At 43.0% G+C, this 57,671-nt stretch carries 51 protein-coding genes, 2 pseudogenes and 1 riboswitch (2 of these 54 cut by a window edge); of the genes and pseudogenes, 35 read left to right on the top strand and 18 right to left on the bottom strand.

Features of this window, described 5'->3' with window-relative positions:
• The 4 genes from B1L02_RS09560 to B1L02_RS09545 form a co-directional block, all read left to right on the top strand.
• On the top strand, window positions 1-1,252 hold the end of the coding sequence (locus tag B1L02_RS09560) for a TonB-dependent receptor (protein WP_088530850.1). The gene continues 1,415 nt to the left of window position 1, outside the view; only the last 1,252 of its 2,667 coding nucleotides appear in the window; its start codon lies off the left edge, out of view; its stop codon occupies window positions 1,250-1,252.
• Window positions 1,253-1,362: 110 nt separating this feature from the next.
• Window positions 1,363-3,003 carry a phosphodiester glycosidase family protein gene (locus tag B1L02_RS09555; protein WP_157757231.1) on the top strand — a complete coding sequence of 547 codons (1,641 nt, stop codon included), beginning with the start codon at window positions 1,363-1,365 and terminating at the stop codon, window positions 3,001-3,003.
• Between the two features lie 369 nt (window positions 3,004-3,372).
• Window positions 3,373-4,560, top strand: coding sequence for a phosphodiester glycosidase family protein (locus B1L02_RS09550; protein WP_157757230.1), 1,188 nt, complete (start codon window positions 3,373-3,375; stop codon window positions 4,558-4,560).
• Between the two features lie 74 nt (window positions 4,561-4,634).
• Window positions 4,635-5,348, top strand: coding sequence for a hypothetical protein (locus B1L02_RS09545; RefSeq protein ID WP_151208244.1), 714 nt, complete (start codon window positions 4,635-4,637; stop codon window positions 5,346-5,348).
• 105 nt (window positions 5,349-5,453) lie between these two features.
• On the opposite strand, the pseudogene B1L02_RS09540 reads toward B1L02_RS09545, so the two are convergent.
• The 4 genes and pseudogenes from B1L02_RS09540 to tnpA all read right to left on the bottom strand — a co-directional run.
• Window positions 5,454-5,635, bottom strand: a pseudogene (locus B1L02_RS09540) (IS3 family transposase); the annotation flags it as partial.
• Between the two features lie 56 nt (window positions 5,636-5,691).
• Window positions 5,692-7,179, bottom strand: coding sequence for an IS66 family transposase (gene tnpC / locus B1L02_RS09535; protein ID WP_088530846.1), 1,488 nt, complete (start codon window positions 7,177-7,179; stop codon window positions 5,692-5,694).
• 80 nt (window positions 7,180-7,259) lie between these two features.
• On the bottom strand, window positions 7,260-7,604 hold the full coding sequence (gene tnpB, locus B1L02_RS09530; RefSeq protein ID WP_088530845.1) for an IS66 family insertion sequence element accessory protein TnpB: 345 nt from the start codon (window positions 7,602-7,604) through the stop codon (window positions 7,260-7,262).
• On the bottom strand, window positions 7,601-7,912 hold the full coding sequence (gene tnpA / locus B1L02_RS09525) for an IS66 family insertion sequence element accessory protein TnpA (protein ID WP_088530844.1): 312 nt from the start codon (window positions 7,910-7,912) through the stop codon (window positions 7,601-7,603). Before tnpA ends, tnpB begins: the two co-directional genes overlap by 4 nt.
• Before the next feature lie 85 nt (window positions 7,913-7,997).
• Here tnpA and B1L02_RS09520 point away from each other — a divergent pair.
• A pseudogene (locus tag B1L02_RS09520) lies at window positions 7,998-8,180 on the top strand (integrase core domain-containing protein); the annotation flags it as partial.
• A gap of 180 nt (window positions 8,181-8,360) precedes the next feature.
• Here B1L02_RS09520 and B1L02_RS09515 read toward each other — a convergent pair.
• The 4 genes from B1L02_RS09515 to B1L02_RS09500 form a co-directional block, all read right to left on the bottom strand.
• On the bottom strand, window positions 8,361-8,912 hold the full coding sequence (locus tag B1L02_RS09515) for a DUF4136 domain-containing protein (RefSeq protein ID WP_010371911.1): 552 nt from the start codon (window positions 8,910-8,912) through the stop codon (window positions 8,361-8,363).
• A gap of 107 nt (window positions 8,913-9,019) precedes the next feature.
• A complete protein-coding gene (locus B1L02_RS09510; RefSeq protein WP_088530842.1) occupies window positions 9,020-11,797 on the bottom strand; it encodes an ATPase in 2,778 nt (925 codons plus the stop codon).
• Entirely contained in the window at window positions 11,794-12,342 is a 549-nt protein-coding gene (locus B1L02_RS09505; RefSeq protein WP_088530841.1) for a condensin complex protein MksE, read from the bottom strand. The genes B1L02_RS09510 and B1L02_RS09505 overlap by 4 nt, the downstream gene beginning before the upstream one ends.
• 4 nt (window positions 12,343-12,346) lie before the next feature.
• Window positions 12,347-13,591, bottom strand: coding sequence for a hypothetical protein (locus B1L02_RS09500; RefSeq protein ID WP_088530840.1), 1,245 nt, complete (start codon window positions 13,589-13,591; stop codon window positions 12,347-12,349).
• A gap of 156 nt (window positions 13,592-13,747) precedes the next feature.
• Between B1L02_RS09500 and nhaD the strand changes: the two genes are divergently transcribed.
• The 4 genes from nhaD (at window position 13,748) to B1L02_RS09480 (ending at window position 18,802) form a co-directional block, all read left to right on the top strand.
• Window positions 13,748-14,995, top strand: coding sequence for a sodium:proton antiporter NhaD (gene nhaD / locus B1L02_RS09495; RefSeq protein ID WP_088530839.1), 1,248 nt, complete (start codon window positions 13,748-13,750; stop codon window positions 14,993-14,995).
• 144 nt (window positions 14,996-15,139) lie between these two features.
• Window positions 15,140-15,310, top strand: a riboswitch (Lysine riboswitch).
• An 88-nt stretch (window positions 15,311-15,398) separates the two neighbouring features.
• Window positions 15,399-16,745, top strand: coding sequence for a lysine-sensitive aspartokinase 3 (lysC, locus tag B1L02_RS09490; RefSeq protein WP_088530838.1), 1,347 nt, complete (start codon window positions 15,399-15,401; stop codon window positions 16,743-16,745).
• A 121-nt stretch (window positions 16,746-16,866) separates the two neighbouring features.
• A complete protein-coding gene (locus B1L02_RS09485) occupies window positions 16,867-17,397 on the top strand; it encodes a DUF924 family protein (RefSeq protein WP_088530837.1) in 531 nt (176 codons plus the stop codon).
• 79 nt (window positions 17,398-17,476) lie between these two features.
• Window positions 17,477-18,802 (top strand): sodium-dependent transporter, encoded by a 1,326-nt coding sequence (locus B1L02_RS09480; RefSeq protein WP_088530836.1) that lies wholly within the window; start codon window positions 17,477-17,479, stop codon window positions 18,800-18,802.
• A 222-nt stretch (window positions 18,803-19,024) separates the two neighbouring features.
• On the opposite strand, the gene B1L02_RS09475 is transcribed toward B1L02_RS09480, so the two are convergent.
• On the bottom strand, window positions 19,025-19,825 hold the full coding sequence (locus B1L02_RS09475) for a DUF2989 domain-containing protein (RefSeq protein ID WP_088530835.1): 801 nt from the start codon (window positions 19,823-19,825) through the stop codon (window positions 19,025-19,027).
• A gap of 188 nt (window positions 19,826-20,013) precedes the next feature.
• On the opposite strand from B1L02_RS09475, the gene B1L02_RS09470 reads away from it, so the two are divergent.
• The 7 genes from B1L02_RS09470 (at window position 20,014) to B1L02_RS09440 (ending at window position 28,839) form a co-directional block, all read left to right on the top strand.
• Window positions 20,014-21,459 carry a glyceraldehyde-3-phosphate dehydrogenase gene (locus tag B1L02_RS09470; RefSeq protein ID WP_088530834.1) on the top strand — a complete coding sequence of 482 codons (1,446 nt, stop codon included), beginning with the start codon at window positions 20,014-20,016 and terminating at the stop codon, window positions 21,457-21,459.
• Between the two features lie 243 nt (window positions 21,460-21,702).
• Entirely contained in the window at window positions 21,703-22,830 is a 1,128-nt protein-coding gene (locus B1L02_RS09465) for a M14 family metallopeptidase (RefSeq protein WP_088530833.1), read from the top strand.
• Window positions 22,831-22,977: 147 nt separating this feature from the next.
• A complete protein-coding gene (locus B1L02_RS09460) occupies window positions 22,978-24,648 on the top strand; it encodes an alanine/glycine:cation symporter family protein (RefSeq protein WP_088530832.1) in 1,671 nt (556 codons plus the stop codon).
• 108 nt (window positions 24,649-24,756) lie between these two features.
• Complete coding sequence (locus B1L02_RS09455; RefSeq protein ID WP_088530831.1) at window positions 24,757-25,083, top strand: hypothetical protein; 327 nt, start codon at window positions 24,757-24,759, stop codon at window positions 25,081-25,083.
• Between the two features lie 2 nt (window positions 25,084-25,085).
• A complete protein-coding gene (locus B1L02_RS09450) occupies window positions 25,086-25,367 on the top strand; it encodes a YeaC family protein (protein WP_088530830.1) in 282 nt (93 codons plus the stop codon).
• Complete coding sequence (locus tag B1L02_RS09445; protein ID WP_088530829.1) at window positions 25,357-28,041, top strand: DUF349 domain-containing protein; 2,685 nt, start codon at window positions 25,357-25,359, stop codon at window positions 28,039-28,041. Before B1L02_RS09450 ends, B1L02_RS09445 begins: the two co-directional genes overlap by 11 nt.
• A 198-nt stretch (window positions 28,042-28,239) precedes the next feature.
• Window positions 28,240-28,839 carry a polymer-forming cytoskeletal protein gene (locus B1L02_RS09440; RefSeq protein WP_088530828.1) on the top strand — a complete coding sequence of 200 codons (600 nt, stop codon included), beginning with the start codon at window positions 28,240-28,242 and terminating at the stop codon, window positions 28,837-28,839.
• A 43-nt stretch (window positions 28,840-28,882) separates the two neighbouring features.
• On the opposite strand, the gene B1L02_RS09435 is transcribed toward B1L02_RS09440, so the two are convergent.
• The gene (locus B1L02_RS09435; protein ID WP_088530827.1) at window positions 28,883-29,545 is read right to left on the bottom strand and encodes an FMN-dependent NADH-azoreductase; all 663 of its coding nucleotides are present in this window, start codon (window positions 29,543-29,545) and stop codon (window positions 28,883-28,885) included.
• A 106-nt stretch (window positions 29,546-29,651) separates the two neighbouring features.
• Here B1L02_RS09435 and B1L02_RS09430 point away from each other — a divergent pair, with 106 nt between their 5' ends.
• From B1L02_RS09430 to B1L02_RS09420, 3 genes are all read left to right on the top strand, one after another.
• The gene (locus B1L02_RS09430) at window positions 29,652-30,545 is read left to right on the top strand and encodes a LysR family transcriptional regulator (protein WP_088530826.1); all 894 of its coding nucleotides are present in this window, start codon (window positions 29,652-29,654) and stop codon (window positions 30,543-30,545) included.
• A gap of 149 nt (window positions 30,546-30,694) precedes the next feature.
• Window positions 30,695-31,498, top strand: a complete 804-nt coding sequence (locus tag B1L02_RS09425; RefSeq protein WP_088530825.1) for a PhnD/SsuA/transferrin family substrate-binding protein — start codon at window positions 30,695-30,697, stop codon at window positions 31,496-31,498.
• A gap of 31 nt (window positions 31,499-31,529) precedes the next feature.
• A complete protein-coding gene (locus tag B1L02_RS09420; protein WP_223192046.1) occupies window positions 31,530-33,143 on the top strand; it encodes a sensor histidine kinase in 1,614 nt (537 codons plus the stop codon).
• Between the two features lie 111 nt (window positions 33,144-33,254).
• Here B1L02_RS09420 and B1L02_RS09415 read toward each other — a convergent pair whose 3' ends face one another.
• Window positions 33,255-33,623, bottom strand: coding sequence for a VOC family protein (locus B1L02_RS09415; RefSeq protein ID WP_223192047.1), 369 nt, complete (start codon window positions 33,621-33,623; stop codon window positions 33,255-33,257).
• Between the two features lie 229 nt (window positions 33,624-33,852).
• On the opposite strand from B1L02_RS09415, the gene B1L02_RS09410 reads away from it, so the two are divergent.
• Together B1L02_RS09410 and B1L02_RS09405 are read left to right on the top strand one after the other, a co-directional pair.
• Window positions 33,853-34,158 carry an NIPSNAP family protein gene (locus tag B1L02_RS09410; RefSeq protein WP_088530822.1) on the top strand — a complete coding sequence of 102 codons (306 nt, stop codon included), beginning with the start codon at window positions 33,853-33,855 and terminating at the stop codon, window positions 34,156-34,158.
• 27 nt (window positions 34,159-34,185) lie between these two features.
• Window positions 34,186-34,701 carry a GNAT family N-acetyltransferase gene (locus tag B1L02_RS09405; protein WP_088530821.1) on the top strand — a complete coding sequence of 172 codons (516 nt, stop codon included), beginning with the start codon at window positions 34,186-34,188 and terminating at the stop codon, window positions 34,699-34,701.
• A 49-nt stretch (window positions 34,702-34,750) separates the two neighbouring features.
• Here the strand turns inward: B1L02_RS09405 and B1L02_RS09400 are convergent, their stop codons facing one another.
• Complete coding sequence (locus B1L02_RS09400) at window positions 34,751-35,650, bottom strand: DMT family transporter (protein WP_174694552.1); 900 nt, start codon at window positions 35,648-35,650, stop codon at window positions 34,751-34,753.
• Between the two features lie 116 nt (window positions 35,651-35,766).
• On the opposite strand from B1L02_RS09400, the gene B1L02_RS09395 reads away from it, so the two are divergent.
• On the top strand, window positions 35,767-36,249 hold the full coding sequence (locus tag B1L02_RS09395) for a MarR family winged helix-turn-helix transcriptional regulator (RefSeq protein WP_088530820.1): 483 nt from the start codon (window positions 35,767-35,769) through the stop codon (window positions 36,247-36,249).
• A gap of 820 nt (window positions 36,250-37,069) precedes the next feature.
• Here the strand turns inward: B1L02_RS09395 and speB are convergent.
• Window positions 37,070-37,990, bottom strand: a complete 921-nt coding sequence (speB, locus tag B1L02_RS09390) for an agmatinase (RefSeq protein WP_088530819.1) — start codon at window positions 37,988-37,990, stop codon at window positions 37,070-37,072.
• A 3-nt stretch (window positions 37,991-37,993) separates the two neighbouring features.
• Entirely contained in the window at window positions 37,994-39,907 is a 1,914-nt protein-coding gene (gene speA / locus B1L02_RS09385) for a biosynthetic arginine decarboxylase (protein WP_088530818.1), read from the bottom strand.
• 471 nt (window positions 39,908-40,378) lie between these two features.
• On the opposite strand from speA, the gene B1L02_RS09380 reads away from it, so the two are divergent.
• The 9 genes from B1L02_RS09380 (at window position 40,379) to B1L02_RS09345 (ending at window position 47,536) form a co-directional block, all read left to right on the top strand.
• Entirely contained in the window at window positions 40,379-41,329 is a 951-nt protein-coding gene (locus B1L02_RS09380; protein WP_088530817.1) for a calcium/sodium antiporter, read from the top strand.
• A gap of 91 nt (window positions 41,330-41,420) precedes the next feature.
• Window positions 41,421-41,972 (top strand): alpha/beta fold hydrolase, encoded by a 552-nt coding sequence (locus B1L02_RS09375; RefSeq protein WP_232003172.1) that lies wholly within the window; start codon window positions 41,421-41,423, stop codon window positions 41,970-41,972.
• The gene (locus B1L02_RS24390; RefSeq protein ID WP_232003171.1) at window positions 41,930-42,262 is read left to right on the top strand and encodes a hypothetical protein; all 333 of its coding nucleotides are present in this window, start codon (window positions 41,930-41,932) and stop codon (window positions 42,260-42,262) included. Before B1L02_RS09375 ends, B1L02_RS24390 begins: the two co-directional genes overlap by 43 nt.
• A gap of 63 nt (window positions 42,263-42,325) precedes the next feature.
• Window positions 42,326-42,589 carry a hypothetical protein gene (locus B1L02_RS09370; protein ID WP_223192048.1) on the top strand — a complete coding sequence of 88 codons (264 nt, stop codon included), beginning with the start codon at window positions 42,326-42,328 and terminating at the stop codon, window positions 42,587-42,589.
• A gap of 129 nt (window positions 42,590-42,718) precedes the next feature.
• Window positions 42,719-43,363: a DUF6058 family natural product biosynthesis protein gene (locus B1L02_RS09365; RefSeq protein WP_088530816.1), complete on the top strand. Its 645-nt coding sequence runs from the start codon at window positions 42,719-42,721 to the stop codon at window positions 43,361-43,363.
• A 150-nt stretch (window positions 43,364-43,513) separates the two neighbouring features.
• Complete coding sequence (locus tag B1L02_RS09360) at window positions 43,514-44,647, top strand: type 1 glutamine amidotransferase domain-containing protein (protein WP_223192049.1); 1,134 nt, start codon at window positions 43,514-43,516, stop codon at window positions 44,645-44,647.
• A gap of 19 nt (window positions 44,648-44,666) precedes the next feature.
• Window positions 44,667-45,551: an alpha/beta hydrolase gene (locus tag B1L02_RS09355; protein WP_223192050.1), complete on the top strand. Its 885-nt coding sequence runs from the start codon at window positions 44,667-44,669 to the stop codon at window positions 45,549-45,551.
• The gene (locus tag B1L02_RS09350; RefSeq protein WP_088530813.1) at window positions 45,551-46,252 is read left to right on the top strand and encodes a response regulator transcription factor; all 702 of its coding nucleotides are present in this window, start codon (window positions 45,551-45,553) and stop codon (window positions 46,250-46,252) included. Before B1L02_RS09355 ends, B1L02_RS09350 begins: the two co-directional genes overlap by 1 nt.
• A gap of 21 nt (window positions 46,253-46,273) precedes the next feature.
• Window positions 46,274-47,536, top strand: a complete 1,263-nt coding sequence (locus B1L02_RS09345) for a sensor histidine kinase (RefSeq protein ID WP_088530812.1) — start codon at window positions 46,274-46,276, stop codon at window positions 47,534-47,536.
• A gap of 257 nt (window positions 47,537-47,793) precedes the next feature.
• Here B1L02_RS09345 and B1L02_RS09340 read toward each other — a convergent pair whose 3' ends face one another.
• Window positions 47,794-48,765, bottom strand: coding sequence for a transposase (locus tag B1L02_RS09340; protein WP_088530811.1), 972 nt, complete (start codon window positions 48,763-48,765; stop codon window positions 47,794-47,796).
• Window positions 48,766-49,060: 295 nt separating this feature from the next.
• Here B1L02_RS09340 and B1L02_RS09335 point away from each other — a divergent pair, with 295 nt between their 5' ends.
• From B1L02_RS09335 to B1L02_RS09325, 3 genes are all read left to right on the top strand, one after another.
• Entirely contained in the window at window positions 49,061-50,368 is a 1,308-nt protein-coding gene (locus B1L02_RS09335; protein WP_410477301.1) for an IS5 family transposase, read from the top strand.
• 394 nt (window positions 50,369-50,762) lie between these two features.
• Window positions 50,763-51,155: a BlaI/MecI/CopY family transcriptional regulator gene (locus tag B1L02_RS09330; protein WP_088530810.1), complete on the top strand. Its 393-nt coding sequence runs from the start codon at window positions 50,763-50,765 to the stop codon at window positions 51,153-51,155.
• On the top strand, window positions 51,155-52,768 hold the full coding sequence (locus B1L02_RS09325) for a M56 family metallopeptidase (RefSeq protein ID WP_088530809.1): 1,614 nt from the start codon (window positions 51,155-51,157) through the stop codon (window positions 52,766-52,768). The genes B1L02_RS09330 and B1L02_RS09325 overlap by 1 nt, the downstream gene beginning before the upstream one ends.
• A gap of 64 nt (window positions 52,769-52,832) precedes the next feature.
• On the opposite strand, the gene B1L02_RS09320 is transcribed toward B1L02_RS09325, so the two are convergent.
• The 3 genes from B1L02_RS09320 to B1L02_RS09310 form a co-directional block, all read right to left on the bottom strand.
• A complete protein-coding gene (locus B1L02_RS09320) occupies window positions 52,833-53,726 on the bottom strand; it encodes an ABC transporter ATP-binding protein (protein ID WP_088530808.1) in 894 nt (297 codons plus the stop codon).
• Window positions 53,723-54,529 (bottom strand): ABC transporter permease subunit, encoded by an 807-nt coding sequence (locus tag B1L02_RS09315; protein WP_088530807.1) that lies wholly within the window; start codon window positions 54,527-54,529, stop codon window positions 53,723-53,725. The genes B1L02_RS09320 and B1L02_RS09315 overlap by 4 nt, the downstream gene beginning before the upstream one ends.
• Window positions 54,530-54,705: 176 nt before the next feature.
• Window positions 54,706-56,526 (bottom strand): M2 family metallopeptidase, encoded by a 1,821-nt coding sequence (locus B1L02_RS09310; RefSeq protein ID WP_088530806.1) that lies wholly within the window; start codon window positions 56,524-56,526, stop codon window positions 54,706-54,708.
• Window positions 56,527-56,889: 363 nt separating this feature from the next.
• Between B1L02_RS09310 and B1L02_RS09305 the strand changes: the two genes are divergently transcribed.
• On the top strand, window positions 56,890-57,671 hold the 5' portion of the coding sequence (locus tag B1L02_RS09305; RefSeq protein WP_088530805.1) for an acyl-CoA dehydrogenase. It continues 1,489 nt past the right edge of the window; the window shows 782 of its 2,271 coding nt (coding positions 1-782); it begins with the start codon at window positions 56,890-56,892; the stop codon falls past the right edge of the window.

The following is a 57,671-nucleotide window of genomic DNA, read 5'->3' as shown; positions in this document are numbered from 1 at the left end:
CCGAAAAAAAGTGAGGTTACAAACCCAAGAGCGCCTACAACGAAATGTAGATGACCTAAGAGTAGTACCAAGTCTTGCCGCTGTAGCTGGTTATTTGCCTTTTGATGTTTCAGGTGCAAATGCGCCGTTACAACAACTTTTTGCAGATCCATCACTAATTCGAAGTGTTTATTATCCAGGTGGTAATGCGGTTGATGGTACTTTTATTAGACCGCTGCCAGGTTTTAATGCTTCTGAATCATGGTCTGTGGAAGAGGAAACTATCAATGCCTATGCTCAAGCTAACTTCGAGTTTGATGAAGTATTCTTCAACGTTGGTTTACGACTTGTAAATACAACGCAAACTTCTAACGGTAATACAGTTGCTAACCGGTTTCAGCCAACTGAAAAAATAACACCTGTCTCAGTCTCAAATACTTACACTAGATATCTACCCAGCTTTAATTTTAAATACAACATTGCAGAGGAAATGGTCTTAAGAACAGCGTACACCAAATCGCTAACTCGTCCAAACTTATCAAGTTTAGCGCCATCGGAAACGGTTAATGGTATTGATGAAGGCGGTGGTACTGGTAGCACTGGTAACCCAAATCTTGAGCCATTTACCTCTGACAATTTCGACCTGGTATATGAATGGTATTTTGCTGAAGAGGCGTATTTCTCAGCTAACCTTTTCTTTAAGGATATCGGTGGCCTCATCGATACAACAAGTTTCACCGAAATTCGCTCATTCCCGCGTCAAGCAGACGGTGTGATTGTCGAAGGACCTATTGTATTTACGAGTTTTGAAAATGGCGTTTCAGCTGAAATTAGTGGATTAGAGTTAGCTTATCAGCAGCCGCTTAGTGAGAGCTTTGGTGCAGTTTTCAATTTCACTTATGCCGATAGCTCTGCTGATTTTGGCACCGATGGTGATGTGCGTAGTACAGGTTTGCCTGGGTTATCTCGTTCAAGTTATAACGCAACGCTTTATTTTGATAATGGAGTCTTGGACGCAAGGCTGTCATATGCTTGGAGAGAGCGTTATCTCGCTGACTTTACGGATGACTTTGGTGTGCCGCGTTTTACTGATGATTTTGGTCAGTTAGACTTTTCAGCCAATTATGCGGTTTCTGATAATCTCCAATTGCAGCTTCAAGTTCTCAATATTACTGAAGAGCAAATCGTCAATCAGTCAACCGACAGATTTCTTCCTTATGGTGTCAATAACCTAGATAGACGCGTGATGTTTGGTGCACGTTATGTCTTTTAGTTAACTTTCCCCGTGCAGGTTAGAAAATCGGCTTAGGGTATAAGTTTCCGTTAAAGTCGGCTCGGAGTGGGAAGGAAGCCCCCAGAGTCCTAAAGTGAATGCTGGTTTTTATGAAACACATTTTTTTTATTCTTGCGACAACTGTCTTTTTCGCCGCACATGCAAGCTACACAATGCCTGAAGAGCTAAGCGTTGATACTATTTTATCTAAAGAGAATATGACCCAAGTTTCGCTAGGCCCCGGTGTAAGTTATATAGAAGCAAAGGTAACCCATGGGTCAAACTCCTACATTCTAGTCAGCAAATTATTAACATTAAATGATGCCAACGATTTGAAAAATCGAGCTGAAGAAATCTTTATTGAAAGACATGCCGATTGGGATAGAAAGGCTTTTAATTTCAGTGTTACAAATGCAGGTTTGATAGGCTCGGAGCAGTTTGACGTTGGCTATCGGGTGATCATATCCAGTTTTCCTGATGTTGCCACCGCAAAACTAGCCAAGCTTGAGTCAGGTGAGCTTAACTCATTGTTTACAGTTAATAATGCTTCGTATTTTCCGGGTATTCGTGGGCCCCAGCTCATTTCAATATTGAAAATAAAACCGAAAGAGTATAGAGGACGAGTAATTGCGACGCTGGCTAATGGTACTGTTAAAGGTACTTCTACTGTTTCATCTATATCAAAGAAACTAGGGGCTTTTGCTGGCGTGAATGGCGGTTATTTTTCGTATTCTGAATCCCTTGGTATTGTGGGAGATCCAGCGGGAATATCTGTGATTGATGGCATGCTTGTAAGCGAAGCGGTTCATGGCCGGCCAGCCCTACTTATAAACAATAATCCTAGCCTGACGATGAAAATTTTGCCGGATGTTACTACTTCAATGATGCTTAGCGTCGGAGATAAAAAGTTTCCAGTAAATGGGTTAAACCGAAAACCTGGGAAAAAACTTAATTGCGGCTATATCGTTGATGAAAAACTAATCACTAGTTCACATGACTCGTTATGTCTGACAAATGATGAACTTATCGTATTTAATGATTCTTTTGGCGATATCAGTATGAACGAAATCGAGGGGACATTTAGTATACTCATCGATGACAAAAGCAAAGTCGTTGCAATAAACCCCTCCAACTTAAGCAAAGTTCCACCTTCAAATATATTAGTGATTGCAACCGGGTCAAGGAAGCTAGATTTATTTTCAGATATTGATATCGGTACTGAGGTCATATTTTCAACTTCTTTGAAAAGTGGAGAGGACCCCATTTCTCTCAATGAAGGCACGTACCTAGTCAACGGAGGACCATCATTACTATTTGATGGAAAGATACAAACCATGCGCTGGGAGTACGAAGGATGGAGTCCAAAAAGCCGTGAAAACGGCAAACTTGCAGAGCATGAGAAAGATAAAATTGCCAGCAACGATGAAAAAAATCAAAGTGCGGCATTTTTTGATAGCTGGGTTAATCGACGACATCCAAGAACCCTGGTTGGAATAGCTTCTGACGGTGAGATCTACATCGTTGTTGTCTACGGACGTGATTCAAAAGTTAACTCTGGCGTAACGGTTTATGAAGCCGCAAAAGTGCTTCTTTCTCTTGGTGCGACTTCAGCAATCAACCTTGACGGTGGTGGGTCCAGTGTCATGGTGATAGACCATAAATTAACAGGTTTACCATCAGACACAAACGGTGAAAGAGCTGTCGCTGATGCAATACTACTCCTTTATGGAGAAGATAGGGAAAGCAAGTGATGAATGCTTTATAAATTAAACAAAACTGCCTTTTTATCATCATGGTATAGACGCAGTGTTGATGTGGGAGGAATGGTTGGAATTAGAATTTTTTAGTATTGAAATTGTAAAGTTATTTATTGTTCTACCATGAATAAGAGCGCGCATTCTACTTAATTGAGAAAAATAATACTAAAACGGTTTTTATATTTTTATTTGAATATATTATTGGTATTTGGTTTTATTTATCATGGTTTTTTGTGCGTTTTAATTTTGGTAGGTTGGGTGCCGTGATCTTTGGTTTGTGTTGCTTTCTATAATTAAGAGTGTGTAGATGGTTAATGTTTTTGCGGTGCTGTTTGATTATTCTTAATGTTTAGGAGCGATATCATGATTAATAGTAAATTAGCTAAAATTCCATTGTCACTAGGTGTCAGCTTGTGTATTGGGCTGATATCGACAACTGCGTTTAGCGCGAATATAGATTTATTCAAATTAGATCAAAATCATAATACTACAGACGGAACTTCTTTTAAGAATTTAGAGGGGTTTCTACTAGTGATAAAGGATACACGTAAGGTGAAATTTACAATTCCAAAACTGGGGGAGTTTGATGTCGCGTGTGACTCTCTGGACAATTCATTCAGTACCGCTAGACAATTTTGTGTTAGCGGAATCGGTCTGACGTGTAAACAAGTCTATAATTTTCAAAACGGTATATACAAGCCCACTAGTCGTAGCGACGACCTAGTACCAATGAAACCTGTAATCAATTATGTAAACCATTATCATAATAAAAATACAAACAAAAAAGTAGTTGGGATTAACCTAGGCTTTTTCGATTTGACGCCCTTCCCTAATCGAAGTACTAACCAAAGTGTGTGGAAACCACTTTATCAAGAGGCTTGTGGCCTAAATCTAGGCACCTTATATTCAAATGAAAATAAAAAATATTACTCACACTTTGGGGACAAGGAGAAGCTTCCTTCAGGTGTTGATGATGCGCCATTTTCCACGCTTATAATACATAGCAATGGAGATTTAGATGATTCTAAGAGATTTGATATTGAACCAAGAATTAAATCTAAAAGTCTCGCTTTTTCCGGAGTATTACTTCGCAGAAATGGAGTTGATAGAGGTGAAATTTATTTGCCTAAATTTGTTCAAGACAAAGCATCTTCTGCTGTTGCAAGAACTGCGGTAGGCTACAAAATTGGTGAATATAAAATGAAATTTTTAGTGGTACAGGGAGGCCGGGCATCTGGTGCAAAAGGCTTGACGATAGATGATGTGAAGAAATTTTTTGCTGTTTCCGATGGATATGACAGCGTCATGTTGTTGGATGGAAGTGGTTCTTCTCAACTTGCGGCTAATTTCAGTGCTTCAACTATACAATCACCGACTACTACTGGTAGAACAAACTGCATCCATAAAAATGTAAAAACTTGCACATTAAAAGGGGATGTAGTGGGAAATGCATATGTCAGTCATTGGAATTCAAAATACAAGACCCCTTATGGGAATTATAATTCATCAGTCGATAGACGAACTCCAAACGTTTTACTCGTCATTGATTGATGATGATTAGAGTTGTTACAAAGGTTCATGGAGGAACCTGCACGTTTGCTGCTGTGATTATGGGGGAGGTGATAATGAAAATATCTTTAAAACTGCTTATTTTGTCTAATCTAATGGTAGCATTGATGGTGTTTTTTTTCACGGCTGCATTTGACAGAAGGCAAGACAAGGAGGGTGCTGTTTTGGATAAGGAAAAGCAGGAACTACCTCAGCCGCTGGGTTTAAATAAAAACTTAATAGGACATGATTTTGATATTGAGGCGATCGGCGATGAGGTCGCCAAGGTGAACACTGATGAAGGAAGATGTGAGCCATTGGTTGATGCTGAGGTAAATAAACAGGCCGACAACGAACAAATAGACCGTTTTTACAACTGGTTTTCATCTGTAAAAAAAAGACTTGATAATATAAACCAGATAAAGTACCCCAGTGATGTTTTAATCATCGCAAGAGGAATAATGGCTGAAAATGATTCTGATCATGACGCGGCTTTGTCTAAGGAAGAGCTTTCATCCATAGGATATCTTTATGTCATGAATAGAGAAGCATTTGAAGGCGAGCAGGAAGCGTTAGCAACGACCGATAGCCAGGTTACTTTATATTTATCGGATGTGGAATTAATGCTTACGGATTTATTTTATATTTCAGATGCTAACCAAGATGGAGTGCTCAATAGTGATGAGCTTGATTTTTTTAAGAGAAGCCTTTATCCAGAAGAGATTGAATATATTATGATGTTCAATAAACTGCTTACAGCGATGTCGGCCTATCAATCGGGTCTGCCTTAATATCATCAACAGGGTGAAAACGAGATCTTTTGCTCGCGTTGGTATATGTGTACTAGCTCAGACTTGACCTGACAGTTACCCGTTTTTCAATCGGTGACTGTCAGCCTAGATTTGGGCTAAATTTTTTTCAACCCAGATCGATTTCCCATCTAATAATGTTTCAAGTGGCGTTCTGCCACAGCATTTTTCCCTTGGTGGGTTCGGTCATTATTGTAGTAATTTATCCACTCGTCCAGATCCTTTTGGAGCTCTTCCAGTGAACTGTATAACTTTTTGCGAAATGTCACTTACGCTACGGTTACCTCGGATGGTAAATACATAGTGAGCGTGCAGCGAACCACACCTAGAGATTAACATTCCAGGGTAGTAAGCTGTCGATATCACACTGTGGTTGAGCCAATTCGTTTAAGCAGTGCATCACATAGTCGAATGGGGTCAGGCCGTTTGCTCTGGCGGTTTCGATTACACTATAGAGGATTGCGCTGCTTTCAGCGCCACTTGTGGTGAAGCTAAACAGCCAGTTCTTTCGCCCTATCACGAACGGTTTGATTGCGCGCTCTGCTCGGTTGTTGTCTATCTTTAGGTGTCCGTCATCCAGGTAGCGGATAAGTTTCGGCCATTGTCTTAGCGTGTAGTGGACAGCCTCGCCCAGCTTTGATTTTGGAACCACCGTTTGTGCTGATTTATCTAACCAGGTTTTAAACTGTGCCAGCAGCGGAGCCGCTTGCTGTGCCCGTGCAGCTTGGCGCACCTCAGCGCTTGCTGTTTTGTGCGCTGTTTCAACTCGATATAGTTTTTGAATATGGTTGAGCGCCCAGTTCGCCTTGCCGGTTTTACCTTTGGCCTGCGCATCCGCAGCTTCTTTGAACTTGCGTCTTGCGTGTGCCCAGCAACCAACCAGTGTCGCTTGTGTTTGTTCGTAACCTGCATAACCATCAACTTGCAGATAGCCGTTGTAGCCCTGTAAAAATGCCACAGGACAGCGACCCGCGCGACTATTCTGATAGTCGAACAGGGCGATATTGGGGATGCTTGCCTCTGGCGCAGGCGAGTCCGTGCCGCTGCAATACAGCCACATGTAATTAGTTTGTTTGTCTTCTTTCACCACCTTAACCGTGGTTTCATCGGCCTGTATCACCGGTTGCTGTAGCAACACGTCGTGCAGCCTGTCGTAGAGTGGTTTGAATAAACTGGCACAGCGGATCATCCAGTCTGCCATGGTGCGTCTGCAAAGCGCGATACCATATTGTTTGAACAGGCTTTCCTGCCGATACAGCGGTAAACCGTACTGATATTTGCTGGTGATGATCTGGCTGAGCAAACTCGCCGTGGCAATGCCTTTCGGGATTGGACTAGGTGGTACAGGTGCTTGCACTATCCTGATCTGGGTTTGCGTTTTTTCACACTGTCGGCAACTATATTTTGGCCTGACATGTTCAATGACTTTGACTTGGGCCGGGATAAACTCCAGTTTTTCGCTCACATCCTCACCCATTTTGTGCAGCTCACCGCCACAACAGCCACACTGTTTGTTGTCGATGTCATGGACAACACGCTCGCGGGGGAGGTCTTTTGGCAGAGGCTGGCGCGTTGGCTTTTTACGCTGATATTCGATGGTTTCAACGTCTTGCTCTGGCACCTCTTCAACCAGCGTTTCGGCTTCATTGAATAAGTCAGCTTGCGCCGGATGCGACTCACTGCTGGCCCCGAAGCGTTTTTGCTGGGCCAGTCTGAATTGTTCTTCGAGGTAGTTATTACGTGCCTGAAGCTGAGCAATGATCTCTTCTTGCTTCGCTAACTGCTGGCGTAATACATCAAGTTCGTTTTGCATGAGTGTTACTTTACCAGCAGATTAACTGTTTTTAAATTAATAACTTAGATTATTTTACGTTCAAAAAGTCGCTGTTATGATCATACGTTATAACCATAACTGAGTGGCTTATGAGCAATGACGGACAAGCCTGACAGTAGCCATTGCCACTGCTCGGCAGTCAGCGTAATGACGTCATCGTCTTCTTTGTCTGGCCATTTAAACTTGTCTTTTTCGAGGCGTTTGTACCACAGTGCAAAACCGGTTTTATCCCAATAAAGCACCTTCAGCTTGTCCTTACTTTTATTGCAAAAGGCAAAGACGTTACCCGTCATTGCGGACGTTGCCATTGCTTGCTCAACAATCGCCGCAAGTCCATTGATGGATTTACGAAAGTCGACCGGCTGGCGATGTAAGTAAACCACTTTATTTTGCCAGCAGATCATGACAATGCCTTCAGCAGTGCTGCGAGCCAAAGGGTATCTGTTGTTGATGGCAGCAATACCGTGCTCTGGCCATGTTTGAGTTGCAACAGTGGAGGCTGGGAGACGGGCGCTGGCACAGCAGGCTGAGCAGCCACAAAGGAAGACTGAGGTTTCTGAGGCGCTTTTTTCTTATGATGCTTAGCGCGATGATAATAGAAGGATTTTGTACTGAGGTTGTGCTGCTGGCAAAAATCAGTGATAGACAAGCCACTAAGCTCCTGCTGTTCGAAAAGTTGCAGCCATTGCTGCGCGGTCTTGTGTTTAGGCATGTTCCACTCCGAATTGAGATCAGAGCTTTACTTTATAAGTTGATAACATCCTGCTGCTAGGTGTGGTTTAGGCGACGGTTACTACCAAAATGGTTTTGTTGAAAGGTTTAATCGGAGTTACCGTGAAGAAGTGCTAGATTTATACTTGTTTGAGTCACTTCAAGAGGTACGTGAAATCACAGATGAGTGGTTAGATATTTATAATTATGAGCGACTTCATGATTCACTAGGTGATATGACACCGATTGGCTATCTAGAGGCTGCATAAAATTCTATGAAATAGCTGTACTAAATTGGGTGGAGTTACAGCTGAGTTTGGCACTTATGCGAAAGTCGGATTTAATTAAGCCCTGACAGATAAAATTAAGACTTATTCACCTTAAGACTGTTTATCTTCAAAATAAAGATGAGGAATTCGGATCAAGCCAAGGCTTGATCCGGTTTTCGCTTAGTGTTGTGGCTGTGGTGGGAAGTTAGCCAGCAATTCTGAAATGGTTTTGTTAATTGACGCTGTTCTTTGATCTGGTGATTGGTTGCTACGTAAGCGACCTTCTTTTGCACCGCGCCAAACTAGCTGGTTAGACGCTTTGTCTATCATATCGAGTACAAGCGTGCCCACTTCGTATTCACGTGTTGTGGTCTGTGTTTGCCAACCAATACCCCAGTAGTTCCAACGCGCACCATACGTGGTGTGAAGTGAGTCAGATTCAATTTTTGTATCAACTGATGCGTGATAGTTAACCAGTAAGTCGGCCGATTGCGGATCGGTGAGGGTGAAACCTTGTTTGCTCATTTCGTTTTGAATTGCACTGCGGATCCGCTTTTCCATTAAGTCATTGACTTGGTATTCACGACCATTATTTTTTAGGTCCGCTTCGGGTGACCAAGCATAGGTTTTATAGTTAGCGAATTGTACAGACTTATCATAATCCCAATCAGGGGTTTTGGCGCAGGCCGCTAACATCAGCACCAAAGTGGCGATAACAATATTCTTAAACATGTGTCTTTACTCCTTAGTCGGATGTTTGCTCTACCTTAACGTGTTAAGGCGTTAAATGGTAGAGACAAGCATCCTTTAATCATTGTGTCTATGACATTAACTTGGGATTAATGTTCCACCTCTATCCAGTCTTTTTCATCCACCCAATTCTGACTACCTTGCGCGACACTGCGGATCGGCACCAAGTAGTCACAGCTGATCTGTGGTTTCACCGATGCAAAAATTGGCACAAACCCAAAGCTTAGTGCGGTTTCGATAATGGCCTTTTGGTTTTGTGGGTCGATATCCGCGGCTTCATCGATGTAAATTGGGATACGATACATCGCTTGCTCTTGATCAGATAATAGGTAGCGAATAAATAGCATGCCACATAAAAGCTTGATGGTGATCCGCGTACCGTTTGAGCCGGCCGAGTCAATTTTATCAAAGTGCTCAGTATCACCTGCGCGGTTGACCACTTCAAAGCGAATGTCAAAGAGATCGGTTAACGTCAATCCCGCTTTATCACTTGCAAGTTTGATAATGTGGTCTTTCGCCTCATTAACAGATTTCTCTGAACTAGGCTGCTCGCTCAGTAAGTCTAAGCTTTCGCCTTTTTCGTATAAATCCGAAGTGCTGATAATGGTATCTATGCTATCAACTAGCATCTTACGAGGGATGACATTGATTTTGAATGCCTGCAAGTTAGAGATACGATGCTGGCTTATGCCTTTGTTAAAGCTGTTCATCTCTCGGCGTAAGCGGTCTAAATCTTGACGCAGTCCTTTAATGGTTGCGGCCACTTCAGTGAGCGCCACTCGTGCTTGTTTATCGACGGCATCTCGTTCGTTATCTAAGTTATGATACGCGCTGATCAGCTTTTGGTACTTAATAGTAACGTCTGACTCGTTTTCAAACTTAGTGATCCCAGCATTGTAGATATGCAAGTAGGTATTACGCACATTAACGTCTAAGTTTCTTAGCTCATTACAATCTTTATTAAACTGGTGGATCACTTCAGAGAGGTTATCAAAATCTAGGTTAATTTCGATTTCGTACGGTGCCAGCTTACCCGAGTATAGGTCTAGTGTGTGGTCGATACGTTCTGACTTCACTTGCTTGAGGCGGTCGGCTTGGCGCACCAACAAGTCTTGTTTGCTTTTAATGATAGAGCGGCGGTCTGAAATCGAACCAGCATTACGTTGAATATCATGCAAATATTCATCAACTTGCTCTCGTTCCATTTCGAGTTGCTCTTTTAGTGCTTGTTGAGCATCAACAGATTGCAACATAGTTTGATATTGCTCAAAGCGCTTCATGGCCGCTTCGGTAGCCATGAGTTCATCATAAAGCGCATCACGCTCTTTTTGCTTTTCAGCGACGTTTGCTGCAACTTCACGCTGTTGCTTCAAGTCGCTAAGTGATTGTTGTAATGACTCCAGCTGTGCTTGCAGTTGGGCTTTGTTTTCACCGCTTTGCATTTGCACTGGACTTAGTTTTTTCAACTTAACGGTAGCGCCTGGAACTTTAAGCTCACCACCTTGAACAGACTTAGATAGCGACTCTAAAAATGCGCCAAAGGCATCTTCGTCAGTGATATCAATTTCACCTTGAGAGGTGGTTGAAAACGATAACAAATCTGGATTCAAGATCCGCGAGATCTCTTCCACTTCTTTTAAAGAAAGATCTTCACGCATACGAGTAAACAGGTTGAACTCAAGGTTCTTGAGTTGCAGTTTTAAACTCTTAATCTGCTTTTGTGTTTCGTTGATGCGAAAATCAAGGGTATGGAGACTTTGCCCCTGTGCACTATTAATAGAGAAGGAAAGTTGCTCATATTCCTTTTTCAACAGCGTTAAATTGGTTTTAAGCGTTGCATGATTAGTTAGTTCAAATTCACGTTTTAACGCGTGGAAGTCGGTAAACCATTGCTCGATTTGGGTTTGCTTACGCTCGATATCACGAGACTGTTGGACGTACAGCTGCTGCTTAGACTCAAATTCGCGCTTTTCGGCTTCTATGTCTTCTAGCTGTGTTGCCAGCTCTGCAATTTGCTCGTTGTGATAGTTATCATATTCAACCAAAGCTAAATCGAGTTTCGGGGCGTAAGCCGCTAATTTACCTTTTAATACCGCCTCATTTTCAAGCATTTTCTCAAGGGCTGAAATTGGCTCTTGCATCGACTCCAGCGCATTCAGCTCACGGCGCGCACGGTTGACCTTATCAAAAGCGCGACGCCAGACTTCATAAAAGTCGACTTTCGAGTTCGACATATGGCGTTCGAACACCTTGAGCATAAAGCGTTTTACGTCTTGCGCGCCGAGTTTATGCAGATTCAGAATACGACGGAATATTTCTTTGTATACAGGCGCATCTTGGACATTATTCAGTGGGATCATCTTCAGGTTGATATCACCATCAAATGGTGTGGCGCCACCTGTGAGTAGGGCATTAAGTTCTTGTGCTTTTAGCTCTACAGGCTTAAGTTGTTTTTCCTGTAAGTGATTAAAGAGCTTAGTGTACTTGATGATACTTTTACCTTGGGTGTAATCATCGAGGTTCAATTTGCCTTGATAGCAAAAAAACTGGTGCGCGTAACCGGCGATTTTACCCAATCCCGCAACGCCAATGACCACATCGCCGTGGGGGAGGTTGGCTTCCAGCAAAATATAGGATTGATCAGAAGAGAAGTAGAACTTACGCGTTTCTTCTAAATCGTGACCATCCCATTCAGTCAGTCTTAAATCGTTGATAAGTGGAAACTGCAGCGCATTGATCACCGAGCTTTTACCAGTGTTATTTGGAGCGCAGATTGACGCGCTTTTATCCAGAGGAATGACACACTTAGCGTATCCGGCGGTATTTAATAATGCTAGTTTACTTAAGCCGTACAACTGCTCGCTCATAGCTCGTCCTCAATATCATATTGTTCTTCGTTTACTTCCATTAGCGCGTCAATGTAGCGATAAATCGGTGCAAGTAGCATAAAGCCTTGCTCAACCTCCCGGGCAAGACCCAGTCTTACCATACGTAAAAACACGTCTTTTCTGAGATCTGAGCCCGAAAAAATCTCCAACTGATCAAAAAGGTGCTTATTGAGTTGCACTATGGTTTGCATTAGCTCTAGATCGCAGCTTTCATCAAATAGTACGCGAAGCGGATCTTTGCCTTGGTTGGCATAGTGCTCAATCAAAATATAAATGGTTAGGGCAATCGCGCGGGAAATTTTCCCCATATTTGGCGTGCTTTCATCGCTTGCCAAATAATAAAAGCCACGGGCATCGTGCTGTAAATCATGGCCTAAGGCCGAAAATAGCGCTTGATAGCTTTCTATCTGCTGATCTAATTCTTGCCAAAGAGTGGTGTCTTGCTCACTGATGTGATACCCGCTCACCAATTTTTTATTGATGGCTTGGAGCTCGTTGAGCATATCTAAATTAATTGTCGTCATAATGCTAATCTTGTTTTGCTTTGGCACTAAATGGATATAAAGAGAAGGTATGCGATGCGATAGTGATCTTACTCTTTTGTTGCTCTTGGCTAAGTGCCAAGTCAGATTCGTTGATCAGCTTTTGATAAAGAAACAGCATTTCGTCTGCTTCAAGATCTGGGTAGCTATCGCTTAAAAAGCCCAATAGTGCCTGGCGCTTTTTACCGGTTTGTTGAAATCTCGTTTTTACCGAGTTGTAATCTGGAATGTTAGGGCTTTGATAAGCTGGCACATCGTCGTGATCGGGTAGCTGATATTCTTCATGCTCAAACTCAACGAGACTTGCCATATAAGCGACCATGTGACGCTTTTGACCGAGGTTAAAGCGTTGAATGTCTGAAACAAACTCTGGCTGAACCGGTGAGAGTAACCGATCAACGCCGCGCTTTCTAATTTGCCCAAGGACTTTGGAAGCTTGGCGTGTAATGAGTGTATTGCGGCGTAGCTCTTCTCTTAACGGCATTAGGAGGTCGGCGCTGCGGCTCAAGCTTTCTCTACCAATGAGGTGCATATCTAAAATGCGTGTTCTGAGTTGCTCCAGCATACGTTTGTCTGCAGCACCACGGCCTAATTGTTCAATCTCGTCAATTTGCTCACTGACCTGAAGCTCTATCTGATCAAAACAGCGTTGGAATGGGCCATGAATATCAACCATTTCCAGCATAGGTTCGATATATTCGTCAAAAGCTTCCAGTACGGCTTTATATCTCATACCAAGAGACAGAGTAGAGGTGTCAGACTTTGCTTGTTCAACCAAGTTCATGATAGCGCTTTCGTTATGTTCGAACAGCTTAACAATCTTACGAACGCGTTCGTCCATAATGCGGCTAAAGCGGCGCAGCTCAGAGTAGTCAGCCTCTTCACCGGCTTGTGCGATGCGATTACCTAATCTTTCTAAGTCTTTTACCAGCACCGTGATCTCTTCCGCTAAACCGAGACTTTCTTCTTGTAAAAGGAAGCTGGCGAAGTCGGCGATTGCGCGGTTGATTTCTAACTGTGACGACTTAGCTAAAGGGATAATAATTTCTTGTTGGAGTAATCGATTGGTTTCTTTATAAATTCGCTCACTCGTCCAGCTGGGATTTTTCTGTTTTAGGATGTTTTGTACATCTTTTAGACTGAAATCAGCGAGCTTAAATCGTTTAAAAAGTAGCTCGAGTACGCTCCAGTGTTCATTTATCGTGTTTAATAATTTTTTTGCTGGGATCATAACTTTCCAGTGTGTAGTAGTTAAGTTACATCACTACTTCATCAATTTGTCACAAAATGTTTATCGTACGTAGCATGGGGACTGTGATGGTGCTAGAATCCGCCGCGAAAACGAACCCACCCCTTGTTACATTTAATTACAGGTTGTTTACGCATTATGGTCACGCCCATTATTCTAACCCTGATCGCCATCGCTTTTATACTCATCGTTATAGAAGATATTATTCACGTAAACAAGGCCAAAACAACGCTTTTTTTTGGTACTTTATGTTGGATTATCGCCTTTATCTCTCCAATTCATGGTCAAAGCCCAGAAATTGTACAAATTGAACTAGACCATAACATTTTGGAAATCGCGACCTTATGGCTGTTCTTAATGGCAGCGATGACGTTTGTGGCCTACTTGAACTCAAAAGGATTTATCCAAAATATTGTTCACCGGATCATGCCAACCCATATTAGCGAACGCAAGCTAATGTTTTTGGTTGGTGCTTTTGCATTCGTATTTTCGTCAATATCGGATAATATTACCGCGACGCTTATTTCATTAGCTGTAGTCATGTCTTTGAAGTTAGACCCGAAAAAGCTAATTAGATATGCGACGTTAATCATCTTCAGTGTCAACTCTGGAGGGGTGTCATTGATCACTGGTGATGTAACCACCTTGATGATATTTCTGGCCGATAAAGTAACGATCCCTGATCTGCTTTTATTAATTGCGCCCTCTATTTTTAGCGTATTTATCTTAGCTGCGATGCTGTCGATCGGCATGAATGATAAGATCACCTTTGAAAAGGTAGAATTACGCAGAATTGAAAAAACCGATATCACTATTGCGCTTATCTTTTTATCAACCATTTTTGCAACGTTATTTTTAAGCGTTCAATACCATGTACCGCCGATGTTGACTTTCTTATTTGGTTTGTCTCTGATGTTTTTAACGGCACAGTTTTTGATGCGTAAGAAGGATGTCAACAAGAAAATCATCGACTATATTCGTGAAATCGAATACGACACCTTATTGTTCTTTGTTGGCGTGCTGCTATTGGTTGGTGCGTTGAAAGAGGTGGGTGTATTATCTAAGTTTACCGACTTATATCTGCACCTTGCACCAGAATACGCAAACTACTTGGTTGGCTTGATGAGTGCTGCGGTAGACAATGTGCCATTGACGGCAGCGTTATTAAAAGCAGACATTACAATGACCCCAGCACAATGGCTAACCTTTACTTATGCGACTGGCGTTGGTGGTTCTATGTTAATCATTGGTTCTGCGGCGGGTATCATTGCAATGAGTAAGGTAAAAGCCTTGACCTTCTCGAGTTATCTTAAAATGAGTGTCTATCTACTCATTGCATACACCATTGGATATGGTGGCGCATATTTCGCGGGTCAGCTTATTTAACGTAAATTGACGTTATTTTTAGCCTTTGGGATAAGTTTTTTTATAAATTACTTGACACCTAGACGGCTAAAAGATAATTTTCTCCTATCGCCCGCATTTATTGCGGGCTTTTATTTTGCTTTTATTCAGATTAACAAAGGCAAAATAAACAGAAGAGGCGCGATGCTTAGGTAGTTAGTGTGAGGTGACGAGACCGATGACCACTAGTGAGGGAAGTATTCGCCGAGGAGAAACGTTGCTCGTCGCGACGATTCTTCGGTTTACGAGGCTGAATCCTCGGAACTGTCACCGTATTGGTGGAGAGCTTCTGGCAAAGGTCATTTCAAGCGTTCGTCTTTCTAGAAATCCCATGCCGAGTTCTCCTTATAAAATTTGACTGTGTCAACAGTCGAGAGGAGAGAAAATGAATTCGCAGTATGTTGTAGCCAAATTTGGCGGTACCAGTGTCGCTGACTTTGAAGCTATGTCTCGTTGTGCTCACATTGTTCGTGACAACCCAAATGTTCGAGTGGTCGTTGTTAGTGCATGTGCTGGCGTAACCAATCACCTTGTAACGCTAACCCAACAAAAGGAAGACGAAGTCGGACGCAAAGCAGTTGTTGCAGCGGTTGAAAACATACAGCAAGCGATTATCGATCAAGTATCTTTGGATGCTGATCTTGCTGAAGGCTATAAACAAACATTCACTGAATTTCAAAGCCTTGCGAGTTTACCTGCGCTTAGCAGACAGCAATGCGATGAGATGCTGAGTTTTGGTGAGCGTTTTTCTTCTTATTTATTTACCCAAATATTACGTAATAACCAAGTTCAGGCATCGCGCTTTGATGTGCGTAAAGTGCTTAAAACAGATAATCAATTTGGCAAAGCGAATCCGAATGTTGCAGCTACGCGTGAAGCCGCACAAACGAATCTGGTAGCGCAGCTTGACGGATCTGTGCAAGTGACACAAGGTTTTATCGGTAGTGATCAGTACGGCCAAACAACCACGCTGGGTCGTGGAGGTTCTGATTATAGTGCCGCGTTGCTCGCTGAGGCAATTGATGCGTCTAGCGTACACATTTGGACCGATGTTGTTGGTATTTTTAGTACTGACCCTCGGTTGTGCGTTAAAGCTAAACCCATTCCTCGTTTGAGTTTTGATGAAGCGGCTGAAATGGCGACATTTGGTGCTAAGGTATTACATCCTGCTACTATATTGCCAGCTAGCCGTAAAGGCATTTCTGTATTTGTCGGTTCAAGTCGTGACCCGCAAGCGGGTGGTACTTGGATTGAGAAAGAGAAAACCGCGCAATCGGGAATTCGTGCTGTGACACAACGTAAAAATCAAATATTATTGACTTTAAAGAGCCCTGAAATGCTTCTTGCGAGCGGTTTTTTGGCTCGCATCTTCACTATATTGAGTAACTACAATATATCCGTTGACTTGGTAACGACGTCTGAAATTAGTGTCGCACTAACGCTAGATAATGCGCCTAACGCATCTCGACCAGAGCTAGAACAAGCTTGTTTGGATGAACTAGGAGAGTTTTGTCATGTGACGGTGGAAAACAACCTTACTCTAGTGGCTATGATCGGTTCCGAGATCCAACTGAAAAAGTGCCAACTGAATTTGATGGATGTGTTATCAGAGTTCAATATTCGATTAATATGTCATGGTGCAAGTAAGCACAATCTGTGCTTCTTAGTTGAACAACAAGAGTCTGATCAGGTTGTGCAGTCAATTCATGCTAAATTACTAGAGGTTGCGTAAGTAAATTTATTGCCCTAATGGCACTAATAAAAAAGTTGCATTATTGACGTAAGGGTGGCACTTTGTTCATAACGGTTAGGGTCCGCTGACCTTGAAGTTTGTTTTCCCTAGGAGTGCCATCATGAATTATAAAGACGTTTACGAATTCTGGTTTGTTGAATGCACTGAATCTGACTGGTGGAAGAAGTCTGCGGGCTTTGATCGCATAATAAAAAATCGCTTCGGTATTTTGCACCAAATGGCACACCAAGGAGAGCTTTCGAGCTGGAGAGCAACACCCCTTGGCGCGCTGTGCGAAATCATTATCTTAGATCAGTTTTCGCGTAATATATTTAGAGATACTCCTAAAGCTTTTGCCAGTGACCCTCTGGCGCTATGCCTCACTCAGCATGCCATCGAAAAGGGTTATCACCGTCAGCTTAATGACACCGAATTGATGTTTTTATACCTGCCGATGATGCACAGTGAAAGTCGCATCATACATCGTGCTGCAGACCATTATTTTCGTGACCTGCCTAATTATGATTTTGAAGTCGCGCACAAAAAAATTATCGATAGATTTGGCCGCTATCCCCATCGAAACGAAATACTTAATCGCGATCCAACAGAGGAAGAAATGGACTTTCTTGAGGCGCCAAACTCGAGTTTTTGAGGCGCGCTTAGAACCTCTCGCATTTTCAGCGGAAGTACGTATAATCTGCCGTCTACAAAAATAATGATTGATTACAGACATGGCTCATACGCGCGATGGATTTCAAAGCCGCCTTGGCTTTGTGTTAGCAGCAGCTGGTGCTGCTGTTGGACTTGGTAACATTTGGGGATTTCCCACACAAGCTGCAAATCACGGTGGCGGCGCATTTTTACTGGTTTATTTTGCGGTGATCTTTTTACTCGCATTGCCTGCTCTGTACACAGAATTGTATTTGGGCCATCAAGCACAAGCAAACCCAGTAAAAGCACTTAAAACAGCCTGGCGTGAGGGCAATCCGAAAATAGGGGTTGCGGCGGGATATATCGGCCTTGGTGGCGCTATTGTGATGCTAAGCTTTTACTCCATTGTGGCTGGGTGGATGTTGTCTCATGCACTTGATCCCCTTGCGCAAATGGCTGAGCTAGATGCCGCACACCAGTTTCTTAGCGGTGATTCGATACTTAGAAACTTTATCTTTACACCACTGATGTTAATTCTGACCGCGAGCATTATTCTCAAAGGGGTAAAATCAGGCATAGAAGCCTGGTCACGCAGATTAATGCCATTGTTACTGGTGTTACTACTTTGCCTTATTGGTTATATGGCGACATTAGACGGTGCAGCTGAAGGGTTTAGAACGTATTTAGTACCGGACTTTTCAAAAATTAGCGATCCTGATTTGATCATTGCTGCGATGGGGCAGGCGTTCTTTTCGTTGTCATTGGGTGTTGGCTGTATGATGATTTATGGTTCGTACTTAAAACCGAACGAAAATCTACCTAAGCTCACGTTTAGTGTTGCAATGCTAGACACCAGTGTTGCATTTTTAGCCGGTTTACTTATTATCCCTGCAATATTTGTTGCGCAGCAAAATGGTGTCCAAGTATTTCAAGATGGTAAATTAATCGGTGAAGGCCGTTTGATTTTTGCTATTTTACCTGAGCTGTTTGCCAATATGGGTGAAGTGGGATTATTAGTTAGTCTGACTTTCTTTGTACTTATGTCTATAGCGTCGGTAACTTCTACGATTTCCTCAACGGAAATTCCGGTATCGTTTTTGGTTGAAAACCACGGTTTTAAACGTAAACAAGCGACTTGGCTAGTCACACTCGTTATCTTATTGGCATCGAGCACCATCATTCTAAACTTTGATTGGCTGTTTGAATTGGTTATTAGTCTCTTTACACAATATCAGCTACCTTTGATGGGATTGTTCTACTTTATTACTGTTGGCTGGGTCTGGAAGCGTGGTAATCAGCTTCACTTGGAATCTCGTGGTGCACATTACTGGTTTGCTCAGTATGTTAGATTTGTTTGCCCAGTCTTGATGACCGCAGTATTTATTAATGTAGCACTTGCAAAGTAGTGGTGATTTTTACCAACTTGACTTAGTACTTGCTCAATTTGAGGGATTAAATCTGACGCTAGCTGTGTTAAAAATTTATCATTTAGAACCTAAATAGCAAAATTTTTGCCGGGCTATCGACAAGATTTTCTTGCCGAAAAATAGGCCACTTAATTAAGTAAATTGATATTATTTTCAAAAACGGGAAGCATCGGCTTCCCGTTTTGGTTTTTACAACAAGGCTCAAAAATCACGTGGAGAGACAAACTCCCCGGCTTGAATGCTCTCGTAGGTCCTTTCTGCCAAGGAATCTAAGTTGGCTAAATCTTTTCCCATTGACGCCAGTTGGTTTGTCACCGGAATAATATCGATATCTTCAACCCCAGAAAGCTGAGCCACTCGGGCAAAAGTATATGCGTGCTTATACTTTTCGTGTTTGTAGAAGATACTGACTAAAGATGAATAGACTTCTGGATTAGGGGTGTGGCCGCTTTTATTCAGTTCTAATACGCGGTAGAGAATATCAACGGTTTTATCATCATCCACTTTGGCGTAAAACTCGGCGAGGAAAAGCTGAATTTCGGGATCGTTTTGCACTCTTGAGTCGTCCTGCATATTCAGCAGCTTATTCATTGCAGCACGATCATTGTTACGAGACCAGTGATAGTAAAGCAGGCCAGGGTGATTACTGTTTTTTGTTTCGTTGTAAATACGCGTCATTTCTTTTAGTGCGGTGAGATGACCTTCCACTCTTGAAGTGGTTTTTTCTTTTAATTTGATGTGCTCAATTTTGGCGGCGCGAGAAACACATTGGTTATAGCTTTCTAAATTTTGCAACAAGTCATATTTGTTATCGTCCGTCGGTGACTTGTATTCATGGTAGCGCGCGTAGATAAGCGACGCGCGTTCGTCTTTACAGTGACTGTCTGTATTTAAGTCTTCACAAAAACCAGGCGTTTCGCTACACACTTGGTTCAATGTTAGGGTGTCGTCGCAACCAGCTAGTAGTAACGCTGCAAAAACTAGCGACTTTTTAAACGCCATAGTTTGACCTCAATCATTTTTTATAATTATAGGGGGTTATGCCCGAATAAACAGGGTGGAGCTAATGGTTTACTAGTTTAACGCAATGAATTGTTCGGTAACAGTGGAGAATCACCACAGTTTAAATTAGAATAGCCGTGCCCATTCGGGCTATCCGTTCAAAGAAAATTGTTTATTAGGCAGAAAAAATGACCTTATCTCACGAGCAAGAATATCAAAACAGCTGGCAAGAGCGTCAAGATTATGCAGAAAGCATGCAACCCCTAATCGGTCGTCTATACCGTAACAAAGGCGTTGAAATCTCTGTATACGGTCGCCCTCTTGTGAGTGCAAGCACCATTGATGTTATCAAAGCACACAAAACAGTAGCACGCTTTGAAGAGCGCAAACTACGTCTTCGTGAAAGCTTTCCATTCTTAGAAGTGATCAGTAAAATGGAATTAGCACCAGGTCGTGTTGACCTTGGTAAGCTAGCTTATGCCTACATTTATAAAAATGCAGGTGAAGGCCGCTCAATCGAAGAGTTTTTAAATGCAGAACTTGCAGAATTACTAAACCAAGGCGCACGTCCAGAACCTCGTGACGTTGTTCTTTATGGTTTTGGTCGCATTGGCCGTTTATTAGCACGCCTACTTATCGAACGTGGCGGCTCTCACGCTGATTTACGCCTACGTGCAATCGTTGTTCGCGGTGGCCGCGATGGTGATCTTGAGAAACGTGCAAGCTTATTGCGTCGTGACTCAATTCACGGTCCTTTCAATGGTTCAATCACAGTAGACCATGAAAAGGGTGCGATTAAAGCAAATGGTAACTACATTCAGGTGATCTACGCAAACTCACCTGAAGAAGTGGATTACACAAAATACGGTATTGAGAACGCACTTATCGTTGATAACACAGGTGTATGGAAAGACGAAGATGGTTTAGGTAAACACCTTAAGTCAATCGGTGCGTCTAAAGTGTTACTTACAGCACCAGCGAAAGGCGACATTAAAAACATCGTTTATGGTGTTAACAACTCAGACATTCAGTCTGAAGACAAGATTGTTTCTGCAGCAAGCTGTACAACTAACGCAATCACACCAGTATTAAAAGCACTCAACGATAAGTTTGGTATTAAGAATGGTCACGTTGAGACCGTTCACTCTTACACGAATGACCAAAACTTGATCGACAACTACCACAAAGCTGAACGTCGTGGTCGTAGTGCGGCATTGAACATGGTTATTACTTCAACGGGTGCTGCGAAAGCGGTTGCTAAAGCACTTCCAGAGCTTGCTGGTAAATTAACTGGTAACGCTATCCGTGTACCAACACCAAACGTGTCAATGGCTATTCTTAACCTAAATCTAGGTAAAGAAACCACTGCTGAAGAGCTAAATGAATTCCTTCGTGAGTCTTCACTTTACTCTGAACTGCGTGACCAGATTGACTACACAGCATCAACAGAAATCGTATCTACTGACCTAGTAGGTAGCCGTTATGCAGGTGTTGTTGACTCTACAGCGACCATCGTTGATGGTGACCGTGTGGTACTTTACGTATGGTACGATAACGAGTTTGGTTATAGCTGTCAGGTTGTACGTGTAATGCAAGATATGGCGGAAGTTAAATTCCCAAGCTTACCTCGCTAACACCAAATTTACGATAAAAAGCCAGCACCAGCTGGCTTTTTTAGTTTTTGAAACAAGTTGGTTGTGGTAGGCTTGCAAAGATAGGTCAGCTACAATTAGCTAACAAAAAGTTACACCTCGACTTTGTGCAAAGGCAGTCAGCGTATTACCTCTCTTTGAAGTTTAATATTGTTCTGGACTGACGCAAAATTGAGCATGGTAACAGTGTATTTACACCAGTTTTTAACTTATTTAGGGAAACCTATGCGCATTACGAGTAATTTCGATAGTGGTAATATCAAGGTGATAAAAGCAGAATCACCTGCGGATATTCAACTAGAAATCAATAAAGACAATGAGTCTGACTTTTTTCAATGGTTTCACTTTAGACTTGAGTCTACGCCTTTTTTAGAGCACAAAATTCATATCAACCAACTACTAAACTCAGCATACCCTGAAGGTTGGGATGATTATCATGCAGTTGCATCTTATGATCGTCAAACTTGGTTCCGTGTGCCAACACGTTACGAAAACGGTACATTAACTATCGATTTTGAGCCGGAATGTGCTCACACCTATTTTGCTTATTTTGCTCCTTATAGCTATGAGCGTCATTTAGACTTAGTGTACTGGGCTCAAGCACACGATGCGTGCGTTGTAGAGACTCTGGGTCAAACACTTGATGGCCGTGATATGAGCTTACTGACAATAGGTGAGCCGTCAGATGAGAAGAAAAAGATTTGGATCACTGCGCGTCAGCACCCAGGTGAAACGATGGCGGAATGGTTTGTTGAAGGTTTACTTCACAAACTATTGGATGATGAAGATCCTCATGCCGCTGCGTTGCTATCGAAAGCGGTATTTTATGTCGTGCCAAATATGAACCCAGACGGCAGTGTTCGCGGTCATCTTCGCACTAATGCAAAAGGCGTGAACCTTAACCGTGAATGGCAAACGCCAACACTTGAGAACTCGCCGGAAGTGTATTATGTATTAAATAAGATGCATGAAACTGGGCTAGACATGTACCTAGATATTCATGGTGATGAAGCGCTACCTTACAATTTTGTTGCGGGTAGTGAGGGTATTCCAAGTTACGATGAACGCTTACAACGTTTGGAAGACTCTTTCAAAGCTGCATTGTTAACTATTACACCTGAATTCCAAGATGAATTTGGTTACGATAAAGATGCACCAGGTGAAGCAAACCTTACCGTGGCTTCATGTGCTGTAGGTGAAGCGTTCAAAGCGTTAGCTTATACCGTTGAAATGCCGTTTAAGGACAATGCAAACCTACCTGATCCATACTTCGGTTGGTCAGACAGACGTTCCTATCAGTTTGGTCAAGACACGTTAGCAGCAATCTTAAATGTGGTTGACGACTTAAGATAAACATAAAGACGGGTAATCGCTATTTCGATTACCCGTTTATTTTTGTGTATTAAAAAATAACAAAATAGTATTTAAAGCAAATTAATATTAAAAAATAAGGTAGAACACCTCAACAGGGTGTAATAACAACAATAAAGGGGAATATTCGTGGATGCGTTAGGCAGCTTATTAGATAGCTTAGATGGGATGTTAGGTGGCTCACCTTGGTTCCCGTATGTATTGTTAGGAGTAGGTTTATTTTTTACAATCTATCTGAAATTTCCACAGATCCGATATTTCAAACATGCTTGTAAAGTCGTTACCGGTAAATATGATAAAAAAGGCCTAGAAGGGGACACCACACACTTCCAAGCACTCGCAACCGCGCTCTCTGGTACAGTTGGTACTGGTAATATTGGTGGGGTGGCGTTGGCAATTTCAATTGGTGGACCTGCGGCATTGTTTTGGATGTGGATGACGGCATTTTTTGGTATGACAACAAAATTTGTGGAAGTCACGCTATCGCATAAATACCGAGTACAAACAGATGATGGCACCATGGCTGGTGGTCCTATGTACTATATGGATCGCCGCCTAAACATGAAATGGCTGGCAGTACTATTCGCCATTGCTACTGTGATTAGCTCATTTGGCACAGGTAGTTTGCCGCAAATCAACAACATTGCTCAAGGGATGGAAGCGACCTTTGGTTTTGCACCAATGGCGACAGGGGCCGTGCTTTCGGTTTTACTTGCGCTGGTTATTTTGGGTGGTATCAAGCGTATTGCTGCTATCACATCTCGCGTTGTACCACTAATGGCCGCTATCTATATTCTTGGTTCTTTTGCTGTTATTTTCTATAACGTTGAGAATATTGTTCCTTCTTTCCTTTCTGTATTTACAGATGCCTTCACGGGTTCGGCGGCTGCGGGTGGTTTCTTAGGGGCTTCTTTTGCGTATGCATTCAACCGTGGGGTTAACCGAGGTCTGTTTTCTAACGAAGCGGGTCAAGGTTCAGCACCAATCGCGCATGCCTCGGCAAAAGCTGATGAGCCTGTGTCTGAAGGTATGGTTTCAATTCTTGAACCGTTTATTGACACAATCATTATCTGTACTTTGACGGGCTTAGTTATTTTGTCATCGGGCGTGTGGACTGAAAAGTTCGAAACCCACTTTGAGCGCTCGTCAATGGTTATCTTAGACGGTAAATATGACGAATCGAATCAACAAGACCGAGATGCATTGTACGCCTACTTGAATGGTAAAAAAGCGCACAATGTCAAACCTTTCAATGGTGAAATTGAAGTCGTGCAGGGTAAGGCAGTCAAAGAGAACTTTACCGTGATCCACTCGCGTTCTATTGGTGAGCAAGTACGTTTTGGTATTACAGAGCGTCATAAATACACAGGGACAGTTGAAGTGAAAGACGGCTTGCCGACAGACAATAGCATCAGCGTGATAGGTTACTCTTTAGTGCACTCGGCAGAGCTGACAACAAAAGCATTTACCCGAGGTTATTTGGGCGAAAATGGTAAATACATCGTTTCGATTGGTTTGTTGCTATTCGCGTTTTCTACAGCAATCGCATGGTCATATTATGGCGACCGCGCGATGATTTATCTTCTTGGTAGTCGTTCAGTCATGCCATATCGCGTATTTTATGTTGCTGGTTTCTTCTGGGCGTCGTTCGCTGATACGACACTGGTGTGGAAGTTGGCGGCAGTGGCGATTGTCGTCATGACGTTACCTAACTTATTTGGTATTTTCTTGCTAAGAAAAGAGATGAAATCTTCGGTTAAAGAATATTGGGAAGATTTCAACAAAGAACACAAACAGTGAGCGAATTTTAATTAAAATTATCTTGTCATTTAAGGACAAGAGTTCGCAAAGGTAGTAGAATAGGGCGCCTCACAGGTGCCCTTTTTTGTATTATGGAGAAGTAACACGATGGCAATAGCACAGTGTCCAAGCTGCGGTAAATCTATTTCCTCCAAACATAAGTCTTGCCCGCATTGTGAAATCAACTTAGCAGACTTTTCTCAAGAAGACAGAGAGAAAGCGGCCTCTAGAAAGCGTGTAAAACGTCAGCAATCTGTAATGAATTACTCGTTTATTGCACTGATCTTAGTACTAGGTGGATTCTTGTATATCTATTGGCAGCAGCCTGAACCTAACTCGTTTGAAATGATCGCAAGCAAAAGCGCTATAGGAATTGGTGCGGTTTGGTACTTAATTAATCGAGTCATCCTCGTTATTTTGAAAAAGAAAAAGTAGTAATGAATGTAGATAGCTTAGTTCAAAATATTACCCCTGAAGTATTCGAGCGTTTGCAATACGGCGCGTCAACCGGAAGGTGGCCTGATGGTACGCCGCTAAGTGATGCGCAAAAAGAGCAAACCGTGCAGTTGGTCATGCTATATCAAGCAAAAGTAGCTAAGTCCAACGAGCAGTTCACCATCAACGAAAAAGGTGAAATGGTGCAAAAATCCAAACGCGAATTACAACAAGAATTCAAAGCCGACAATGAAATAGCTAGGTTCAGTGAAAATGATCTTTAAACACCTTTTTACACCGAAATGGAAACACCCTAAGGTTGATGTACGCTCACAAGCAGTGGACAAGTTAGACTTAAGCAAAGACGCAACTTTGCTACACACGCTAGCGCTTGAGGACGAGTCTGCGCAGATCAGAAAAAAGGTACTTACTAAAGTAAATGACCTTGGCCTTTGGTGGAAAGTGTACAAGCAAGATAGTGAGCTAAAAGAGCTTGCTGAGCAGAAAATTTCGAGTGCGGTCATTAATCAAGACAACGCACTGCAAAGCAACATTCGTGAAGAATATATTGAACGCTATGCGCCGGCTAAAACACTTGAAAAAGTCGCGTTAATTGAAACCGATTTAACGAACAAAGTTAAGCTTCTTAAGCGCCTTGCGAACACCACGTTAATCGAGAAATCGTTCAAAGAAGGTGATGAAGTGCTTCAGGTTGCCATGTTGGAACTGATTGCACAGTATTCGCTTGAAAAGAGTGTCCTAAAAGCAGCCAAAGGTGAAGCGCTTACTTCTCTTAATGGAACTCTGGAGCAGCAGCGCTTGGCTAAAGAAATGCCCGCTCAAGTTGCTGAGCAAACGCGGGTTGTGCTTGCCAAGTTAAACGCGCTAAGAGATAAGCAAAATTATGAAATTGTGAACGCGCAAGCACAGCAGTTATTTGCACAGTGGCAAAGCATTGAGCTTAAGTGGTTAGATGCTGAAACGGTAACTGCACTCGATGCGAAGTATCAACAAGTAGCAGATAAATTAAACCGCCATCTCAATGAGTTACAAGTTAAACATCAAGCGCAGCAAGCCGCGCTAATGCAAAAGCAAAATGAAGCGTTAGAGGTTGCTGAATTAACCGCTGAACTTGAAGCCATTGAGAAGTCTGTAGAGATTGCATGTAAAACACTAGACCTTGCACCACACGACGCACTCGTTAAGCGTAGTGAAGTATTAAAAGGTAAGGTGTCTGCACCTCAATATGTCACTGTTGAAGCGCTTGGCGAGTTCACCCGGAAACTGCAAAACATTGAGCGTGATCTTGCTGATTTGCCTACGCTTATCGCTGCCAGTGAAACGTTTAATAACGCTTTAGCAGAGTTGAAAGCGGTTGCAGTACCTACTTCATTAGACGCGCTTGATGCCCAAATGCGAGCGCAAAAAGACAGCTACGTTGCCGCGCGTAAAGCACTAGATCCACTGCCTAAGGTGTTACATAAGTCAGCAAGAGCTGAGCTCTCAGATGCAAGTCAAGCGTTTATGGCTGCTATTGAACCGCTTAAAAATGAGCAAGAAAAAGCACTCAAAATCGCGAAGAAAAAAGCACGCGATGTTCAACGATTAATTGACCAAGGTCGATTTAACGTGGCATTTGGTGTTTTTAATGGTTTTATTGAGCAGTTTGAGTTACTTACGCCAAGCTACAAAAAGCAGCTCGAAAACCAGCATGAAAGCTTATCTCAAGCATTAAAAGACCTTAAAGATTGGCAGAAGTATGCAGCCACACCAAAGCGCGAAGAACTGCTTGCGGAGCTTGATACCAAATTGGCTGAAGAGTCCGTTGACCCAGTGACGCGTGCTGAGGAAGTAAAACTGCTTAGAACACGTTGGAACGAACTAGGTCATGTTGAAACGGAACAGGAAAAGGCACAAGCGGCTCAATTTGATGAAAAAATTGAATTATTGTTTGTACCTTGTCGTGCTTATTTTGCAGAGCAAGAAGTTCAGCGTGAACAGGCAAAAGTAGCGCGTGAAGCGGTGATTGAAGAAGTGAAAGCGCTGCTTAGTGCTTTGGATAACGAAGATATTGATTGGCGAGAAGTGGAAGCACAATTTAATCGCCTAGCCAAAGCGTGGAAAAATGCTGGCAATGTGGATGCTAAAGTCTATCAAAAGCTGAACTCGATTTACCGTGAGTATCATCAAGCGGTTTACGAGAAACTTAAAGCCTTCCATCAAGCCAATGCCGTTGAAAAGGCAAAGTTAGTTGAAACTGCACAGCAGCAGCTAGAGGCTGAAGATTTAGCTGCTGCTTGTGACTTACTGAAATCATTGCAAAAACAGTGGCAACAAATTGGTTTTGCTGGTGCCAAGCAAGAGCATACTTTGTGGAAAGCATTTCGTGCCCATAATGATGCCGTGTTTGAAAAGCGCAGTGCGCAATATGCAGAGCAAAAAGCGCAAGAGAAGTCGCTGGAAGCCGAGCAGCGTCAGTTGCTAGCAGAGTTCGACAACAGAGTCATTGAAGCGGTAACTCAGAATGAACTGGTTGCTATTCGTGACGAACTCAATACGTTTATTGTGGTGCCAGGACTGAAGCAAGAAAAGCATCGTCTATTGTCACAAGTGAAGTCGAAGTTAGACGATCTGTTTTCATCACAGCGTCGCGAAAAGTTCAATGAACTGGTGGAAGCGGTAGACACTGACGGTGACATTCCAAGCTCTTGGCAAGGTAGTAACAAAACCTCGCTAAACGCCGCCCAGTTGCTGTTGAGACTTGAGATTTTAACGAATCAGTCATCACCAGAAGCATTGCAAAGCGAGAGAATGTCTGAGCAAGTCGCTATGCTCGATGCAAAACTGCAAGGTGAAGAAAGTAGTCTTGAGACTTACCTTATCAGTTATCTAGCTGAAGCTGACAAAGTCGATTTAGTTACTTCGAAAGATAGACTACTTGCTGTTTTGAACGCATAGTCATTACACTTTGAGCCTACCCAGAGCACTCTGAGTAGGCTTCTATCGAAGTAAACTTCTATTTGCATCTAACCTCTCTTGAGTTCGGTTTGAATGCTAATGTTACGCGAAATTTGCTTAGCAGGCTCAAGATAGTTACACAGCAATTAGAACGACGTATTACTTTGCTCTATTAGCCAATAACAAGAAGAAAAGATAATGACCAACAAACGTTATCAATACCCACTCGCGCTTGCGTTTACTTTAAACTTAGTCGGATGCTCTGTGGGTAACCTCCACGCTACTCATGGTGAAGATCTAAGCCATTTTGCTGGAAATATTGATGTGGCAAGTGGTAAAAGAGCCGGGAACTTATCCCTCCAAAATGGCAATATTACGTTAGCTGAAAGGGCCAAAGTTAAATCAGCAGAAGTGACCAACGGTAATATTCTGCTTGATAAGCATAGTGAAGCACAGTCGCTTAGTGTTGATAATGGCAATATTATGCTGATGGAAAAAGCGCGCGTGTATGGGAGCATTCAAGTTACCAATGGTAATATTGAAGTTGGTGAGTCCGCTGTGCTTGAAGGAAACGTAATCAACGCGAGCGGAGATATTACGATTGCCAGTGGTGCTACCATTCAAGGCGATGTGATTTACCGTCAGGCAGGATATATTACTTCTAAGCTTGAGGATGATTTACCAACGCTTACAGTTAGTGATGGTGCGAAGCTTGTCGGTACTATCCAGCTTTATCGCCCTATAAATATTGAACCTAAACATCTACAAAGTAAGATTACCTATCACTACAAGCAGTAAGCTACATGAGAATATAGTGAGCGTAATACGCTCACTTGTTATCTTACCTAGCGCTAAGTATTTGTGCTAGTTTGTGTACTTCATCAATAGCACATTGTTTTGAGTCTATGTGCCTCTGGTCGCCAAACTCTTGATACTCAGATGCGATTTCATAAAAGTCTTCAGCACCTAAATAGGGAGCCAGTTGCTCGATATGGCTACTTAGATGATTAAAATGATATTGTGACTCCCCCTTTTTAAATGCAAACTCTCCCCAAGACGCCAGCAACACAAGTGTTTTACCTGATAAAATTGGCTCAAGTGGTTTATCACCTCGTGCCAAATCAAAGCTAAAGGTTTTATTAACTCGGATCGCCATATCAAACCAAGCCTTTAGCACGGCGGGCATGCCGTAGTTATACATAGGGCTTGCGATCACGATAATATCGGCATTCGTCACTTCGTTGATAATGTCGTCAGACTCAGCAAGTACTAAGCGCTGCTCTTCACTCAAAGCTTCTTTAGCAAATGCAGCTGTGATAAATGTTTCGTCAATAAATGCAGGTTGTTTCACTGATAAGTCGCGGTGGGTGATTTCTACTTCATGTATGGAGCGACTAAGCTCCGTCAAGAATCGCTCACCTAACATCCGGCTAATTGACTGATGCTGCGAATTTGTCTCGCGATACTTTCTTGCACTGCTGCTTATGTATAGAATGTTTTTCATGGCTTTCTCCAGTTGTTTGGTGTGTTTTATTTTGTGCTTACAAAAGCCGTGTGACAACTGAGAAGAATCTACGCATAAATGAGATAAACTAACTTATAGGTTTGGTATGTTCTCACATTTACCGTCTTTGAATAATATAAAAACCTTTGCGGTTGCTGCGCACTACTTGAGTTTTAAAGATGCGGCGCGGGTACTTAATGTTACGCCTACGGCGGTGTCACATCAGATAAAGTCGCTGGAATCACAGTTAAGAGTTCAGCTTTTTGAGCGGAAAACGCGAGCAGTGCAATTAACTGTGCAAGGACAGGCACTGGCAAAGGTGTGTATTGATTCACTCAATATGCTTGATAATGCGTTCATTGAGTTTACCGAGACAAAGAACGATTTGCTTATTTCATGTTGTAATTCGTTTGCTGCACTTTGGCTTGCTCCAAATATGACCGCTATCAATTGCGCTTTTCCAAATCAAACCGTCACAATTTGCGCGAGCGATCAGCTAATTGATTTAAATAAAGAGAAACATATTGATATCGCCCTGCGTTATGGCAAAGCGGATCCGAATTCCAATGAAACCCATCTTATTACCGAGAAAATAGGGCTTTATGCTAGTCCAAATTATCGGGTGCAAGACCAAGGTAAACCTGTACTATTTCTTACCCATTGGCAAGACGAAACGGGGCTTGAAAATATTCCTTGGCGAGATCACATCGATGAAAGTCATTATGAATTGCGTTACTTTGAACAAGAACACTTTGTCTTACAGGCGGCTGTGGCTGGGCAAGGACTGGCATTATTGAGCGATGTATTAACGGAGTCAGCAGTTATACAAGGGTGGTTAAGTAAAAACACGACGATTGAAGAATTTGAGGGGTATGGCTATTGGCTCAGACAAACGACTCATCGCAAGAGTACGGAGATTGTTCATCAGTTTACCTATTGGCTGGCGAACGCGTTACAAAATATCAAGGTCAATAGAGATAATAAGGACAGGGAAAGATAATAAGGGAAAGATAAAGACAAGATAAAGGACAAGATAAAGGACATGCACTTTTATCAAATTAGCACATAAGCCGTTTTCTGATATTGATCTATACTTTTGTGAAGCTTAAGTCCTTATTCGAAAAGTGTTTATTGCTAGGTGGTGACGCGATGATAAAAATCCTGCTAATGAGCCTCATTCTATTTCCCGCTCACTGTTTGAGCGGTGATTATACCTTCGCCTTCGTGCCCCAGCAGTCTGCAAATAAGTTAGCCAAAAATTGGCAGCCTATTCTCGATTATCTCAGTGATAAAACCGGAGATAACTACACGTTTAAAACCGCTAAAGATATACCGACCTTTGAAGCCCGCGTGCTGCAGCAAGAGTATGATGTGGCATACATGAATCCCTATCACTTTGTTGTATTTAATGAGCGGGCAGGTTATCAAGCTATCGCCAAGCAAAGAGATAAAATGATAAAAGGGATCATCGTGGTTAAAAAGGGAGCGGGTATTACTGACTTATTGCAGTTGCGAGGAGAGACACTTGCTTTTCCGGCTCCTGCTGCATTCGCTGCGAGCATTTTGCCCCGAGGTGAATTGGCGAAGCAAGGTATTGAATTTACGCCAAGATATGTATCTTCCCATGACTCCGTTTATCTCAACGTGTCGAGAGGATTTGTCAAAGCGGGGGGCGGTGTCATGCGTACTTTCAACAACGCCGATCCTAAAATTAAATCACAACTCGACATTCTCTGGACGACAAAAGGTTATACACCACATGCATTTGCTGTAAAAAGAGCAATGCCAGAAGATGCAAGGCAAAGATTAGTAGCGGCGTTGACCTCTCTTGAACTGAGTGAAGAGGGAATTAGGCTACTCGAAGCGGTGAATTTCAAGGGCATTATGGCAGCGTCGAACGAGGACTGGCAAGACGTAAAAGCATTAGAATTAGAAACCTTGGTTGGCAAATAGTACTCGGATGATTAAGAAGCGCCACGACTGAATGAAAAGGCTATCGTTAAGACTCAAAACCATGATTGGCACCGCTATTATTGAAGCGGTGCTGTTGAGTGCGCTTATATTTGTGGTAATTGATTTTATGATGGAGTCTGCAAATGACGCCATGAATAAACGCGCAACGACGACCGCCAGTTTGTTTGCGAGCGCAACCAAGGATGCTGTGCTGTCTTATGATTTAGCCACGCTAGATGCTTTTACCAATGAGTTATTAAGTAACCCCGATATTCTTTACGTTAAAGTCATTGATGGTGAGAACCACATTCTTTCTTTTGCAGGTAAAGATCGCTTTAAAGAACGCACATTTGAAGGTGATACGTTAGTTGCAAAAGTCACAGACGGTATTTTTGATATTCATGCTGATATTGTTGAGGGAGGGACACTGTTTGGCACTATTCAAATAGGCATAGATATTGGCACCATAAATCGAGCTATGTCAGAGGTAAAGCGCTGGACGGTTTCTATCGCGCTGTTTGAAATGGCGTTAGTTGCTATTTTCTCTTATTTTCTCGGTATATATCTAACAACCAATCTATACATCTTGAAAAGCCAAGCTAAATTTATCGCTCGTAATGTCAAAAATGGCGTTTTTGACTTCAAATGGAAACCAATACAAAGTAAAGATGAGTTACAAGAGTTGTCTTTGGCGTTTGATGAGTTATCACAAACGTTAGCCGAAGAGCATGAGCGTCGAGAGCAATATAAGCATGATTTGATTGAGCTAAATAAACACTTAGAAGAACTGGTAGCACAGAGAACTGAAAAGCTGAATCTGAAAAATCAGCAGCTTGAGGCTACCAACAGAGAACTTGAAGCCGCGCAGCAACAACTTGTTCACTCAGAAAAAATGGCCTCAGTGGGTCAACTGGCCGCCGGGGTTGCCCATGAAATAAATAATCCGCTTGGTTTTGTGATGAGTAACCTCGATGTGATGCGTCACTATCATGGCGAGTATGCAGAGCTCGCAACACGTGCGGTTCAGCTCGGGGTTGAAACCAATACACTCGCAGTGTTCAATCAGTTTGTTCAAGACAAGGACTTTGCTTTTATTAATAGCGATTGTACCGAGCTTATTGATGAGTCGATGACCGGGCTACAAAGAGTTTCTGCGATTGTGAACGACCTCAAACAGTTTTCAAGGGCTGATAACATTCAATCACAACCTTGCGATGTTAATGCCTGCATAAAGACAACGTTAAATCTGGTGGAAAGTAAGCTCAAATATCATGCGACCGTGACCACACAGTTAAATGAAGTACCCCAAGTGTTGGGAAACCAAGGCAAGTTAATTCAAGTAATGACAAACTTACTCATCAATGCAGCGCAAGCATTAGAGAGTGAAGGAGAAATTAAGGTAACAACGCATTTTGAAAATGGCAGTGTTGCGATCAGTGTGCAAGACAGTGGCGTTGGGATACCTAAGAAGATCATTGATAAGATATTTGATCCCTTTTTTACCACTAAGCCTGTTGGTAAAGGCACAGGGCTTGGGCTCTCCATTAGCTACGATATAATCAAAGAGCATGGGGGTGAGTTAACGGTTGAGAGTGAAGAGGGCACAGGGACATGTTTTACTATTTTGTTGCCGCCATGCCAGTAAGAAATAGGGTGATTTTATATGAAGTATAAGTTGTTGGTTATGAAGGGAGTCGTTCGTTAAGGCCCACCTTTTACAGGGCCAGTTTAGATTGTTAATTAACCAAACCTCAGGTTAATTAGCGACAAACACCCGAATTCGGTGTTTATCGGGGTCCAATACGACAAAACTTGTGCCATATACCTCGGCTTGCGGGGCTTGAGCAAACTCAATATCAAGTAACTTCCATGTATCGTATAAAGCCAAAAATGCCTCTTGGCTTGGTTGCACAATAGAGATTTCAGTACCACCACCCGTAATGCGACTTGGTGGTGTAAGGGCTGTGTTTTGTTTAAGTGCAATGGAGACGTTGCTTGCACACTTCAAAGAAACAAAAGTTGGAGAAAGTTGCGCTGCCTCACATTGGAATAGCTGTCTATAAAACGCTTCGCTAAGCTTGATATCGCTTACATATAACACCAAAGAATCAACGGTGACCATCATGGAATTCCATCATTTTTAAAAAGTTGCAGCTACGATACTCTCTCAGTGTGTCAGTTACTGTCAGTAGCTTTACGCTGAGTTCAATACAGGAGTTTGAGCATTTAATCGAGACAGCTAGTCCCATATCACTTTAACTTCATGTTATTAACGCTTAAAGTAATCTCACACACAGTCTATCGCTGTGTAGAGCAATATGAAACTGGTGTTTTTAACAAAAAGGAAAGGTTGTATGGTTACTTGCTACTTAAAATATGTTGTTGATCCGGCAAAAATTGCTGACTTTGAGGAGTATGCGAAAATGTGGATCCCACTCGTCAATCGCTTTGGTGGGCAGCATAATGGCTACTTTTTACCATCGGAAGGTGCAAGTAATATTGCTCTGGCATTATTCACCTTTCCTAGTTTGGTGGCCTATGAAACGTATCGTAATGAGTCGTTTCAAGATGCACAGTGTCAGGCTGCAATTAAATTTGCAGAAGATACCGGTTGCATAATCAGTTATGAACGCAGCTTCTTCAGACCTATATTTGAATAGAGGTGAGTAAATGGAGCTGAACATCTCGTGGAACTAGATATTTCTGCCAATCTCAAACTACAAAACCTTGCTGTGACGCATGCAAAGCCATTATTTGATTGCGTGCAAAGCAGTCGTGCAAGTTTACAAAATGTGCTGCCGTGGGTTGCGACACTACATACCGAGGCTGACGCAGAGCGATATATCGACACACGTATAAACAACCAAGTTGGCGGACTTTGGTCTGCTATTGAATTTAATTGCGAGTTTTGTGGTGTGTTTGGGATCAAATATATGGACGCGCAAACGCAAACTGCTGAAATCGGCTATTGGCTTGGCGAAAAGGCGAGAGGTCACGGCTTAATCGGTCTAGTGCTTGAACAGGTTATTGCCAAGCTTCGAGAGGTAAGTGATATTAAAACTGTGGTGTTTCAATGTTTACAGTCAAATATTGCGAGCCAGCGGATCATTGAAAAAATAGGCGGCCAGTTTGTTGAGTCCTGTGTCAATGATCTGGGCGTAGCAAGTGACGAGTCGCTATATATCTATCGACTCGCACTTTAATTTAGCCTATTTGAGGGAATGAGCGCATAGTTGCTATACGCTCAACTGATTAGTTTACCTCACACTTAGCAGGCACAGCTCTGCTTCGTAGGGTAGTGACGATAATTTGCGGTAATAGCGGCATTACAATCATGCCAACCATCAAACTATACTGAAGCGGCGTGAACGTCTCGCCCAGTAGCACCAACCCCGTCAAAATACCCGCAATTGGATTTGCGATACCACCAAAGGTAAAGTCCACCACTGACATACGCTGTAGTAACCACACGTACAAGCTATAACCCAGCGCGGTGTTCAGGAGCACAACCCATAATATGCCGCTGAGATTGGTCATCGATAAATTGTTAAGAGCCGCAATATACTTAGCTGGTGCGATTACACCGTGAACGGTTGATGCGAGGGTGAGAATAACACCACCAATAATGAGCTGCCAAGTTAACACTGTCCACCAATGCATGCGATCACCAAGAGACTTAGTGATTGAGCTGCCGATCACGATACAGGTTATTGCCGCAAGTATTGCCGCTAAACCAAGAGGGCTTAAACTCAGTGAACTCGGATCAAATAGCAACCAGGCCAACACAATAAGCGCCGCACCGCATAACGCTTGCACCAATCCCGGGCGTTGCTTATTGACCAACCAATGATAAAGCATGGCGAACACAGGCACAGACACCATGCCCACGCTCGATATGGCAGATGGTAGCGTTAACGACATCACGAAGATCATGCTAAAAAAGGCCGCGATATTAATCGCCCCAAGGCCGAATAGTATTTTCCAGTCTGCTTTTTTTGGCAAACTCGGCTTAACTGCCAGCAAAATAAGCCCAGCCGGCAGCGCTCTTATAGCGCCAAGTAAAAGAGGCGGCCAGTCCGCAAGGGTGTATTGTGTTACCGCATACGTGGTGCCCCATAAAAATGCAGGGATCATCGCGAGGAGTATATTCACATTAACTATCTTTATGTTGAGATACTTTGCGGTAAGGTATTACTAAAAACACTTTTTGTAAAGTATCTTTATGTTAAGATATTTATTTATAAAGTTTGTTGTCGGGGCAAATATTGATGGATGCGATTGATAGAGTACAAGAGCAGTGGGCTCGCGAAAAACCACAGTTAGAAACAACGCCCATGGCGATAATGGGTCGCTTAGTGCGCATAGCTAAACATATGGAAGCCGAAGTTGAAAAACTGCACAAGCAATACGGCTTAAATTTGGGTGAATTTGATGTGTTAGCTACCTTGCGCCGCAGCGGCAAACCATTTCGCTTAACCCCATCAGAGCTATTTAAAACCATGCTACTCACCTCTGGCGCGATGACCAATCGTTTAGATAAGCTAGCGGCAAAAGGCCTTATTAAACGTGAGCATTGTAAAGAAGACCGCCGCAGTGTAACAGTTGAATTGACAGCCGAAGGCCTCGCCCTGATTGAAAAGCTGATTGAACCGCATATCGCCACTCAAGCCCAATTGGTTGAAGGGATTAGTCGTGAGCAGCAAACATTATTAAATAGTGTGTTAAAAGAATGGTTAACGCAATTTGAGTGAGGGTGTAAACAGTCTTTTAATATGTCAGGTAGGTTGGAAAAAGTGAAGCACCACTCAAGCTTCATCGTGTGAATAGTCTTGTGGGAGGCGGTTCACGCGCCGAGAAGTTATGTTTTCCGAGTTATTGTTGATGATGAGTTTGAAGACAACCACTTCGAGTTGATTAATGAGTAGAGCCTTCCTTGGCTAATATCAAAGCGCATCCATGCGCTTCTCGTTCATTCTTTTGAAACGACGCGATCGAGCAAACCAAGAAAACGTCGCCCCGACATCACACTTAATCCTCAAACCCTAAGCCGATATATAATACCAATTGTACTAAGTCTCCAATCAATTTGAAGGGTGAAATACCATATTAGCGTCGTTAAAAATTTCTCATTTAGAACAACTAAATAGCAAAATTTTTGCCTAGCTACTAAAGCTATTTCTCAGCTTCAAATAGCTCATTTACCTAATACAATTGGTATCGCAACCGTCTTGTAAGGCACATCCATGATGCCAGACAAGACTTAACCGACATCCTCTCGGCACATTGCATATCGGGTTATGAATTTCGGGTGTGATGAAGGGGGAATAGTCGCCTGTGGATTTCCACTTTCTCAATAGCGATAGAGTCGTTTACAAGTTCAGAAAATTGAGGCTCCAGCCTCACAGTGTAAATAGTTTTGTGGGAGGCGGTTCACCCGCCGAGAAGTATGTTTTTCAGGTGTGACGAAGGAGAATAAGTTGCATGTGAGATCTTCTACGACTTTACAGTAAACCCCAACCCCAAACAAAAAAGCCACCTTGTTAAGGTGGCTTAGTCCAAACCCGCATCGAGTTATTTATGCTTTACTGCCCACAGATGCAATAGTTCATGTGCAATGGTGGCGGCGGCGATTGCTGTGAGCTCGCTTTGGTCGTAGGAAGGGGAGACTTCTACTACGTCCATGCCTATCATGTTTAGTCCTTGCAGTGCGCGTAAAATCTTCAGCACTTTGTCGCTGGTTAGACCGCCGCACACTGGGGTGCCGGTGCCTGGTGCGAATGCTGGGTCTAGACAGTCGATATCAAAGGTTAAGTACACCGGCAAATCGCCGACGCGTGCTTTGATTTGTGCTGCTATTTCTTCAGCGCTTAAGTCGTTTGCTGCCATAGCGTCAATCACGCCAAACTCGTGGCCTTGCTCTGTGTACTCGGTTCTAATGCCAATTTGCATTGAATGCTCTGGGCTTATTAAGCCTTCAATGGGAGCATGATAGAACATAGTACCGTGGTCATAGCGTGAACCTTGGCTGTATGTGTCTGTGTGCGCATCAAAATGTACGAGCGCCATTTTGCCGTGAATTTGCTGGTGAGCACGCAGCAGCGGCAGGGTCACAAAGTGATCGCCGCCTAGGCTTAATAGCGTTTTGCCTTGCTGTAAAATTTGCAGAGCAGCTAGCTCGAGTTGCGCAGTAAAATACTCAGGATCGCCAACTGGGTAAGTGAAATCGCCAGCATCCTGTAGTTTAATTTTGTCCCACAATGCAAATGACCAAGGGTATTTTTTACTTTCCCAAGCTAAGTGCACGGATGCGCGACGGATTGCATCTGGACCCAAGCGTGCGCCTGGGCGTCCAGAGGTTGCCAAGTCAAATGGCAAGCCAAGTACCACAATGTCTGCATCAATATCTGTGATATTGCGTACCATTGGCTGACGTAAAAACGTCATGCCGTTGGAGTACAGAGAATGATCGGTGTGATCGAATAAGTGGCTCATGGGTTAGAAATCTTCCAAATAAGTATAGCCGTCAAGGCCGGTTTCAAGCTCTGCTAGGCAGGTAGCTCGTTCTTCAAGCGGAAGTTTGCTTTCAACTAGGTTGGCAAAGTTACGCTTAAATTGTTCAACATCAAGGTGTACATAACGCATCATATCGGCAACGGTGTCACCCGCATCCACATTACCAAGCGACAATTCGCCTTGGTCATCTAATGTGGCGACAACGGTGTGGGTGTCGCCAAATAGGTTGTGCATGTCACCTAAAATCTCTTGGTATGCACCCACCAAGAAAAATCCCAATAAATAGGGCTTATCTTTGCAAAACTCAGGTACTGGTAGCGTGGCTTCAATACCTTGGCCGTCCACATAATGCTCCACCGTACCGTCAGAATCACAGGTAATATCCAGTAATACCGCGCGGCGTTTAGGTGCCTCTGTTAACCCGCTGAGTGGCAGTACAGGGAATACCTGTTCAATACCCCAAGCGTCTGGCAAAGATTGAAATAGCGAGAAATTCACAAAAAATTTATCCGCAAGCTTGGCACTGAGTTCGTCAATAATTGGGCGATGGAAACGGTTTTTGTTGTCCATACGCTTGTTTAGCTCATAGCATACGCGCAGATTTACTTGCTCCGCCCATGCTCTTTGCTCGAGGCTTAATAGTCCCATCGCAAATTGGCTGTGCACTTCTGCCAAGTCGCCTTGCGTATCATGAAAAATTTCAATCAATGCACGGTCATCACTTTGCTCACTGAGTGCCTGCCAAGACGTCCACATATTGTGCAGTAGTCTTGGGGCGTCACTTACTGGTGCAGTTATCTCTTCTACTTGATAGCTCTCTGTGCCAATCACATCGGTGATTAATACCGCGTGATGCGCAGTTAACGCACGACCCGACTCAGAGATGATCTTTGGCATTGGCTGATTGTATTGCTTACAGGTATCGCCTACGGTGTAAACGATGTTGTTTGCATATTCAGCTAAGCTGTAGTTCATCGAGTTGGACGATTGACTACGCGTACCGTCGTAATCCACTGCAAGTCCGCCACCTACGTCTAAATTCAACAGGTTTGCACCTAAACGGCGTAATTCGCAGTAGAATCTAGCGGCTTCACCCACACCAACGCGCACGTCACGGATGTTGGCCATTTGCGAGCCTAAATGAAAGTGCACCAGTTGCAGCGCGTCTAGCATGTCAGCTTGCTTCAATTGGTTAACAACCGTAAGGACTTGCGATGCAGACAGACCAAATTTGGACTTTTCGCCGCCGCTTGCTTGCCATTTACCTTTACCTTGCGATGCCAAACGGACGCGTAAGCCTAAACGTGGTTTAACGTTTAGTGCTTTGGCTTCTGTCATCACGATGTCGAGCTCAGAACGCTTTTCTAAAACGATATAAACTTGATGACCTAATTTTTCACCGATAAGCGCAAGACGGACGTATTCTCTGTCTTTGTAGCCGTTACACACGATCACTGCGCTGGTTTTTTCACTAAGCGCCAATACAGTAAGTAATTCAGCTTTACTGCCAGCTTCTAAGCCAAGCTGTTTTTTATCGCTGGCTGCTTGGCTTGCAATAAGCCCCTCAATGACTTCTTTTTGTTGGTTTACTTTAATTGGGTAAACCAATAAATAGTCTTCTGGGTAGCTGTAATCAGTAATCGCCTGATTAAACGCACCAACAATATTATGTACACGCTGTTCTAGAATTTGTGGAAAACGCACTAGCGCAGGTAGGGTATAACCCTCAGATTTAATTTGTTGTGCAATGTTTGTCAGAGTTACGGCGTGCTGTGGCTGCTGTTGGTTCGGCATCGCAGTAACCTCTCCCTGATCATTAATACCAAAGAAGCCTTGGCTCCAGTGGCGCACGTTGTAGCATTCACGTGCTTGCTCAGAAGAGGTAAATTTGGTCATTCAAGTTCCTTAACGTAAGTTAGAGTTCAGCCTGCAGTGCGCCATCAATGGCGGCTACTCACTGAGTGATAGGTAGAATTAACCTGAACTCAGCATAACAACTTATTCTCTGGCAGCTGTTACCCCTTACTACAGCGTTAAATTTGTTTGCAATAGGCCAGCTATTGACGCACAAATTTGCCTTGTATTAAGAAATAACATCTGGCCAGAGCGATATTACGCTTTTGAGCATGGATATTTTAGTTGATTAACTAACTTTTTATCCCGAGTTCAGGTTAATTAATTTTCGCGCATTAGACACAAATAGAAAGTCTCAGTCTAATGAGTTATTTTGCTCGTCAAGAGTGACAAATCTTACCCTCAGTTTAGTTGCGCTATAGCGGGAATTAAGTGAGTGTAAACAAGGAGTAGTAAATTCTACTCGCGTGGTTTTTTAAGCTAACGTTCCATCAAAACGCAAGGTTTGCATCGATGACAATCAATATTATTTATATCGTTTTAGGTTTATCACTGTTGGTATTTGGTGCTGACCGTTTAGTCGCGGGGGCATCTAAACTGGCTGCGAGCTTCAACGTACCCAGTTTACTAATTGGTTTAACTATTGTGTCCTTTGGTACCAGTGCTCCTGAGCTTGCGGTCAGTGTGCAATCTGCGGTGGTGGGGCAAGGCAGCTTAGCTGTTGCCAACGTGCTTGGCAGTAACACCTTTAATATTTTATTCATATTGGGTATATCAGCGTTGATAGCGCCGCTGGTGGTGTCACAAGCATTGGTGAAAAGAGATATTCCTATGCTCGTGATCGCCTGTTTTATCGTCGCTGCGTTGGTTTGGGATGGCGCATTAAGCCGGTTTGATGCTGGCTTGCTGAGTTTGCTCTTGCTGCTTTATGTTGTGTATTTATTTGTGCAAGGTCGTGCGCTTAGTTACAAAAATGATGAACCAGCGTCATCGCAACAACCAAACCGCTGGCGTGAGCGCACAGTTAATACAGTGCAATTTATTTTAGGGCTTGGTTTGTTGATATGTGGAGCACAGTTGATGGTTGATAACGCAGTGCAACTTGCTCGTACTTTAGCTGTGGACGAAGTGATGATTGGCTTAACCATCATCGCAATTGGCACGTCGCTACCTGAAGTGGTTACTTCAGTAATGGCGAGCATAAAAGGGCATGCGGATATTGCGGTAGGGAATGTGATTGGTAGTAACTTGTTCAATTTACTCGGTGTATTAGGCGTGGCGGGACTTATCAGTAATACCCCTTTGGAAGTGACAAACCGTATGCTAAGCGCGGATATTTCAGTAATGATTGTTGCAACTTTACTTTGTACTCCACTGCTTATTTCAGGCCTGAAGCTTAGTCGTAGAGAAGGTGGTATCTTGTTTGTGGGCTATGTTGCTTATTTCATCTATACGTTAGGTTAATAAAGTTTCAGAAGTTTCTGAAACTTTATTGCGTTTCTCGAGTGAACTAATTAGTATGCTATTGGGAAAACTTAAAAAATGAGAAAGGACAATGAAAACAATAACATCAGCAGTACTGGGGCTTGTTGCGATCAGCTCAATGGCCAGTGCCAACCAAAAAGCGCACCAAGATAACTATCAATTTGTGGAGGTAAACGGTAACAAACTTGCCTACGCCTGTAAGGGAGATGGAGAGACTACCGCACTTCTACTCGCCGGGATGGGGCTGGATGCCCATGAAACCTATAAAAATACCTTCCATAATGCAGAGCCAAAAGGTTATCGCTTGTGTTTTTATGACAGAGCCGGCACCGGGAAAAGCACTTTTGCAAAGCCTAGAGTGCGTACTATGCTGGAGCTTACACAAGAGCTTGAAGCATTCACTAAGGAAACCGAAATGGATAAATTAGTGCTTGTGCCTCACTCTTTTGGTGGGTTTGTTGCAAGAGCCTACGCCAACCGAAACCCTGAGAAAGTGAAAGGGATGGTGCTTATTGATATCGCTCATGAGTCTTGGTATCAAGATATGAAGAGTAAGATGTCTAAAGGGGTTGGAAGATCATGGATTGGATCATTAACTGGGAGCGAGATACCCATTCACTAGAAGATTTTGAAGAGGCTTCTTCTCATACAGCAATGTACAAAACCAGTCGAGAAATGCCAGTTACTATACTGTCACGTGGGATCCCTCATGTTTCTATTCGCTCAGCAGGTATGAGTTATGCCGATGTCGATATTTACACCCTAACTTGGAATGACGCACAAATAAAGCTGCAAGAAATTGGCGACAATGTTACGCCCATTACCATGAAATATGCGTCTCACCTGTTTGATGAAACAGATCCATTTATTGCCATCAAATATATTGAAGAAATGGTGAAAAAGGTACAATAATATTTTTTACGCAAAGGGTTAGCAGCTATAATGCTGCTAACCTAACTAACAATAATAAAAGCAATGTTTTCTCATCACGTAATCAGTTCAAAAATCACGACTTTCTTAGTAGCCGCGGCTGGATTGGCAGGATTGGTATTATCAATGCTGGGTGTATTTAACCATCCGGAATCGACGTTAATCCTCGACTTTACAGCAAGCTTTTTATGCTTGATGATCGCGTTTAAGTTATATCAAAAGCAACTCAGGGCCTTAAGTTGGGCAGCGGTGCTCGGCGCGCTCATGTCCATTGGTGTAGTGGTCGATGATACGCTAATCCAATTTTAATCGGGACTGCTATTAACGGTTCAGTTGAACCTAGAAACCATAGCCGTAAACATCAACTTACTTGGCTTGATTATCATCGCGACTGCGCTCACGGCAAAAATAAAGTTAACAAATGCAAAGGAATAATCAATGGAACTACTTAATTATCTGCAGACGCATTTTATTACCAAAGAGACTTTGCTGCGCGAGTCGCAGTTATCCCATCTTGAATTGGCTACGTTAATTGAAAAGCGTTTGATGCCAAAGGCCGCCTATAAGTTAGCATTAAAGCTCGAATGTGACTCTTTCTTTGGAGTGCACAGCGATGAAAACAGCCTTGAATTTTATCCGCAAGGTGCTTTGGTATGGCTTGGTGCTATGTCGCAAGTTACGGATGAAGCACAAGCCTTTGCACTCTTTAGTAAACGTTATAAAAACCAACTGCATAGATTAAAAGCGCAAGGCTTTAATCCGCGAGATGCAAAACTGGATCAAAATATAGATGCTCACTTAGAAAGTGAATGGCAACACTTCCTTGGCGGTATTTACGGACTTTGTACTAAAACGGGTTTACCTGAAGATATTGCAAATAAAGAAGCCGCTATCGTTATCATCAATGAGTATTTGGCACGAGATGAACGCTTGAGCCCAGATGAACTAACCAACCTTCACCAAGTGGTTGATTTATTGGATGAGGCCAGTGCCTTATTCGCGCCTCATGAGCGTGAACGTAGCTCGCGCAAGCGCTTAATAGAGGACGTAAGAGCTAAATTCCCAAAGCCTTTGACATCATAATTGACAACTTTTCGCTTTTGAAGAATACCAAATTGATTAGAGAATTAATTCAATTGGTATAATGTGAATTGACTTCACATCTATTTCACACCTGTCCGCATAAAGTGTCTGTAACAAAACAACACAAGGGTCAACAGGCCCGAGGACAGGATGATGAACAAATCACTATTAACCTTATCTCTCGTTGCTGCGTTGTCAGCAACTTCAATCAATGCGGTTGCACAAGATAAAAACACACCTCATGTGCTCATGGTGCTCAGTAGTTATGGCGAAATGGGTGCTGATGGCACCTTAAGCAAACCTGGATTTGAGTTTGACGAGCTCAGTAAAGCGTATGCCGTGTTCAAACAAAATGGCGTAAAAGTCACGTTAGCCTCGCCGAAGGGCGGTGAACCGTTGGCAGATAAGTTTGATAAAAACAAATCCTATAATCAAGCATACAGTAATGATACGACTGCGATGGTGCAGCTTAAAAACACTAAAAGACTGAGTGAGTTAAAGCCCGCGCAATTCGATGCTGTGTTTGTGGTTGGGGGCAAAGGCCCGATGTTCGACTTGCATGACTCCAAGCCGTTACAGGCAATTATTCGCGATATCTACGTTAACAACGGTGTAATTGGCGCGGTGTGCCATGGTCCTGCGGCATTGGTGGATGTAAAGCTTGAAAATGGAGAGTATTTAATCGCTGGCAAGCGAATAAATGGCTTTACTAACGAAGAAGAAGCAGCGTTTGGTAAAAAATGGACCAAGCAGTTTCCATTCCTACTTGAAGATAAACTCATTAAGCGTGGAGCATCGTTTGTGCAAGACGGCCTAATGTTGAATCAGGTAAGTATTGATGGTCAATTGATCACAGGACAAAACCCTTTTTCTACGGTAGATACTGCTAAAGCGATGGTTGCAGCACTTGGTCTTACGGTAAGCGAGTTACCGCGTTTCAAAGACGATGAAAGTATCTTGTTGGTAGAGCAATTCTTTTCAGATAGTAGTAAAGCGAAAGCGCGTTATTTAGCGGATAAGTCATCGTTTGATCCTATGTTGCTCGGGATCTCTGGTTTATATCAAGCGCAGCATGCGCAAACTGCTCATCAACTCGCAGTGGCCGTTGAGTTAATGCAGTTAACTCTTGCAGATATCGAACACCCCATGCTGTACGAAGCGCTAGTAAATGCACAGCTCAAACTAAATGACACGTCTGGCGCAAAATCCACATTAGAAACAGCGCTTAAAAAGCACGGCACGGCGGAGAATCTGATTGCGTTGAAGGTAAAGGTTTATGGTTAAGCAAAGCTGGAGAAAAACAATGTTAGTAGTTACTGGAATTATTGCAGGCGTTGCCGCTGTTTGGTACGCAGTATTTGGATTAAAGCCATATAGCGTTACCGCGGAGGAATTAGCGCAAATATATAGCTATGAGCAAATAGCGGTGGAGGCAAAACTATCGCCATTGAAAGCCAATCACTTTGCGGTTGAGTACACGACGTTTGATGGTGATAAAGTCAATGGCCATCTTCTCTACCCCAGTAATCACGACGCGACCAAACCAATTCCTGTTATGGTGGGTGTCCACGGTATGGGCCGAAGTGATGTGCGCTGGATACAAGAGAGCTTTAAGGGGCGCGACACATACGAGCAAACGGATGAACTTACTAAAATGGCGCTAGCAAACGGTTATGCCGTGATAGCCATTGATTCGAGGAATCATGGTAAGCGTAAAAATCTTGATCATAATATTATTGAGGTCATGCATGATTTAGATTGGTGGGGAAAACGTGAACCATACGAAAAGTTAATTATTGATTCGGTAAAAGACCACCGGGTACTGCTTGATTGGATCGCTACTCAGCCGCAATTTGACCAAAACCAAATTAGTGTTGCGGGATATAGCATGGGAGGTCAAATCAGTTTAATTCTAGCGGCGCTGGATAAACGAGTAGATAATGTGTTATCAATTGTGCCGCCTTACCTGACTAACGCGGTGGCTCGAGTGGCGATTAAAAATTTTGCGACAGCCGTTGACTCTCCTAAGGTGTGGTTGGTCTCGGCAGATGACGATGAATACGCCAGCGAGCGTGAAAATGAAGCATTATTCGAGGCCATTGCGAGTGTTAAAAAGCATCACGTGGTCATAGAAGGCGAGCATATCTTGCCTGAAGGCTACTATAAAAAACTACAAGGCTGGTATTAATGAAAACAAGCTCACAACTCAATATTTTAGTGATTGAGGACAACCCCGCGATTGCAAGTAATATAGCTGATTACTTCGATATGCAGGGACATAGTTTGGACTTTGCTTATACGGGAGAGCAGGGTTGTGAGCTTGCTTTAACGCAATATTTTGACTGTATTATTTTGGATATTATGCTCCCAGATATTGAAGGACTTGAGGTCTGTCAGCGATTAAGACTTCAAGCCGACAGGCATATTCCCATCATAATGTTAACTGCTCGAGATACTTTGGACGATAAATTAGCAGGATTTGCGCAGGGTGCGGATGATTACCTCACCAAACCTTTTTCGCTGGAGGAGCTAGCTGCTCGAGTCAGCGCATTAACTTGTCGATTAAATCCCACACCTGCTGCAAGAACACTAAGTGTAGGGAGCGCAGACAACCAGCTTACGCTTAATTACCAAAATCAAACAGTAACGCGGGGCGAGACTGCACTCGTATTACCGCCAATATTGTTCAATATTCTTAAAATTTTGATGGAAAGCTACCCGCGAGCGGTATCAAAGAGTGAGCTTGTTGAGCGTATTTGGGGCGAGGAGGGCACTGACTCGGATTCTTTACGGTCACACATCTATCAATTACGCAAAGCGATAGATAAGCCATTTCCAACGGCCATTATTAAAACCATTCACAGCGTTGGCTTAGTGCTGGATTTATAGCTGAAATAGCAACTGAGAAAAATGAAAACAAAACAACTAAGAAACCGCATCATCACTTATTTTGTCTCTATCGTTGTGCTGCTCAGTATATTATTTTCACTGATCACTTTACTTTTTAGCTACATCATAGAAGACAGCTTTTTTTATCAAATTTTAGAAGATGAAAGAAAGCAGATAGCGCTTCAAATCGTCAATAACGAGACGCCAAAAGCACATTTTGACTTCGTCACATTTCATCCTACAACCGACACTTTACCTGCGGTGGTGAGAAGGTTACTCGCTGAGGAGCCAAACCGCAAAGAGTTTAGCGCCGAGGCGGGTAAACATTATCACATCGCCTTTCTAAACAAGGATGACCGTGGACAAGGCATATTGCTTGCTGAAGTAAGCGAGCATCTTGTGGTGCGCGAACTTCGAGGTTTGATGCTAGGTTTTTCACTGACCTTATTGGCGATTGGATTAATCATTGCGCTATTGCTAGCACTTGGCACGGTAAAGCTGGCAAAAAAACTACTTAAACCTTTGGATGAGCTAATGGTAATTGTAGAGGCGAGTCCCGTTGAAAACCTACCGACCAATTTTGCATCTCAGTTTTCGCAAAATGAAATTGGTAAATTTGCACAAACGCTTGAATCAGCTCTGGCTCGCATTCGAGCATTCGTTGAGCGTGAACGCCAATTTACCAGAGATATTTCCCATGAATTGAGAACACCTGTCACCATTTCCCAAGGGGCGGTCAGTTTACTCAAGCACACCGAGTTAAATAGTAAACAGCAAGAGCTGGTGGCAAGGATAGCGGAGTCTGACCAGCAGATGCAGCTAACATTAGAAGCGCTACTTGCCCTTGCTCGGGAAAAAGCAGATACACCGCAGCAGACTAATCTGCAATCCGTGATTGAAGCGTGCATTATCAATAACCAAGCGCTGTTTGAGCATAAAGTTCTAAGTATCGACATACCGGGCAATGTATTTGTTTCTATGGCTGCGCAGGAGCTAAGGTTAGTGGTGCAAAACCTGTTACAGAATGCTGTGTGTCATAGCCAAGGTGAGCAAATCTATCTTCATTACCGAGATAACACACTAACAATTGCGGATGATGGCCAAGGATTACCACAGACCTTTACGGCACACGAGCAAGCCTTTGAGTCTGGAATGCGGGGTCCCAATAGTTTAGGGACAGGCATTGGGTTATCGCTAGTAAAACGCCTTTGTGAGAAGTTTTCTGTGGAGGTGATGATTGAAAGTTGCAAAACTGGAGTGTCGGTTCACTTAAAGTTTGCTTAAGATGAAAAGGCACGGTGATTTTTGTTATCGTGCCTGAGAGAGGTTAATTAATACAACTAAGCTTCTTAATTGAACTTATGAAAACTCGGCGATAACCAATACTCTTTTGCGCTTAGTGCAATAAAAAACAATCTCTTCCTAGATAGGGTGACCTTTGGCGGATAAGCTTATCGCTACACTAAAACCGGGTTATCGCTCACGACAAGGCGTTGCAAATACTGCAGTAAGAAATTCGAGAATTGAGAATGTGAGTTTTGCTAAGCTAACAAGCGCTTGCTGTTTGTTAGGTTTGTCCGTCGCCGTTTTTGCAGTCTTTCACAGTAAGCGGTTATTGTTCGCTCTCGGCCCACAGCACCGTGGAATACCCGAGAAAACTGCGTAGTGAGTTTTATCCAGTTCTCAGGTTCTATATTGAGTCGAGTAAGAATGGGTTGTGCTTCATTGATATACCCGCGTTTATCGGCGCGAATACATTGGCCTGTGAGTTCAACTAATTCAATATAGGACTTGAGTTCAAAAGGCAGGCCTTTTGGCATATGTTTTCGGGGGCTGCCCGCAAAACGTAGTAGGCTTTTTGGTTGTTTGCCCTGTTTAGCGTGGTCGATGCGTTTTTTGATGCTGGTGTAGTCTGAGGTCTCTGGTGTTGCTGCAATTTTGGCTCTAATGGGGTTTAGGTCTACGTAAACGAGACAAGCAGCCAGAGCTGCCTCGTCTAGTAATGCTTGGGATTTGAATCGTCCTTCCCAAAACCGACCTGTACAATTATCTTCTTTGTTTGCTCGACGGGCGATGTCTTCGTTAAGCACCCGCATAAACCAGCTAATATCCGCCAGTCTTTCTCTATACTCATCGACCAGTTCACCAAGCATCAATTGCTCTGGTTCACTGAGTGGCTCATCTTCAATAAATTTTTGGCTTATCCAATTACCTTTGAACAACTTGTGCCATCGTATTACAACTGCTTTATCCGACAGGCGCTTAGCCTTTCTATCATCAACATATAAAACAATGTGGGTGTGATTACTCATCACAGCATAAGCACAAATATCAATACAAAACACAGACCCCAGCATCAGGAGCTTTTCTTCAACCCAATCTCGGCGGTGTTCGTATGATTTTCCGGTAAATTTATCTTCACCGCAGAGAAAGGCGCGCCTTACGCAACGGGAGATACAGTGGTAGTATTTGGTGTCGGTTAAACTAATTTGTCTATTACGGGCAGTCGCCATAGCTAGGTTTCCTCAATCCTTTGAGTGCAGAATTAAAGCTTAGGCAGGATCTTAGAAAGGTGCAAATTAGTGGTGGGTGTCAGCGATTTGTGCGTCGTAAACTTATCTTCACCGCATAAAAATGCGCGTCTTACGCAACGAGAGATACAGTGGTAGTATTTGGTGTCGGTTAAACTAGTCGATCCTGAAACCAATTTAATTTATTGAATTACTTGAAGATCTAAACGATCTTACTACCCTCAAATTGCAACTTTTTTGAATCACACAACCAAAACATTGCAATTTGAGTGTAAAAATGAAACCAAAACCAACCATGCAAACACCACAAAAGCACCTGTTTCAAGTCGAGCTTATTGATATTGTTTCACCGCGTCATGAACTCGTGAAATTGGCAAAACTCATTGATTGGCAGCGTCTAGAGGTTGAATTTAAACAGCATTATGGCGATAAAGGCGCTGGCGCCAAGCCTATCCGCCTGCTGGCGGGTCTCGAATACCTGAAACAAATTAACAAACTGTCTGACGAAAACACGGTGGCCATGTGGTGCGAAAACCCGTATTGGCAATATTTTTGTGGCATGCAATTTTTTACGCATGAACCACCTTGCGATCCCAGTTCAATGACACGCTTTCGCAAGCGAATTGGTGAGGATGGCGTTGAGTTAATGCTGTCACTCACGGTAGATGCGGGCCTTAAAAGTAATACAATTAAGCCTTCAAGCTTGCGAGAAGTGGTCGTGGATAGCACCGTCATGGAGAAAAATATCGCCCATCCAACGGACAGTAAACTACTAGAAAAATGCCGCAATAAACTGGTTGGCTTCGCTAAGCAAGCCGGCATCGTGCTTAGGCAAAGTTATGAACGAGTTGGCCCTAAGGCCGCTCAAAAGGTGGCAAGTTATGCCCATGCCAAACAATTCAAACGCATGAAGAAAACACTGAAAAAACAGAAAAACTATCTCAGGCGAGTGATGAAAGACATCTTGCGGAAAATCACCGAGCAACCAAGCAAGGAATTCTTCGATACTCTGCAGCAGGCTGAGCGACTGTTAAAGCAAGAAAGAACGAGTAAAAACAAGCTCTATAGCCTACATGAGCCGGGTGTTGAATGTATCGCCAAGGGGAAAAGCGCAAAGCCATATGAGTTTGGTGTCAAAGTGAGTGTCGCGACAACATTGAAAGAGCAGTTTGTGGTGTGCGCTCATGCAATGCACGGCAACCCCTATGACGGTGACACGTTATGGGAAACGTTGAGAATAGTAGAAAACGTGACAGATAAAAGGCCATACAGCTGTTTTGTAGATAGAGGTTATCGCGGGCATTTTGCAGAACGTTATGATGTGTGTATTGCAGGGCAAAAACGTGGAGTGACGCCGAGCATTAAGAAAAAGCTCAGGCGACGCAACGCGATAGAGCCAATCATCGGGCACATGAAACAAGATGGCCACTTGGGTCTTAACCGTTTAAAAGGAAAGCTCGGTGACAGGCTTAACGCAGTGCTTGCAGGCGTAGGCCAAAACTGCCGTAAAATCCTAGCTCAACTGCGGCTTTTTTATGCCTGGATTTTATATCAGTTATTAGCAGCGAAAAGCGCTGTGCAATAACAGAACTGTCGATAAAGATAATGCCCAAGTCTGGATTGATTGAATGCGGCCAGCCTAAGCATTAAAACGTCAATATTCAGAACCGACTAAACTAGTTTGTCTTTTACGGGCAGTTGCCATAGTGTGGTCTCCTCAATCCTTTGAGTGCAGAACTAAAGCTTAGGCGGGATCTTAGGAAGGTGCAAATTAGTGGTGGGTGTCAGCGATTTGGCGATTTGTTAACACCGCTTCTTGGGGCAGTTACACCCCCCTCATTTTTCCCTCAAGGTAATGCTGCTTTCATGTATAGCACCACCTTCTACTTTCCTACCAAATAATTCTACTTGACTCCATGGGTACTAACAACTACATTTGTAGTGGTTTAAAACTACAAATGTAGTAATGAAGGTACCAAGTGAAACTAAGTGAATTTGAATTAGACGTGATGAAGCTACTTTGGCAACAAAATGCATGTACAGCCAGTGAGCTCCATAAATGTTTTCTTGCAGATGAGACAAGAGCGAAGAAAGTGGCTTACAACACAGTCAAAACAATCGTAGATCGATTAGAGCAAAAAGGTGCGGTCGAGCGCTGTGGTCAGCAGGGGAGGTCAATCGTCTATCAAGCAAAAGTGACTCAGCAAGCGCTTTCACAGCAGGCTACGCCGCGTTTTATGGATCGTTTTTTTAAAGGTAGTTCACGCAGCCTGATAGCTCATTTCATTAAAGAAGAGAGTTTAGACGATGATGATATTGAGTATTTACAAAACCTACTCAAGAGCAAAAAACAGAATAAAGAGAGTGACTAATGTTTGATTATTTACTCACAGCATGCTTGCTCAGCTTGGTTAGTTTGGCTAGCTGTTATTTTCTGAAAACTGCGCCTGCACGAACTCGCTTTTATGTGTTGGTATTAGGCTTATTAAGTTGGTTAATTCCATGGCAGCAACTTTCCCCACCCCCTTTTTTAATAAATCTCGATCTTTACACTATTGAGGTGAGTTCTATTTCAGACTCAGAGCCAACACATATTAACAGCATCAAGCAAACCACTTTGCAAGCTGGGTCAAGCTGGCTTTCTGGCTATACCATAAACCAATTGCTTTCATACTTGTTTGTAATTCTGACGGTGATAGGCGGAGGATTATTTATAGCGAGAGTGTGGTCATATCTAAGATTACTAAGTGGCATAGAAAAAGACGCCTACATAAGTGAAGAACATCAATGTTTACACACGTTTTGTACCGTAAAATTTGCAGATTTAAGTACCCCTGCAATTACGACAGGCCCATTACAGCCCACCATTTGGTTAGACTGTAAGATGAAAGGTCGACCAGAACTCGATTCAGTGATTGAGCATGAGTTAACGCATATCAAGCATAAGGACACATGTTGGTTATGGCTAATATGTGCAACTGAAAGCCTATTTTTTTGGAATCCATTCTGTTTGTTGTTAGCAAATTTGGCGCGACAACAAATTGAATTCAGCTGCGATGAAAGCTGTATGGAAAAACTGAGTGATAAATATAGATACGATTTGGCTAGTTTACTGTTGTCCGAACATCAATACAGGTATGAACAGACATCATTAGGTCATTCAGTATTAGCCGTATCTCACTCGAAAAGTTTCAATATTCAAAGAGTTAAAACACTAAACAAGGAAAAGAAAATGAAATTATCCCACTTAATGATTATCACGGCGGCGCTGTCTTGTAGTGCCTTAGCTGCTAACCAAATCGTCAGTGAAAAGCAGGTAACACAAGGAGCTAGTAAACAAAAGAGTGAAAAGTCAGCGCGATATCAACAGCAATTGAGGGAACTACTCGCTGGGGCGAAAGGCGCGAAATCGGATGATGAAGCACAGCTAACAGCAGCGGTTTCACACATCTTAAACTGGTATAGTAATCGCGGATCGTTAAATGGTTTTGAAGAGCTGGATATAAAAGTAAAAAGTTTTACCTTGCTCGACCAAACCTATCATAAGCTAGAACAATACGAAGCAATCTTGACCGCTTACACTAATTGGTTTCCTGAAGGGTCTACTCAGCCGCCATTTTTAAAAAACAGATTAGCATCAGCTTATATGCACCTTGGGCAATATCAGCTGGCAGCAGAGCAACTAGAGAGTTTATCTGAAAAAATGCAAAGCCGATTTCAAATCGGTAGCGCTACCGATTTGGCACGCGCCTACATTGAAATGGCAGACTATGATAAAGCATTAGCTGCATTAAACAGTGATGTTGTAACCAGTGCTGAAAATCAAACATATCAAGATATCCTAAGATACTATGCATACGAAAAACTGAATAACCAGACAAAGGTGAACGAGTTGAAAGAACGTTTACCAGCGCATTATGCGAAAACGCCGGCAATATTACCTCGTTTACCTCGACCAGGTTCTTTGTTACTGGCGAAGTTATAACTCATTAAAAATTAAAAAAGCCTGCAATATCCGGGCTTTTTTAATTTACTAAACTAACCGCGTGCTAGCCGAACAGTTCATCTTCTAGTGTTTTACCATTAACTAACGACTTGTAACGCCAACCCTGTTCACGGCAAAGTCGGAGTACGTCAATATCAACCTGTTGACCACTACGGTACTCAATAAGCAGGGCGCCGCTGGCATTTATCTTCACCTCTTCAACGCCCTGCAAGGTTCTCAAAAGCGCTATGTGACTACTGGTGCCAGACTCTTTCAGTTTTACAGTCAGCGTGGCTAGTTCCGCTTCTTGGATGCGGTCAACAGAGGTTAATTTACCATGCTGTAAATGTAAGACCTGATCGCATAAATCATCTAGTTCGACTAAATCGTGTGAACTCAAAATAAAGGTCGTTTCAGATTGAAGCCTTTTTACTAGGTTTCTGATCTCACGAGCATTCACGGGGTCTAGTCCAGCCGTGGCTTCATCAAGCAGTACAATTTCAGGCTTGGAAAGTAGCGTTTGGGCAATACAGATACGTTTTCGCATGCCATGAGATAACTCATGAGGTTTGGCGTTATAACAGTCTTCGAGGTCGACAAGCTTAAGCACTCTATGCGTTTCACTCTCGGCTGCTTTCGTATCTAAACCTTGAAGCTGTCCGTATAAACGTAACTGATTACTGACAGAAAATCTTGGATCAAGCTGAGCATCCTGTGGAAGTGCGGCAAGGCGACCAAAAAGCGCAGCGTTGCCAGGTTTGTGGGCTAAAATTTGAACACTGCCAGCATCGGCATTTAGATACCCGCAAAGTGTGCTAAAAAGGGTGGTTTTACCTGCACCATTTGGGCCGACAAGCGCAATGGGTGAACCCGCGTTTAGAGAAAAAGATACGTTATCTAGTGCGCGTTTTCGTCCATATTCTTTCACCAAATTATTAACTTCAATGATGCTACTCATAGCGCGCGCCTTCTTAATAGTTCACAACTAATTGCAATTAATACGAGGCTATGCAGCACTGGCGTGGCAAAGCGAGTGAGGTTGATATTTTGTGCGATGGTTTCTGAGCCTTGGAATCCAGGGAAAAGATAAAAGAGATACTCTGCGTAAGCGTTGTACTCAAGCGCAAAAGCGACCAAAGTGGCGAGCGTTAAGTAGGTCAAGATCGCGTAAATCATGCTCATTTTGCTTGAGTTAGCAAAGTGATTAGCCACAGACATCAGGGCAATAAATGGTGCAGTAATGAGCGTTAGCTCTAAGACAATTAATGTCGCTCGAGTAAGCCCTGTGAGCCATAAGCTTGGGTCGCGCACAACCATTAATATCCAAGCGCCAATAGCAGAAATCGCTATAAGTAGTAGAGTATTGAATATCTGCCCAACAAAACGGCCAACAACAATTTCCGCGCGAGATGTGCGTAGGGTTAGAAATCTAAGTGTGCCGCGGGTTCTATCTTCTACCGTTTGATCTGCACTTGAAAAGATTACAAAGAGAGGAAATAAGAAGATTGACCAAACTAAGTACAGTGCAAGCTCCATTTCAGGCCATTGGGCAATACGGTGCATACCGACGACGCCCGAAAAGCTCTGGATCATATTTTTGAAGTTGGGGTCGCTGACAATGGATACCGCTTCTGCAATGGCGTAGCGCAAAATGGCATACCAGACCAAAACAAATGCGGCGATGGCTATCCATCCGCGTTTTGTTGCAAACAAGCGTTGCAATTCAAAGATGGCAATTAGGCCAATTCTTTTTATATTCATAAGGATCCTTGCAAGTGACAACACAGACCTTCACTGCTAAGAGCGGTAGGCTGACTTTGATTTGAGCGTATATGATTGGCGCTAAAAAAGGAAGTTACTGAACTGTAACAAAATTAAACCAATAAAAAACGGGCCCGATTTAGTGTGCCCGTTTCTTAGTCTGTAATTGCTAGCAATTACCAGCCGCAGTTACGGCCTTTGTTTTGCTCATCTAGGTATTTTTGCAATGGTGCAAAGTAGTCAAGTACTGCGGTTGCATCCATTTCATCTTTACCTGTTAGCGTTTTAAGTGCTTGTTGCCAAGGTTTGCTGCTGCCCATTTCAAGCATGGCATTTAAACGTTCACCAGCCGCTTTCGAGTTGTAAACAGAGCAGCGGTGAATGGCTTCTTTGCTGCCAGCAATTTCACAGAGTGATTTGTGGAATTGGAACTGCAAAATATGCGCTAGGAAGTAACGAGTGTAAGGTACATTACCTGGTACGTGGTATTTTGCACCTGGGTCAAAGTCACTTTCAGTACGTGAAACTGGTGCTTTAATCCCTTGATATTTCTCTCTTAATTCCCACCATGCTTGGTTGTACTCTGCTGGAGAAATCTCACCAGAGAATACTTTCCAGCGCCATTGGTCGACAAGTAGGCCAAATGGAATGAATGCGACTTTATCGAGTGCCATCTTCATCAATAGACCGATATCTTTTGACTCATCTGGTACGGTATCCAACAAACCAATTTGCTTTAAGTAGCCAGGTGTTACAGATAGCGCGATAGTGTCACCGATAGCTTCGTGGAAGCCATCGTTGGCACTCTCTTGGTAATATACAGGCTGTTGATTGTAAGCGCGTTGATAGAAGTTATGGCCGAGTTCATGGTGGATAACTGAGAACTCTTCACCCGTGCGTTGAATACACATTTTGATACGTAGGTCGTCTTTGGCATCTAAGTTCCAAGCTGACGCATGACATTGTACGTCGCGGTCTTTTGGTTTAATAAATAAAGAACGTTCGTAGAAGGTCTCAGGTAAAGGTGCAAAACCCATTGAGGTAAAGAACTTCTCTGCACCTTTTACCATCTTGATTTCGTCGTAATTATGTTTAGCCAGTAGCGCCGTTACATCGTAACCCGGATCTGCATTTTCTGGCGCGACTAGATCATAGATATTACCCCAGCTTTGTGCCCACATATTACCAAGCAGGTGTGCAGGAATTGGCTGATCTTGAGGCACTTTGTCTTCACCATATTTTTCGCCCAGTTTGGCTCTAACATGACAGTGAAGCGAATCGTATAACGGCTTGACTTGCTCCCAGGTACGGTCCAGCTCTTTTGCAAAGTCGTCCGCTGGCATGTCGTATTTACTGCGCCACATAGCGCCGGTGTCTGCGTAACCAAGCTCATTAGCACCCTCATTGGTTAGTACCACTTGCTTTTCATAGAGTGGACGCATTGGCTTTGATACTTCGCGCCAGCCTTGCCAGATGTCTAAAAGCTCTTCATAGTCGCGACTATTTGCCATCTTAGCTGTCATGTCGCCAAGGCTTAGGCAAGTGCCATCATCTTTACAGTATTTGCCTTTTCCGTACATCCCATCAAGCTCTGCAGTGAGCTTTGCAAGTTCTGCTGTTTTTTCAGCGTCTTTTGGTGCAGGCAATGTCAGGTTGAGCTTCAATTTGTCGAGTTTACGGCGCGTATCTTCGCTTAAATTTAGACCATCAAACTGTGCGGCTTGGTTCGCTAATTCAACGAGTGCAGTGGTATATTCCTCATTAACGTCCGCAGCAAGAGAGGCCGTGTCGTGTGTAATAAAGTTTGAGTAGATCCAATCTGAGCGACTAGAGCGGAAGTTAAGATCGACCAGCTGTTCAGAAGCTTTGTCTAAAAATGCAATAGCATCAGCTTCTGTCAGGGCTTTATTGCTAACACCAGTGGATTTACAAGCGGAGAGTGCAAAAGTACCGGCAACAATGAGTGCGCCAACACTTAATTTAAATCGTGGTTTCATAGTGATTCACTTGTTTTTTTAATTAATACACGAGCCGACTTTACGCTAGACGGCATTTTAGTATCTATAGCCACTTACATTAATTGGGTTAATTGCAAAAATCAGCAAGTAAATTAATCCAATTAGTATTAGTCGTATGAACGACTAATACTAGTGAGAGCGGCCTTTTTCGCGCAGCAAAGCATCTTTTTTTGCTGTGGTGGCTAGAATAATAGCAGGACGACTTTAAAACGACAATTTTGCGATGGACAAACAAAGAGGTGCGAGCGCAGATAAAAGTTGAGTTAGTGTGATTATTAACCATAATTAAGACAGTCAATTGTATCAAAAGGCCGTATTCGAAGCCTGCAAAAAGGAGTGCATATGACTTTAGTTTTATTGGTGATATTGACCTTAGTGGTTGTATTTTGTGTACGTGATATCAGAGTTAAGTTGATCACTAAACCGCTATTTAACTATTTCAAGACGTCATTACCCGAGCTATCCCAAACCGAGCGAGAAGCGATGGAAGCTGGGAGTATTTGGTGGGATGGTGCATTGTTTTCTGGTAAACCGAACTGGCGCAAGTGGCTGAGTAATGATAAGGCAAAGCTGAGCGATGAAGAACAGGCGTTTATAGATAACGAATTACATACGCTGCTAAAAATGCTTGATGAAGAAAAAATATCTGAGGCTCAAGACCTGCCTGAAGAAGTTTGGCAATTTTTAAAAGAAAAGGGTTTTTTTGCTTTTATTATTCCAAAGGCTTTTGGTGGTCGGGAATTTAGTGCTCAGGCGAACTCCACCATCGTTGCAAAAATAGCCAGCCGTAGCTTGTCTACTGCTGTGACCGTGATGGTGCCAAATAGTTTAGGCCCTGCGGAGCTGCTGCTTCATTACGGAACCAATGAACAGCAGAATACTTGGCTGCCAAAGCTTGCCTCGGGTGAGGCGCTACCTTGTTTTGCATTGACCTCTCCAGAGGCGGGATCGGATGCTGGTAGCATTCAAGACTTTGCTATTGTGTGTGAGCGAGAATTTGAGGGAGAAAAGCAAATTGGACTTGCGGTAACTTGGCAAAAACGATACATCACGCTGGCGCCCGTCGCTGATGTATTAGGACTTGCGTTTAAGGTTTACGACCCGGATCAATTGCTTTCAAATAA

Origin of the sequence: Pseudoalteromonas piscicida (assembly GCF_002208135.1) — a bacterium.
GTDB classification, from domain to species: domain Bacteria; phylum Pseudomonadota; class Gammaproteobacteria; order Enterobacterales; family Alteromonadaceae; genus Pseudoalteromonas; species Pseudoalteromonas piscicida_A.
This window is presented reverse-complemented; position numbering and strand designations above follow the sequence as displayed.

Excerpts from the sequence above, each read along its gene's own strand:
- lysC (WP_088530838.1), top strand. The coding sequence starts at position 15,399 with ATGAATTCGCAGTATGTTGTAGCCAAATTTGGCGGTACCAGTGTCGCT.
- B1L02_RS09505 (WP_088530841.1), bottom strand. The coding sequence starts at position 12,342 with ATGACGACAATTAATTTAGATATGCTCAACGAGCTCCAAGCCATCAAT.
- B1L02_RS09445 (WP_088530829.1), top strand. The coding sequence starts at position 25,357 with ATGATCTTTAAACACCTTTTTACACCGAAATGGAAACACCCTAAGGTT.
- B1L02_RS09360 (WP_223192049.1), top strand. The coding sequence starts at position 43,514 with ATGATGAACAAATCACTATTAACCTTATCTCTCGTTGCTGCGTTGTCA.
- B1L02_RS09465 (WP_088530833.1), top strand. The coding sequence starts at position 21,703 with ATGCGCATTACGAGTAATTTCGATAGTGGTAATATCAAGGTGATAAAA.
- B1L02_RS09380 (WP_088530817.1), top strand. The coding sequence starts at position 40,379 with ATGACAATCAATATTATTTATATCGTTTTAGGTTTATCACTGTTGGTA.
- B1L02_RS09480 (WP_088530836.1), top strand. The coding sequence starts at position 17,477 with ATGGCTCATACGCGCGATGGATTTCAAAGCCGCCTTGGCTTTGTGTTA.
- B1L02_RS24390 (WP_232003171.1), top strand. The coding sequence starts at position 41,930 with ATGGATTGGATCATTAACTGGGAGCGAGATACCCATTCACTAGAAGAT.
- B1L02_RS09345 (WP_088530812.1), top strand. The coding sequence starts at position 46,274 with ATGAAAACAAAACAACTAAGAAACCGCATCATCACTTATTTTGTCTCT.
- B1L02_RS09365 (WP_088530816.1), top strand. The coding sequence starts at position 42,719 with ATGGAACTACTTAATTATCTGCAGACGCATTTTATTACCAAAGAGACT.
- B1L02_RS09325 (WP_088530809.1), top strand. The coding sequence starts at position 51,155 with ATGTTTGATTATTTACTCACAGCATGCTTGCTCAGCTTGGTTAGTTTG.
- nhaD (WP_088530839.1), top strand. The coding sequence starts at position 13,748 with ATGGTCACGCCCATTATTCTAACCCTGATCGCCATCGCTTTTATACTC.
- tnpB (WP_088530845.1), bottom strand. The coding sequence starts at position 7,604 with ATGATCTGCTGGCAAAATAAAGTGGTTTACTTACATCGCCAGCCGGTC.
- B1L02_RS09455 (WP_088530831.1), top strand. The coding sequence starts at position 24,757 with ATGGCAATAGCACAGTGTCCAAGCTGCGGTAAATCTATTTCCTCCAAA.
- B1L02_RS09440 (WP_088530828.1), top strand. The coding sequence starts at position 28,240 with ATGACCAACAAACGTTATCAATACCCACTCGCGCTTGCGTTTACTTTA.
- B1L02_RS09410 (WP_088530822.1), top strand. The coding sequence starts at position 33,853 with ATGGTTACTTGCTACTTAAAATATGTTGTTGATCCGGCAAAAATTGCT.
- B1L02_RS09370 (WP_223192048.1), top strand. The coding sequence starts at position 42,326 with ATGTTTTCTCATCACGTAATCAGTTCAAAAATCACGACTTTCTTAGTA.
- B1L02_RS09425 (WP_088530825.1), top strand. The coding sequence starts at position 30,695 with ATGATAAAAATCCTGCTAATGAGCCTCATTCTATTTCCCGCTCACTGT.
- B1L02_RS09485 (WP_088530837.1), top strand. The coding sequence starts at position 16,867 with ATGAATTATAAAGACGTTTACGAATTCTGGTTTGTTGAATGCACTGAA.
- tnpC (WP_088530846.1), bottom strand. The coding sequence starts at position 7,179 with ATGCAAAACGAACTTGATGTATTACGCCAGCAGTTAGCGAAGCAAGAA.
- B1L02_RS09340 (WP_088530811.1), bottom strand. The coding sequence starts at position 48,765 with ATGGCGACTGCCCGTAATAGACAAATTAGTTTAACCGACACCAAATAC.
- B1L02_RS09420 (WP_223192046.1), top strand. The coding sequence starts at position 31,530 with ATGAAAAGGCTATCGTTAAGACTCAAAACCATGATTGGCACCGCTATT.
- B1L02_RS09395 (WP_088530820.1), top strand. The coding sequence starts at position 35,767 with ATGGATGCGATTGATAGAGTACAAGAGCAGTGGGCTCGCGAAAAACCA.
- tnpA (WP_088530844.1), bottom strand. The coding sequence starts at position 7,912 with ATGCCTAAACACAAGACCGCGCAGCAATGGCTGCAACTTTTCGAACAG.
- B1L02_RS09555 (WP_157757231.1), top strand. The coding sequence starts at position 1,363 with ATGAAACACATTTTTTTTATTCTTGCGACAACTGTCTTTTTCGCCGCA.
- B1L02_RS09545 (WP_151208244.1), top strand. The coding sequence starts at position 4,635 with ATGAAAATATCTTTAAAACTGCTTATTTTGTCTAATCTAATGGTAGCA.
- B1L02_RS09470 (WP_088530834.1), top strand. The coding sequence starts at position 20,014 with ATGACCTTATCTCACGAGCAAGAATATCAAAACAGCTGGCAAGAGCGT.
- B1L02_RS09510 (WP_088530842.1), bottom strand. The coding sequence starts at position 11,797 with ATGAGCGAGCAGTTGTACGGCTTAAGTAAACTAGCATTATTAAATACC.
- B1L02_RS09475 (WP_088530835.1), bottom strand. The coding sequence starts at position 19,825 with ATGGCGTTTAAAAAGTCGCTAGTTTTTGCAGCGTTACTACTAGCTGGT.
- B1L02_RS09310 (WP_088530806.1), bottom strand. The coding sequence starts at position 56,526 with ATGAAACCACGATTTAAATTAAGTGTTGGCGCACTCATTGTTGCCGGT.
- B1L02_RS09500 (WP_088530840.1), bottom strand. The coding sequence starts at position 13,591 with ATGATCCCAGCAAAAAAATTATTAAACACGATAAATGAACACTGGAGC.
- B1L02_RS09320 (WP_088530808.1), bottom strand. The coding sequence starts at position 53,726 with ATGAGTAGCATCATTGAAGTTAATAATTTGGTGAAAGAATATGGACGA.
- B1L02_RS09515 (WP_010371911.1), bottom strand. The coding sequence starts at position 8,912 with ATGTTTAAGAATATTGTTATCGCCACTTTGGTGCTGATGTTAGCGGCC.
- B1L02_RS09355 (WP_223192050.1), top strand. The coding sequence starts at position 44,667 with ATGTTAGTAGTTACTGGAATTATTGCAGGCGTTGCCGCTGTTTGGTAC.
- B1L02_RS09430 (WP_088530826.1), top strand. The coding sequence starts at position 29,652 with ATGTTCTCACATTTACCGTCTTTGAATAATATAAAAACCTTTGCGGTT.
- B1L02_RS09415 (WP_223192047.1), bottom strand. The coding sequence starts at position 33,623 with ATGATGGTCACCGTTGATTCTTTGGTGTTATATGTAAGCGATATCAAG.
- B1L02_RS09450 (WP_088530830.1), top strand. The coding sequence starts at position 25,086 with ATGAATGTAGATAGCTTAGTTCAAAATATTACCCCTGAAGTATTCGAG.
- B1L02_RS09435 (WP_088530827.1), bottom strand. The coding sequence starts at position 29,545 with ATGAAAAACATTCTATACATAAGCAGCAGTGCAAGAAAGTATCGCGAG.
- B1L02_RS09335 (WP_410477301.1), top strand. The coding sequence starts at position 49,061 with ATGAAACCAAAACCAACCATGCAAACACCACAAAAGCACCTGTTTCAA.
- B1L02_RS09375 (WP_232003172.1), top strand. The coding sequence starts at position 41,421 with ATGAAAACAATAACATCAGCAGTACTGGGGCTTGTTGCGATCAGCTCA.
- B1L02_RS09350 (WP_088530813.1), top strand. The coding sequence starts at position 45,551 with ATGAAAACAAGCTCACAACTCAATATTTTAGTGATTGAGGACAACCCC.
- speA (WP_088530818.1), bottom strand. The coding sequence starts at position 39,907 with ATGACCAAATTTACCTCTTCTGAGCAAGCACGTGAATGCTACAACGTG.
- speB (WP_088530819.1), bottom strand. The coding sequence starts at position 37,990 with ATGAGCCACTTATTCGATCACACCGATCATTCTCTGTACTCCAACGGC.
- B1L02_RS09315 (WP_088530807.1), bottom strand. The coding sequence starts at position 54,529 with ATGAATATAAAAAGAATTGGCCTAATTGCCATCTTTGAATTGCAACGC.
- B1L02_RS09550 (WP_157757230.1), top strand. The coding sequence starts at position 3,373 with ATGATTAATAGTAAATTAGCTAAAATTCCATTGTCACTAGGTGTCAGC.